We start from the raw sequence: 57,671 nt of genomic DNA on the forward strand, positions 1-57,671 counted from the left end.
GCCATGTGGCCGATCTCCGATAATGGGATGGAAAATATGGGCAAAATGCCTTCTAAGCTGGTGCATCCTTCCTGTCTCGGGCATCGCTTTGACCAAACTGTATCTTGATGTGGGGTGTTTTCCGAAAGGAAGATCGATTTCAGCTTTTCTTAGCAGTTGGTAATGGGTCAATGCATCCTGCAGGAGCCCGTTCTCTTTTTTCAGCGGATAGTCAATAGTTCCCTGATCTTCTGGATGGCCTCGCAATATGGCCAGGTATTCCTTTTTGACCAGGTTATTGGCGAAAGCCTGTTGGATAAGGCTGTCCATCTCTTTGTTCAGGGAAAACAAGAGCACCCCACCTGTTTTTCGGTCGAGGCGATGGGCTGGGTAAACGGCCTGTCCAATTTGGTCACGGAGTTTTTGCAGGGCAAATTCTGAGGTGTCGGCAGCAATGGATGAACGATGAACCAAAAGACCATGCGGTTTATTGATCGCGATCAGTTCTTCATCCCGGTAAAGAATCTCTAACATTATTGGTTTTTGAGTACTTCGATCAATTTATCTGCTTTTTCATCCAGTTTAGGGCTTATCCAGACTTGGCCAAAGGCCCCTCCACCCACTATGACCTTCTCTCCATTCCAGTTGATCTTCGACAAAGAAAACAGATAATAATTGGAGGTAGTAGTATAGGAATTGACGAATTCGCGGATCACCTGGTCTCCGAAAAGCATCATGCCCAGTTCTACAGCACCTTTATCTTCGTATTTCAATTGCTTTTGCAAGATATCCTTTGCCTTGGTGCTCAAGGCAGCCTCCATTTTTTCTTTGGAAGGGTTGGTGAATACAGCCGCCAACATGATCACCACTAAGGTAATCGCGAAGATTCTGGTTTTGCTCATGGGGTAAAGTTAATGCTATTTGGGCAGATAACTAAAAAATCAAACCAATTAACCATAAGGTCAATGCATACATCAGGAACAGGAATACCAACACGAAAGCAAATAGGATAATGCCTATGGTCAAAAGAATGCCGACACCAGATCCTTGATGCTTGTTTTCATAATAGTGTTCCCGAAGTAGTTTGATGTTCTTTTCATTTGCCTTGTTGAAAAAATCGAAGATGTTTCCAAGCAAAGGAATGGATCCCAAAATAGCGTCATAGGTTACATTGAGCAACATTTTAATGGTCAGTTTTCCACTTGCCCCGTTTCGGTACATGACCGTTACGAGCACCAGGGAAATGATCAATGTGGCTGCCTGTCCAGCAAATGGGATAAAATTAAGAATGGGGTCTAGGCCAAACTTGAAGTTTCCAATGCGGAAACGACTATCCATTAAAACAGATAGCCGTTCCACCCATTGGAAATCCTGGGATATTCTTTCTTGCTTACTTACGTAGCGATTTTCCATATTATTTTAACTCGAAAACTGCATCAATGTTGCAGGTCAATTTGATAGGACGAATGTTCAGGTCCAAGCCCTCTCCTGCAGCATCCATTTCTGCATTTGCCGTTTTGGCCATGCTGTACATTCTTGGTTGTGGCATGATCTCGTTCCAGTTAACATTACTATTATCATTGATCATTAAGGCCTTCCCTACCGATCCACCATCAGCATTCGCTAATATTTCAGCATTCGTACGGGCATCTTTGACCGCTGCGGTTTTCAATTCCTTTTCGATCTGTCTTTTTTGCGAATGATCATAACCCGAAATCGATGTGCTCTGCAGTCCTTTAGGATCAACTTCTTCCATCATGGTGTTCAGGTTGTTCAAATTAGTTACCTTAATGCGGTACTGTCTAGATTGCAAAAGCTCATTGTTCTTCTTTTTGGTCTCTGCATTATAGCTATAGATGTTCTGGATGGTAAAATCGTCCTTCCTTACACCATTTTTCATGGCCGCATCAAAAAGTTGTTTTTCCAATGTTTCGATACTTACTTTCTTCTTGCTGTTGCCATCTTGGTAATATTCTTTCAATGAGATGGATAAGTAAATGATATCCGGGGTTACTTCTTTTTCTGCATAACCACGAGTTGAAACTCTTCTGCTATTTTCCATAAGTGAATTTTGGGCTTGTGTACTAACAACTGCGGTTAATAAAACAAGGAGTGTTAATATTTTTTTCATATTATTTTTTGTTTCTTTAAGGTGATTGACAAAAACCTTTCCAAAATAGACAGATAAAAATTTAGATTGTTTAAAAGGAAAGGGGAAAAAATTAATTCATTTTTAGAAAAAATATAATATCTTTAAAAAAAACAATAATTAATAACATGCAAGAAGGAGTAGTAAAATTCTTTAATGAAGCCAAAGGTTTCGGTTTCATCATTCCAAATTCTGGCGAAGGTGAAATCTTTGTTCACGTTTCAGGATTAGTAGACAAAGTTCGTGAAAAGGATCATGTGTCTTACGAAGTGGAACAAGGCCGTAAAGGTCTTAACGCGGTAAATGTAAAACTTATCTAAGGAATAGATTCAAAATATATTTATTGTGGCAAAGCTCATTGGTTCATCATCAATGGGCTTTTTCATTTGTAGGGAATGGAAAACTTAACTAAAGATTTCCTCCAAAATGTACAAAGCATTCAATTCGCCAAAATTCTCCGTATGCAAACGATAATAATCGATTATTTTCTGTAATAAATACGATCGATCCTCTTTATTTAGTTTTATTTTGTTACAATCGTTAAAATTTGTTTGCAGTAAATCCCTTAGGATCTGGCTGTAAGGTTCCTGAATGACCTGTACATGCCCAGGTAAAACCGAGGTAAACACCCCCTCTCGAAGATCAAAATAAGGTTTATTGCTGATGGCGGGTCTAAAGCCGAGGTAATGGCTCAATTTCAGGAGGAATACCAGATGGTAGTTGGCAAGTCCTTCAGAACTTTCATCCAACCAGATGATGGCATTTTCCAGAAAATGAAATAACTGTGGATCGGAATGCTGATGACGCAGCACCTTATATAAAACCTCATTGAGGAAAATGGCCAAGGAACTTTTTACGATATCCAAAGGAATGGATCGTAAGGTAGGCACCTGATGCGCCTCTTTTATCCGTTGCAGGCTGCCACCCTCTTTATTATAGACCACCAATTCCAATAAATGCAGGGGTTGCAGCATATTCGTTGGAATCTTGGCCTTAGGCTTCCGAGCGCCATTTATTAAATACGATTGAAGCCCGAGTGCTTCTGTATAAATCTGTGCAACGACAGAGCTCTCCGAATAATTGGTGATCTTTAATGGAATACCCTTGGTTTGGATCAGCATATCCCCTATTCTTTCTCCTGATTCTGTTCTTCCTGTTTTTTATTCCGATCATCGATCAGGGTTTTCCGGTCGATCTTACGAAATATGCGATAGACCAAAAGAACAAATCCATATCCAAACAAGATCACTCCTACGGTCATGAGTATCTTATACCAATGATTTTCGGCTTCCATCAGGTCGTAACTGATGTAAACGGCGATTATCCCGGTAATTGCGAGTGATAATCCTTTAACTAGATATTTATTCATTGTGAATTGTTGAAAACTATTGTTGGCAATAGCTATTAATGCTTATGCAAAATACAGTATTTTTGTTGACTTCTACAGACTCCACAGATATTTTTAAAATATTTCCTAAATTTCTATTGTATTTCCCAAAAGAAATATAGATATTTGCACACTCGTTTCTAAGAGACGTTTACAAATAAGAACAACAATAAAAAATCGAATATCATGTCAAGAATTTGTGATTTAACAGGCAAGACGGCATTAAAAGGAAATAACGTATCTCACTCGAACGTTAAAACTAAACGTAAATTCTATCCTAATTTACAGACTAAACGTTTTTACATTCCTGAAGAAGACCGTTGGATTACATTGAAGGTGTCTACATCAGCAATCAAAACTATCAATAAGAACGGTATTACAGCAGCGATCGATAAATTCATCAAAAAAGGTCATATTTAATAGATAGACGCCTGTTGTATCAACAATAATAAGAATCATGAAATTCACCCGTGAGGGTATAAATAAGTAAGACAATGGCAAAAAAAGGAAATAGAGTACAAGTTATCCTTGAGTGTACTGAACACAAAGAAAGTGGTCTTCCGGGAATGTCTCGTTATATTACCACGAAGAACAAAAAGAACACAACTGAGCGTTTGGAATTGAAGAAATTCAACCCAGTATTGAGAAAAGTAACTGTTCATAAAGAAATTAAGTAATTAACTTTGGATAGCGCGCTATCCTGATAAAAATATAATACCATGGCAAAGAAAGCGGTTGCATCATTACAAAAAGGTGGTGGTAAGGAATACACTAAAGTAGTTATCACTACTAAATCTGCAAAAACTGGCGCTTATACTTTCAAAGAAAGTATGGTACACAACGACAAAGTAAAAGAGGTTGTTGCTGCAGCTACAAAATAAGCAGATCGATATTCCTTTTTTTAAAGTTTTTCTTTAAAAATCTTATTCATAGCCGTTTTGGTATATCCAAAAGGGCTTTTTTAGTATCTCGTATTTCAGTATATTTGGTTCAACATCATCCGGTATTATAACACATTAACATCATGGGATTATTTGATTTTTTCAAGAAGAAACAGGAGACCGTAGAGGCACAAGAGGCCTTGGATAAGGGCTTGGAGAAAACCAAAGAGGGGTTCTTTTCCAAGATCACAAGAGCCGTAGTAGGGAAGTCGACCATTGATGATGATGTGTTGGATAACCTGGAGGAAGTATTGGTGACTTCTGATGTCGGTGTTACCACCACATTGAAAATCGTACACCGTATCCAAAAACGGGTAGCGGAAGATAAATATGTATCTACGGATGATCTTAACCGTTTATTGAAGGATGAGATCCAAGGATTATTGGCCGAGAACAACAGCAATGATTTCGAAACCTTTGAGTATGGAAATCAGAAACCCTATGTGATCATGGTGGTGGGTGTGAATGGCGTTGGCAAAACAACGACCATTGGTAAGTTGGCCCACCAACTGAAAGAAGCAGGAAACAAAGTGGTACTCGGTGCTGCCGATACCTTTAGAGCGGCGGCAGTCGATCAGATCCAGCTTTGGGGAGAACGTGTGGGTGTTCGTGTTGTTGCTCAACCGATGGGGTCCGATCCGGCATCCGTTGCCTATGATACCGTTAAATCGGCGGTAAGTAATGGCGATGATGTAGCGATTATCGATACTGCAGGACGTTTGCACAATAAAGTAGGCTTGATGAACGAGCTGACAAAGATCAAGAATGTGATGCAGAAGGTCATTCCGGATGCTCCGCATGAGATCTTGTTGGTATTGGATGCATCGACGGGCCAAAACGCGATCGAACAGGCAACCCAGTTTACCCAAGCTACCGATGTAAATGCCCTGGCATTGACCAAATTAGATGGAACAGCAAAAGGTGGGGTGGTCATCGGGATTTCAGACCAATTCAAAATACCTGTAAAATATATTGGAGTAGGGGAGAAGATCGGTGATTTACAGTTATTTAACAAAAAAGACTTTGTAGATTCTCTATTCAAATAGGGGTAGATTCTCTATTCATATAGGCTACAACATTCATATGAAAACAAAGAAAGCACAAATCAGTTCAGCGATCCAAAAACCACGCGTCAATGTGGTTACTTTGGGCTGTTCCAAGAATATACACGATAGTGAAGTATTGATGGGTCAATTGAAGGGCAACCAATTAGAGGTTGTTCACGAGGCCAGCAACATCCAATCTTCGGATATCGTGGTCATCAATACCTGTGGATTTATCGATAACGCCAAACAGGAATCCATCGATACGATTCTACAATTCTCCGAATTGAAAGATCAGGGGAAAGTGAACAAGGTGATTGTAACAGGCTGTTTATCCGAACGCTATAAGCCAGAGCTGCAATCGGAGATTCCAAACGTGGATGCCTTTTTCGGCACCAATGATCTTCCGGAATTATTGTCCAGTATCGGAGCGGATTACCGCCACGAATTATTGGGAGAAAGATTATTGACCACGCCTTCCCACTATTCTTATTTCAAGATCGCAGAAGGGTGTAACAGGCCTTGTTCTTTCTGTGCCATTCCTTTAATGCGCGGAAAGCATGTGTCCAAATCCATCGACGACCTGGTAAAGGAAGCTAAATTTTTAGCCTCCAATGGTACCAAAGAATTGATCCTGATTGCTCAGGATCTTACCTATTATGGGTTGGATATTTATGGTAAGCGTAATCTTTCGGACCTGATGCGTCATTTATCGGATGTGGATGGAATCGAATGGATCCGCTTACAATATGCTTATCCTTCTGGATTCCCCATGGATATCCTGGATGCAATGAACGAGCGTTCCAACATCTGTAACTACCTGGATATGCCTTTACAGCATATCTCCGATCATATGTTGACCTCCATGCGCCGCGGTACCAATAAGCAAAAACAGATCGACCTGGTGAACAAAATCAGGGATAAGGTGCCTGATATTGCGTTGAGAACAACCTTGATCTGTGGTTATCCAGGCGAAACAGAAGATGATTTTCAAGAGATGTTGGAATGGGTAGAAGATACCCGTTTCGATCGTTTAGGATGTTTTACCTATTCCCACGAAGAAAAAACCCATGCTTATTCCTTGGAGGACGATGTTCCTGAGGAGGTAAAACAAGAGCGTGTAGACCAGATCATGGAGGTGCAGCAGGAAATTTCCTACGACATCAACCAGACGAAAGTCGGCAAGGAATTTAAGGTCCTGGTGGACCGTGTGGATGGTGATTTCTTTATCGGCCGTACCGAGTACGATTCTCCGGAAGTGGACAACGAAGTGGTATTTGATGCAAAAACAAATTATGCTCGAATAGGAGATTTTGTGCAAGTGAAGGTGGATCGGGCTGAGGACTTCGACCTCTACGGATCTATTGTCAGATAACTTACTCCCTCTTCAATTTAAATAAGACCAGGATTAGATGAAGGCCACTTATATAGACTACAGTGACACCAATAGTTTTTCAAAAACCCTATTGGCCTATTTAGGGAACAATGAAAAATTGGCGCCCTTTTATGGCAATAAGCCTGATATAGCCGGATTTGGGGAGCAGATCAAACTGAAAAAGGGATTTGCTCACCGAGAATTATTGGCCAAGGAACTGAAAGAACAGTATAAGGACCTGTTGGAATCTTCTCCACAGGTGGCCCAACATATTCAATTATTGTCCGATGAAAACACCTTTACGGTAACCACGGGCCATCAATTGAACATCTTTACAGGGCCCCTTTATTTCATCTTCAAGATCGTAACGGCTATCCGTTTAGCAGAGGATCTGAAGAAAGCATACCCCCACAAAGAGTTTGTTCCTGTTTATTGGATGGCTACTGAAGACCACGATTTTGCAGAGATCAACCATACGCGGGTGTATGGCAAAAAGATCGAATGGAACGAAGATGGAGTTTCTGCTACCGGCCGGATGAGCACAGATACCATGGCAGAGGTCGTGAAGCAATACACCAATACGTTTGGATTATCCGATACGGCAACCAAGCTTACCGAGATGGTTCAGGAAGCCTATCTAAAAGGAAGGTCCTTAGCGGATGCCACCCGAGTCTTTGTCAATGAAATCTTCAAAGATTACGGTCTAATTATTATCGATGCTGATAGAAAGGCATTCAAGGAGCTTTTTGCGCCCATCATGACCGAAGATGTCCTACAGGAAAAAAGTTTTAAAGCGATCAACAAGACGTCTGAACAATTGGAGGAGGAGGGTTTTGATACCCAGGTTCATGCGCGGGAAATCAATTTCTTTTACTTAACGGATGAATTCAGGGAGCGTTTGATAAGAACTGAAGACGGACGCTTTGAGGTACTGCATCAGAACCTCTTTTTTACCGAAGCAGAACTCTTGGAAGAGATCAAGAATTTCCCGGAAAGGTTCAGCCCGAACGTGGTCATGCGGCCGATGTACCAAGAGATCATTCTTCCAAACCTGGCCTATATAGGAGGGGGAGCGGAGATTGTTTATTGGTTACAGCTGAAAGCAAATTTTGATCAATATAGCGTACCTTTCCCGATCCTGATCCCGAGGAACTCGGCCATGATCAGCGACGATGGTTTGGCAAGTAAGATCTTCCGGTTGGATTTTACCTTTAAAAGTATATTCAAGCCTTTGAATTCCCTGAAGAATGAATATGTAAAGCGGAAGACCAAACAGCGCTTGCAGCTTCAGGATGAATGGATGGAAATGAATGCCATTTTTGGACGCATCAAGTTAAGGGCCCATAAGATAGACCCCACTTTGGCGGCAAGTACCGATGCGGTAAAGGCAAGGCTGAAGAAGGCCATGAACAACCTGGAGAAGAAATTCCTGAAAGCGGAAAAGAGAAACCACGAAGATGCCTTGATCCAGATCGAGCGCATCAAGGATAGGTTGTTCCCTGGGGGAGGATTACAGGAACGTACCGATAATTTTGCCGTGCTATACCTAAAATACGAGGAAGATTTGGTCAAGGAATTGGTCAAGGCATTCCATCCGTTGGATTTTAAATTCACCATCCTTTATTAGTTTTTTTATCATGACGGAAGAGCAATTAAAAGGCAGTAATTTTTATAGCTACTATAGTGAAAAGGCTGGCTTAACAGATGCTGATTTCCAGGCCCTTCAGCCGTATTATGAACTGAAGGAGCTTTCGCACAATCAGTATGTGATGCGGTCTGGTGAAGTATGCCGTTCCGTGCTGTTCGTGGAAGAAGGTCTCCTGCAGTTTTTATCCCTGGATGAAAAAGGAGGGGAGCATATCCTTCAGTTCGCCCCGGAAAACTGGTTGATCTCCGATCGTTCCAGCATGTACTTTGATGAACCTTCCTTGTATTTCATAAAGGCCATTGAACCCAGCAAAGTGGTGTTCATTCATCCGAATTTCTTTACAGAAGCCGGTAAACTGAATTTTGATTTCAGCATGTTCACCGAAAGGTCATTGCAACGGAGTATCTATTACCTGCAGAAAAGGATCAACTCCTTGCTGGCGATGACCGCTAAAGAGCGCTATCTGGAGTTCATGGAGCTTTATCCAAGCCTTTTGTTACGGGTTCCACAATGGATGATCGCTTCTTATCTAGGCATTACCCCCGAAAGCTTAAGCCGTGTAAGAAGAGAGATCGCTAAAGACAGTTTTTAAGTAGCAAAATAAAGAAGGCAGCGCCATTCTATTCATAGAACAACTCTGCCATCATGCATCTCGCACTTCCGCCACCATATTTCTCAATACTATATAGCGGGGCATGCAGTATTTTCCCATGCTTCTCCAAATGCTTGATCTGCTCCTCATCCAACGCTTCAAATGCCTGACTACTCATACAGATATAGGGCTCCCCATCCGTGTTTTTTACTTCAAGGATATTGCCGGCAAATTGATGCATCTGCTTTTCGCTAATGCGGATGATCTCTTTTCCCGTTTCCTTAAGCTTATCAACAACCAACATCCTTTCCTTTTCTTCCTTGATGCTATCCAGGCAGATCAAACAGAAAGCTGTCCCTACGGACATCATCACGTTGGTATGGTAGATCGGAAGGTATTGGCCATCGACCAACTGAACGGCATGGAAAGCGATGGTTTGATACCCCTGATCTTCGCCGTACTGTTGGAGCACCTGTTCATCCGCACGGTCGGAAATAGAGCAGTAGGCAACCTTGTTCACGCGATCCAAGATCAGGACACCCGTTCCTTCCAGAAATTTGTTCTGATCTTCAAAATGGGTGTAATCCGTTAGTTTGTCAAAGTGATAGCCCAATTTGTCCAATTTTCCCAAGTAGTTCAATGTCCTTTCACGGCGTCTGTTTTCGGCAAACATCGGATAGATTATGGCTTGGTTCTGATGGAAGGAGATCACGTTGTTCGGGAAAAGACTATCGGGCGTATCCTTACTGCCGTCATCTTGAATAACAACAACCTTTATACCTGCGCTTTTTAGCGTGCTCACAAAATTATCAAACTCAGCTAAGGCCAGTTCGGCCAATCGTTTCGATTCGCTATCATCTGATTGGAAATAGTTGTTTACCGCAGTCTCTTCATTTTTTCGAAAGCTGGATGGCCTGACCATCAAGATGCTATCCGTTGTTTGCATATATGATATCTAAAATAATTATCCTCTGTATAAAGGAAGGGTTGAACAGCGCAAAAGTCCCTCTTGTTTACCGATTTCATGGTAGGGAATGGGTTCCACCACAATGCCCTGTTCCGTTAGCCAGTTGTTCAAACGGGTGAACCGCTGCTCGGATACTACTACCTTTTCATCGATAGAGAACACATTGGAGAACATCTGGTACATCTCATCAGCTGTAATATGGAACAGGTTTTCCTTGCCAAATAGCTCAACGAGGTAGGTATAATCTTCCTGATCCAAAAATCCACCCGGATAGATGATCCCTTTATCCTTGCCAACAGGTTGGAAACAGCAATCCAGATGAAGGGCATTCTCCCGGGCATTGCTCATGGACTTGACCAAATTGAATTCTTTTACTTTTTTGCCCGGAAAAAGATCCCGTAAAAATTCGACACCCTTCATGTTGGTCCTGGCCGTATTGTAATCCGCGTAGTCCGCTCCTTTATAGGTACCGATAAAGATATGATCGTTCCAGAGGATAACATCTCCACCTTCCATATGGATATCCTCAGGTGCGGTAATGAGCTTTTCCGAGGGGATTTCTTTGACCAGGTATTGGATAGCTTCCCACTCTTGAGCCCGATCGGGCAGGATATTGGATTTTATAAAATAATCGTCGATCACGAAACCGATATCGCGGGTAAAAATCTGGTTCAGGTTGGGGATAAGCTCAGGACGGTATACCTTGACCTCATAACTTTCAAGAACCGTTTTAAAGGCATCCATTTCTGCTACCATATCGCGTTCGGTGGGGTATGTTCCAGCCAAGATATGTTCCAAAGATTTGGGGTCGTAAGCCTCTTCGGCCTTGGGGGTAGGACCATTTTGATGGGCAATACCCAGGATAACAGCTTTTAATCGGTTTGTTTCATTGTTAACTTGTAGTTTCAGCATAAAATTTTTAATTGGCTTGCGCCTAAATTAACAAAGATTCCTATCATTATTAAAAACGGCGATATTATTATAAATTCTTAATTTTTAAGGCGTTAATGCTGTTATTTCTTTATAGAATGGGCGGTCCTCAATAGCGAAAATGAAAGGAAATTGTTTATTGATTGTCTTTTTTTTAAAGTATAGGTATACATTGATTTACGATAATTCAGGAAGCGTATTGCTGTAAAAACAAGGAATTAACCGCCTTTTTAAAATTCTTGTATCGTATTGGGTTTGAAATTGTTTTGCGCATAAAATTATACGCAATCGTTTGATATAATTATAAAAGTTTTGCGCCCTATTGTGGGTTAAGAAATTCGCTTGAAAAAGCGTATCTTTGCACATCAGTTCCAAAAAGTTACAATAAATACAACAATGAGTAACGTATTTTACCAAGAGAAATTTGAGGATCGCCACAACGGTCCAAGTTCTACGCAAGTAGAAGAGATGTTAACCGTTTTAGGCGTGAGTTCCTTGGACGAGTTGATCGAGCAGACAGTTCCAGCGCAAATTCGTAAGAAAGAGGCATTAAAACTTCCAAAAGCACTTAGCGAAGTGGCTTACCTGGAAAAGATTGCTCAAATCGCAGAGAAGAACAAGGTTTTCAAGTCTTATATCGGTCAAGGGTATAATGATGTGATCCTTCCTGGGGTTATTCAGCGTAACGTGTTTGAAAATCCAGGATGGTATACGCAATATACACCCTACCAAGCGGAAATCGCACAGGGCCGTTTACAGGCTTTGTTGAACTTCCAAACGATGGTGTCTGATCTGACCGGATTGGAAATTGCCAACGCTTCCTTATTGGACGAGGCTACAGCAGCAGCCGAAGGGATGTTCATGTTGTACAGTGCCCGTAAGAACAAGGATGCCAATGTATTTTTGGTAACTCCAAACATCTATCCACAAACATTGGATGTATTGCAAACAAGAGCGGTTCCATTTGGTGTGGAAATCCGCGTAGCAGACCTTACGGTAGAAAATCTTACCGATGAGGTGTTTGCTGCCTTCATCCAATATCCTGCAGCAGATGGTTCCATCGCTGATTATAAAGAATTCACGGCATTTGCCCATGATAAAAACATCACGATCTGTGTTGCTACCGATCTGATGTCATTAGCATTATTGACGCCTCCAGGAGAATGGGGAGCAGATGTGGTGGTAGGGAACTCCCAACGCTTTGGTGTACCAATGGGTTTTGGTGGTCCTCATGCGGCATTCTTTGCTACAAAAGATAGTTTCAAACGTAATATTCCTGGTCGTATCATCGGGGTAACCTCTGATTCGAACGGGGAATACGCTTTGCGTATGGCTTTACAGACCCGTGAGCAACATATCCGTAGAGATAAGGCATCTTCCAATATCTGTACAGCACAGGCATTATTGGCAATTATGGCCTCTTTCTACGCGGTTTACCATGGTCCAAAAGGCATTAAGAACATTGCATCAAGAATCCATGACCTTGCTCGTTTGACTTCTAAAGCCATCCAAGCATTGGGCTATAAACAAACCAACGAAGCTTATTTCGATACCTTACGTTTTGATGTAGCGGATAAGTTTGTGGCGTTGAAGTCTGAGGCGTTGAACAACGAATTGAACTTCTTCTACGGTGAAGGTACCGTAGGGATCTCCATAGACGAAACGACTACTTTCCAAGATGTGGAAACCATCGTAAAGGTATTCGCTAAGGTAATTGGCAAGTCCTTGAACGAAGTGGATGTACAGAGCTTTGTAAACGAATTAGAGGTGGTTATTCCGGAGAGCCTAGAGCGCGCTTCAGAATACCTTACCCACCCTGTTTTCAACAGCTACCACTCTGAAAGTGAGATGCTTCGTTACATCAAATCATTGGAAGCTAAGGATCTTTCTTTATGCCATTCGATGATTCCTTTGGGATCTTGTACGATGAAATTGAATGCAACTACGGAAATGGTTCCTGTAACATGGGCCCGTTTTGGTGGTCTGCATCCATTTGCTCCGGTTGACCAAACAAGTGGTTACATGCAATTGATCAACGAATTGAACGATTGGTTATGTGAGATCACCGGATTTGCAAAAATGTCCTTCCAACCAAACTCTGGTGCACAAGGTGAATATGCTGGATTAATGGTAATCCGTGCTTACCACCATAGCCGTGGAGATTTTGATAGAGATATCTGTTTGATCCCTGCTTCGGCACACGGTACCAACCCTGCATCTGCTTCTATGGCCGGATTGAAAGTGGTTGTGGTAAAATGTGATGAACGTGGAAACATTGATGTGGAAGACCTTAAGGCAAAAGCAACAGAGCATGCTGCTAAGTTGAACTCGTTAATGGTGACTTATCCATCTACCCACGGTGTATTTGAAGAGCCTATTGTAGAGATCTGTAATATCATCCATGAAAATGGTGGTCAGGTCTATATGGATGGTGCGAACATGAATGCGCAGGTTGGATTGACCAGCCCAGGTTATATTGGTGCAGACGTTTGTCACTTGAACCTGCACAAAACTTTCTGTATTCCACATGGTGGTGGTGGTCCTGGTATGGGTCCTATCGGTGTGGCAGCACACTTGGTACCATTCTTACCTAACCATGAGGTTATTGAGATCTCTGGCGAGGAAGGTATTTCCGCAGTTTCTGCGGCTCCATTCGGTTCGGCTTCCATCTTGGTTATCTCCCATGCCTACATCGCTATGATGGGCGGAGAAGGCCTGACAGAGGCTACCAAAACAGCGATCTTAAATGCCAACTATATCAAAGCTCGTTTAGAGCAACATTATCCGGTATTGTATGCGGGTGCCAACGGTCGTTGTGCGCACGAGATGATCTTGGATTGTCGTTCTTTCAAAAACGTAGGTATTGAAGTAGCTGATATCGCAAAACGTTTAATGGACTATGGATTCCATGCCCCAACGGTTTCTTTCCCTGTGGCAGGTACCTTAATGGTTGAACCAACTGAGTCGGAATCTAAACCAGAATTAGATCGTTTCTGTGATGCCTTGATCGCTATCCGTAAAGAAATTGCTGCGGTTGAAAATGGCGATGCGGATCAAAAAGACAACGTACTTAAGCATGCGCCACATACAGCGCGCGTAGTAACTGGTGATGAGTGGGATAGACCTTATTCCCGTCAGACTGCAGCTTATCCAATCGAATATTTGAGAGTGAATAAATTCTGGCCTTCTGTAGGTAGGGTGAATGATTCTCAAGGAGACAGAACCTTGATCTGTTCTTGTCCTCCAATCGAAGCTTACGCGGAAGCATAAGCTTAGGTAAAATAAAATTTTATTAGAAAAGGTGTCTTTTATAGGCACCTTTTTTCGTTTCTAGGTAATCTTATATTAAATCTTAGTCAATAATCTTGGCATTCTTCTAATCCTAATAATCAATTGGTAATTTGAAAATGTATTGTTTGTAATTCTTGGGTTGCTAACCCAAAAATCATATGTTTTCCTATGGTAAAACCATGATTTCGCTGTAAAATCACGGTTATAATATGCTTAAAGCATGTTTTAATATGCACAACATAGGATTTACATACTTTCACCATGCTTTCACTATGGTTTCGGAGCGAAGCAAATTTGATTTGACACCCTGAAATTTCAGTTTAGTTTAAGAAAACTTAATATAACCTTCACTCCAACGAAAAGGTTAAAGGTTATTTTGGTTTATTTAAAACTGGAGAGATGATGAACATGGTGAATTTTGTAGCATTAATTGGCTGGATTGGGGTTTCCTGCTGTACAATAGGCTTTTTGTTGTTAAACCTTAAATTGATTTCATTCGATTCCTGGAAATATCAAATGATCAACATTGTTGGTGGATTGGGATTAGTGACAAGTGCATTATATTTTAGGGATCTGCCAAATATCACTTCCAATTCCATGTGGGTAATTATTGCTGGGTTTGGGCTTTATAAAAGCTTTAATGCTCGTAAACTGGCTAAACGGAAAAAGACTTTACAGGTGAATTAGTCAATAGACAGACCAAGTGTTTGATAGGCATAGTTTTTATATTCCAATAGTTTCTTTTCGTATTCCTCCTTTTCAGAAATAAGGCTTAGGTAATAGTAGGCACCATCTACCATGATGTAAATTAAATCTGCAGTTTTCTCTGTCGATGGTAGGTTGACTATCCCCGCCTCATTACATTTATCCAGCACCTCTTTTAAATGGCTTCTCAGGGAGTCCTGGAGGTTTTTGAATTTCATTTTTATAAGCTTATCCCGGAACCCCAAGGCATAACAACTGTAAAATACGCTGTCATTGAATAAAGAATTCCAAGATTTGAATAGTTTATGGATAAGTTCTATTAAAAATGATCCCAAATCATGATCTTCTATTTTTTTTCGATTATAAATAACCAAGTATTTCTCTAAAATATAATCGATCAAGGAATAAGTTAATTCCTCTTTATTTTTGAAATAGTGTATGATCAAACTTGGGTTTACATTCATTTCGGAAGCGATCTTAGCAATAGACGTATTTTCTAGGCCTTCCTTTTTTGCTACGGCATAATATTTTTTTATAATCTCTTTTTGACGCTCGTCTTTTAAGCTATTCCTTCCCATTAAAAATAGATTTTTTGAATGACTGTTCAGTTAATAAATGTCGCAATAAATATCAATACAATATTTGATATTTCGTATACTAATTCTGTATTGATTTTCACAAAACAATGGTTTACAGTAGTATATATTTGTTTTATTAGCTGCTTAATCATTTTTTTAACCCACTGAAATTCCCAAATCACATAATCTTCATTTTCAAATAATATTGAATTAATACAATTGTTTTAGGTTTGATTGTTGAATGAATGTTCAATTAATTTATTATGATGAAGACTAACCAAAATAAAAAGATTTCAGCGTGTAGCATGCTGACTATTTCCTTCCTCTTGTTACTTGTCTGGATAATTCCTAAATCTCTTCATGCGCAGACAGATGCAGTAACCGGAAGAGTGACCGATATGCAGGGAAAGGCAATTTCAGGAGTAAGTGTTTTAGTTAAGGGAAGCAATAGAGCGACCTCTAGCGACGATGCAGGAAATTTTAGGATGGAAGGACTGCCGAATAATTCCACCTTGATTTTTCGATATTTAGGGTTTAAAACCCAAGAGGTTATTGTTCAGGCAAATGAAGTGCTTGAGGTCAAGCTCGAGGTGGATGCCAGCAATTTGGATGAAGTGGTGATCGTTGGTTTTGGTACCCAAAAGAAAATTAATCTTACAGGAGCGGTAGATCAGATATCAGGTAAGCAATTGGAGTCACGACCCGTTACCAATGTGATGCAAGGCTTACAGGGCGCCAGTCCTGGATTAAACATCACCTATGGTAATGGGAGCCCAGGTGGAATCCCGAACATCAATATCCGGGGAACAACATCTATCAATGGTGGCTCGCCACTCATCGTGATCGATGGGATCCCAGTGTCTGATAGTTGGGATCTGATCCGTTTGAGCCCTAATGATATTGCGACCTACACCGTTTTACGGGATGCGGCATCTGCGGCGATCTATGGTGCCAGAGCAACCTATGGCGTTATTCTTATTACCACCAAATCTGGTCGTCAAGGGAAACAGTCCATTGGATACAATGTGACCACCGCATGGGGTAAACCGACCGAAATGCCAGATCCAGTTACAGACCCATACATCTTTTCACGCGTTTTAGAGACCTCCACCGATAACACCCCATGGGATTATGTCAACTACAGTGAGGCACATTATAAATGGGCAAAAGAACGATCGGATGATCCAAGTATACCGGATGTACGGATCAATCCCGATGATCAGACCCAATGGGCCTATATGGGAGGAAATAACTGGAATGATTATTTCTTGCATAACGCCTCCTTTTCACACGTCCATTCCTTAACATTTTCTGGGGGTGCCCAGGTTAATAACAGGCCAGTAAACTATTACCTATCCGCAGACTTCACCAAAGAGAATGGATTGAACAGATTGGCTGCAGATAACTGGCAACGAAGAGGTATCAGAGGGCGGTTTTCATTTTCCCCAGTGGCTTGGTTGAAAGTGGATAATAACATGAATATTTATCAAACCAATAGAGACCGACCAAATGCAAGCCTGACAGATATCTATTATTTAAAACCTACCGATGTGGCAGTGAATCCCGATGGTACCTGGGGGAATAACCCTGCCGGCCGGTTAGCCGCGAAATTAGTGGATGGTGGTAAATTGAATGAGAATATGTTTGGTTTCCATAATATTTTTAATGCTGTTGGAACCTTTTTAAATGGAGATCTGACCGTAACGGCAGATGCTAGTTTTAAGCGTGAATATTGGCGGTATCCCGAACACTCCAAAAAATATAAAATTGGATTTGGCCCAAATGATGTACGAGAAGAAGGTGGCAATGGCTATGTACAGGATAGAAGGGGAGAAATATTCAACGATGTGTTCAATTTATATGCTAACTATAACAAGAAAATAGAAAGGCATGCGATAGGATTAACTTTAGGGGTGAACCAAGAAGAATACATCTGGAATACTACCCAAGCTTATCGTGATAAATTGATCTCCTCCACTTTACCTTACTTAGCATTGACCTATGGAGATCCACGAATAACCGCTGCACACAGTACCTATGCTACCCAAAGTGCCTTCGGAAGGATCAATTATACATTTGGTGATAAATACATCTTCGAAGCAACGGGTCGTTATGATGGATCTTCAAGATTTCCAAAAGGAAGTCGTTGGGGGTTCTTCCCATCTGCATCAGCAGCTTGGATTGCGAGTAATGAAGAATTCTTCCAAAACTTGAAACCTACATTTTCAAACCTGAAGTTTAGGGTTTCTTATGGAAGTTTAGGAAACCAGAATGTGGGTGATTTTTCTTACATACAAACTATGTCGACGGGCCTTTCGAATTATTTAATCAATGGTTCTCAGCAGCAGGTGGTCTGGGGAGCTCCACCGTTGACCATCGACCCAACCACCTATACTTGGGAAAATGTGGCGACGTTGAATTTCGGTACTGATATTGGATTTTTGAACGATAGATTTTTTGCCGGCTTTGACATTTATACCCGCGAAACCACAGGTATGTTAACCGCTGGACAGGAACTTCCAGGCGTATTGGGAGCATCAGTTCCCAGACAGAATGTAGCCGATCTAAGAACTAAGGGTTGGGAGGTTTCGGTAAGTTATAAAGATCAGTTTGAACTTGCCGATAGGCCGTTCCGATTCGATGCGAAAGTTATTCTTTCTGATTCTAAAGCGAAGATCACAAAATTCAAGAATGACCAACGCTTGCTATCCAACTATTTTGAAGGCTATGAATTTGGAACCATTTACGGCTTAGAGAGCGACGGATTTTTCAAGAATCAGGCAGAGATTGATGCGCTTGACCAAAAAGCTATTATTCCTTGGGGAGCATTGACGATCGTTAATGGTTGGCCAAAATTTAAAGACTTGGATGGCAACAATAAAATTGAACTAGGACTGACGGAGAATGATATGAAAGATCGGAAGATCATCGGTAATTCGGCGGATAGATACCGGATAGGCTTTAACCTCAACATGGATTGGAATGGATTCGATGCTTCTGTATTCCTTCAAGGGGTATTGAAACGCGACTTTTATCCAAAACACTATTTGTTCTGGGGGCCGTATCAGCAGCCTTATGCCAATGTCTATCCTTGGCATTTGGACCATTACAGAGAAAGTTCGGATTCCGAAGAGCAGCGCGCAAAACATTCAAAAGCTTATTTGGATGCCGGTTTGGCTGATGCCAACCATGATGCTACCTACCCTGTATTGCAATCTTGGTTAGCTGATGCAAATGATGGAAAAGGTCTTGCCATTCCAAATACCCAATACCTATTGAATGGAGCATATCTTCGCATAAAGAACGTAACATTGGGTTATTCCCTTCCAAAAGGCCTTACAGATCGCTGGAATTTAGGTCGATTACGATTTTTTGTAACCGGCGAGAATATCTTCGAATTCTCCGAAGTGAAGAAATTTGTCGATCCAGAAGCGATAAATAATGGAACAGACAATAGCGCTTGGGCTTATCCATTTCAGCGAAAAGTTGCAGCCGGTTTGAACCTAGATTTCTAACTCAAAACGATTTAATATCATGAAAAAATTTAAAAACATATATATATTACCGATAGCAGGTTTAATGTGCTTCACGATATCTTGCAAGAAGGGGTTTCTAGATCGCTTTCCGCAAACCTTGATCACACCAGAAGTTTTCTTTAAAACGGAGGAAGATCTTTCCCTCTACATGAATGGTATGGTCAGCTTGCACAATAGGAATAGTTATTTGAATGATCAATCTACAGACAATGCCTCCACCACAGGTGCGGTAGAGATAAAAAACATGATGGCCGGAAGCCCTTCTTCCCAAACCATTACGGGAGGCTGGTCATGGGGAAGACTGAGGAATATCAATTATTTTTTAGAAAACTATACCAAGGCAAGCGTCAGTGATGAAATAAAAAATCATTATGCAGGCCTAGCGCGATATTATAGAGCTATATTTTACTATGATATGGTCAAACGGTATTCAAATGTTCCATGGTATGATAAAACATTAAATGCCTCAGATGCAGAATTAAAAAATCCACAGAACAGTAGGGAAGAGGTCATGACAAAAATCTTAGAGGATCTTGATTTCGCTGTTAAGAATGTTCGGGAAAATGTTCCAACGGGAACTCCAGGTAAATGGGCCGTTACTTTGATGCAGGCTAAAATCGCCCTTCATGAAGGTACCTATAGAAAATATCATGCAGAGTTGAAATTGGAATCAACAGCAGAAGTCTTTTTAAAGGTTGCCGAATCCGCTGCGCAAGAAATCATAAAATCTGGAAAATTCAGCATCTATAATTCAGGCAAGCCAGAGGAGGATTATGCCACACTTTTTGAATCTTTGGACTTGACCAGCAATAAGGAAGTGATTCTAGTAAATGCTTTTGATCAAGATAAGAATGTGACCCAAAATGTTAACTCCGTTGTTTTTGGCGATTATGAACAATCACCTTCTAGAGATCTGGTTCAAAGTTATCTGATGAAAGATGGAAGCCGATTTACAGCTATCGCAGGGCATGAGCAATTTGGATTTGTTCAGGAATTCAAGGATAGAGATCCCCGGTTGTCACAGACATTGATTTATCCAACCTGGTTAAGACAGCCCGGTAATACAACTTATATACAACGATTGAATAAAAACTTTACAGGATATCATCAACGGAAGGGCTATGTGAATAGTGTGGATCAGAATGTATTGAATGGAATTGATTTTCCAGTGCATCGATATGCTGAAGTACTACTGATCCTAGCAGAGGCAAAGGCAGAACTAGGAATTATTACCCAAACGGACCTGGACAATACCATAAATATCCTTCGGAAACGGGTGGGGATGCCTAATTTAGTATTGGTTACAGCAAATGCTAGCCCTGATCCTGCTTTAAAGCTTGATTTTCCAATGGTTCAAGGATCAAATGTAGGAACAATCCTAGAAATCCGAAGGGAGAGAAGGGTTGAACTGGCATTTGAGAATACACGATATGATGATCTGATGCGCTGGAATGCCGGAAAGCTTTTGGAGAACATCCCCCAGGGAATGTATTTTCCGGGTGTTGGAAACTATGATATGAATGGCGATGGCGTTCCTGACATCAAATTAATCCCCGAAGGGCAGACGATTCCGAGCAATCGTGAAAAAAATTCTTTGGGCGTTCCATTGGTATATTATACCATTGGTAGGTTTGGTGGTCCAGCTGGAGTATATTTGAGCGATGGAACCCAAGGAGGAACCATGGTGACGGAAGTTCGAAAAAGGACCTTTGTGGAACCAATGTATTATTATCGCCCTATTCCTGAAGTTCAAATGATCCTTAATCCTATTTTAGAACAACCTTTTGGATGGAAATAAATCAATTTAAATCAAATAATATGAAAAAATTAGTATTCGTCATCTCGTTGATCTTTACGAGTTCAATTGTATTTGCTCAACAAAAATTTTCTTTTGCCTTCTTTACAGATATCCATCTGAATAATAATGCTAAGGCGAATAGTTTTAAAGGACTTGAACAGGCGGCCTTGCTTGCCAAGCAACAAAAGGTTGATTTTATTTTAACAGGAGGTGATAATGTGGATGTTGATGCCATGAAAGAGGATAGATTGACCCAAGCGAAAGACCTGTATCAACGATATCAGGACCTGGTGAAAAAATCAGGAATGAAATGGTATTTTACGCTGGGAAATCATGACCGCTATTGGCATTCAGATGGGGAATATGGTACTGGTCTTTTCCAAAATTATTTCGGTAAAACCTATTATTCCTTTGAACATAAGGGATGGAAGTTCATCATTTTGAATAGTGCGGAGATCTGCGATAGTAAATATTGTGTTTCTGATGCCCAAAAAGCATGGTTAGCGGATGTGTTGGCTGAAACCCCGAGTTCGCAACCGATCATTGTTTCTACGCATGTACCATTTCTATCTTTGTATTATCCGGTTTTAGAAGGCTATTACACGGATAAGGACACCTTTAAGAATCAACAGGAAATACGAGCGATGTTCGATAAACATAATCTAAAACTGGTACTGCAAGGACATCAACATTTATACGAAGAGATTAAAGTAAAAGGCGTGCAATATATTACTGGGGGAGCAGTTTCTGCGAACTGGTGGTCAGGTGCCTTCCATGGAACAGAAGAAGGTTTCTTAAAGGTGAACCTTAATGGCGATCAGTTCCATTGGGAATATGTTGATTATGGCTGGAAAGGATAATCAATCAGCGGTCAATGGCATTCATTGGCCGCTTTTGTTTTTCTGAGCTATTTTAATTTCTTATTTTAGGTTCAAATCAACCCCTTGACCATGAACAAATACGCTTACCTTATCCTATCCATTCTTACCTTTATCCTTATTACCCCATCCTTACATGCCCAAAAGAAATTATTTCAGTTCGGGATGGAAAAAAACTTTGATGAAAGCATCATCAACCCCAAGTCGAAAGGGAAAGCCATTACCTGGTATGATGTAAACACCTCCGATACCACCTGGAAAGCCATGGGAAATCTCCTTAAGAATTCGGGAAACCCAATCGGAGTGGTTCGATCGGAGAAAATGTATGAGAACTTCATCATGCATGTAGAATGGCGGCATTTGGAAAAAGGGGGCAACTCGGGGATTTTTGTATGGTGTGATGCCAAGGCGGATCCCAAAACACGCTTACCCATGGGGATGGAAGTGCAGATGTTGGAGCTGGATTGGGTGAACATCAATGCGGTAAATGGGGTTCAACAGCCTATCGCCTATGTACATGGCGAGATGTTCGGTGCCGGTGGCATGACCGCATCCCCGGATAATCCCAGAGGGAGCAGAAGTAAATCCTTGGAAAACCGTTGCTTAGGTGTAGGAGAGTGGAATAAATACACGGTTGTCTGTATTGATGGGACAGTGAAACTCGCGGTGAACGGAAAGTTTGTCAATAGTATCCGTTTAGCCTCCAAGAGGAAGGGATACCTCTGTCTAGAAGCAGAGGGAGCCAAGATGGAATTCCGCAATCTGCAGATCATCGAATTGGAACCGGGTATAGAAAGACCTGAATTCGTTGTAGATGCGCTCTAAAACCTTATATTTGTTTACCTATTTAATAAGACCATGTTGAAAAATACCCTAACATATTTGTTCATCGCCCTATTGGCAACCTCTTGTGGAGGCGGTAAATATGCGGCAACAGAAAAGGTTTATAAGAAAAAGGCCAAGGAATACGCGGCCATCTATAAAGAAGCCCCAGTAGAAAGCCAAATTGCAAAAATAGCTGCAGCCAACAAGGAATGGATCGGCTCCATCAATTTCGGGATGAGAAAGCCGAATTATGTCATGATCCACCATACAGCTCAGAAAGACCTGGACCAGACGGTAAGAACCTTCCATAGCGAGCGAGCTGCGGTAAGTTCGCATTATGTGATTGGCAGGGATGGAAAAATCGTGCAGATGGTGAATGATTATTACCGGGCGCACCATGCCGGAGCCGGCAAATGGGGAAATGATACCGATCTGAATTCCTCTTCCATCGGGATTGAGTTGGACAACAACGGTACAACAGATCCTTGGCCTGAAGTACAGATCAATGCCCTGATCCAGCTATTGGCTTACCTTAAAGAAAGCTATAAGATCCCACAGGCCAATTTTATTGGACATATGGACTATGCTCCAACCCGTAAGAACGATCCTTCCCGGTTTCCTTGGAAAACCTTGGCAGATAAGGGATATGGGTATTGGTACGATGGGGTGTTGGAAACTCCTCCAGTAGGTTTTGACCCTAAAATTGCGTTACGCATTATTGGATTTGATGTGAAGAACCTGGATGCAGCCATTAAGGGATTCAAATACCATTATATTCAAAAAGATGTTACATCCGCTACCTTAACGGAAGAGGATATGAAGATTCTCTACGCTATATTCAAGAAATTCTTATAGGAAAGCCAAGGGAAAATACGTAAATTAGGTAGCAACCATAGATCCTTTTTTTATGAAAAGATGCCTGATTATCTGTCTGCTGTTGGTACAGTACATTTTTGTGCAAGCCCAAACAGCAAAAATCACCTTTGAAAACACGCTGTCCAAAACTGGGGAAGTCGGTTTCTATTTACCCGGACCTCCCAAATCCTCTTCTCAACTTTTTGGAGATTCAGCCGAAGGAAATTACTTTTTTAAGGATGGGATATTAAAGCAGGATATCCATGTTAAGGAATTAACCCCCATCTATTATTATGCTGGAAAGCTGAGAGGATACCTGTATGTTTCGCCAGGGGATGATCTTCATGTAAAATTTTCCAGAATAGGAGACAAAGACAGTGTTACCATCACGGGTAAAGGGGCAAACAATAATCAATACCTAGGATTAACAACTTCGCTAAACAGGGAGGCCTTTAAAAATGATACCCTTCCGGATCGGGTATTAGCCGAAATCAAAAAAATGGATCTCCAGAACCAAGTAGCTATTCAGCGATATATCAAAAAGCATAAGCCTACAAAGGCTTGGAAAGATATGATGGCGCTTAACCAGAAATATACTCCCCTCGACCTATTTGTAGGTTTCAGTGGAAACCAAAAATTCAGCTATCGAACCAAAAAGAACTATAAGGAACTGAAAGCGGAATGGGATAAAAAGCAGGATAGTATGATGAATGCTGTGGATATTCAGGATCCGAAAGCCGTCAAATCGGAAGTCTTTTACAGTTTCTTGAGCGATTACCTACTGCGGGAAAAGGAATCCTTATGGGAACAGATGAAAGATTCTACCGTGATGCAGAAATATTATCCTGGCATGTCTCGACAAGAAGCCTTAAAAATCCATTCCAGTGATTCAGAAAACCAATTTGTAGAGCGGATGATCAATCAGGAATTTCGGGGCAAGGTGAATGAATTGGCTTATGCCAGTTTGTTGGATAATATCCAGCGGGACAAGAAGACCAATGCTGCAGCAATCATTGGCAGATTCGAAAAAAAATATCCCAACAGCGAGTATCTGAAGGTATTTGCACCGATGATCTCGGAAGTAAGGACCAATGAAGGCAGGAAATTGAACGATAAAATGATTTTCATCCCTGGCGGAACCGATTTCAGCAATTTCGATCAGGTATTGGAAAAAGTGAAAGGGAAAACCGTATTGATCGATCTTTGGGGCAGCTGGTGTGGGCCTTGTCATCAGGAGATTCAAAAAAATGCTGGACCATTGAAGAAACACTTCGCAGACAAGGACGTCACGTTCATGTACATTGCCAACTATGATGAGGGCAAGGACGAGCAACTCAAGAAACTGATTGCCTACTATAACATGGAAGGCTTACATATCAATGCTAATAGAACACTTACAGACGATATCTTAAAAAAAACGGGAGCCACTGGCTTCCCGTCTTATATCATCATCAAAAAAGATGGTTCTTATGAACTGTCCAAGGCCGGTTACCCGATGAAACGGGATGTGCTCATTAAACAGATCGAAGAAAGTCTTTAGACTGTTTTTACGAACTTCTCATCGAAGTTCTCGATATCTACAATGTATTTGTTGTTGATCAGGAAGTCGAACAAAGGTTTTGCTTCCTCGGATACCGGTACGTTCTTCGTCGTTACGATCTTATTGGTTTTCTTGTCCAAATAAGGATAAGCATACAATTTCACGTTTTTACTGAACATGCCGGAAATATAGGATAGCAATTCGTTGGTGTACTGCTCCTTGTTGTAATTATCGGTATTGAAAATATTCTTCAGGTTGGATACGTTGGTCGCAATTCCTACATTCTTCGGTTTGAAGGTCTGTACGAATTCTGCCAAATGGTTATTCCTACGGAAGTTGGAAACCAGGATATTGTTCCCTGTGGAACATAAGTATTCTGCGCGTTCAGCGAAATACACCAGATCCTCATCGGTAATGCTGGCGTTCTCATCCAATACATTCCCCATCAATACCTCGATCAGCACCACGGTATCTTCGGGAATAGCGCCGGTGTTCTTCCGGAATTCCTCTACCGCTAGGTTGAAGAGGTCAAAGTTTGGATTGGACTTTTGGCGGTATTTGGTACGAAGGATAATGATGTTCTTTTTGTAGAGGTAATCCTTAATCTGCGCGGCTTTTCCGTCGGGCCTGAAGATGGCTGCTTTGGCAAATCCTTTGGCGATCAGGTATAGGTTCAACAGACGTTCATTCGCATTGGCAAACAAGGGGCCGGATACTTTGACCAGGTCAATCTCTACCGAACCTACCGAAAGGTTGTCTACCAGCGATTCGATCATGGTCTGCAGGTTCTCTGCGTAGTAATAGGCCGCAAATACCAGATTTACCCCTAAGATTCCCAATACTTTGGATTGTAGCCTGTTGTCACTATCCAACAAACGAACGTGCATCACGATGTCGTTGGTCGGTCCATCCACCTCATGTTGGAAACGGATCCCGATCCAGCCGTGCGGCTCGTTGGTCTTCGTGAAATTCAAGGTGGTTACCGTATCGGCAAAGGCAAAGAATTTTTTGGTCTGGTATTTATCACCCTGTAAACGTTCGGTCAGGAGGTCGAACTCATGGGTCAACATTTTATTCAATCTGGTGCGGCTCACATATCTTCCGGACTCTTCCACGCCATAGATGGCGTCGGAGAAAGCCATATCATAGGCCGACATGGTTTTTGCAATGGTACCTGAGGCAGCACCTGCCTCAAAGAAGTTCCTTGCTACTTCCTGTCCGGCTCCAATTTCAGCAAATGTACCGTAGATATCTGCGTTGAGGTTGATTTTAAGCGCTTTTCGCTTGGTTTCGTAAATTTCTCTAGCCATACGGCAAAGGTAACAAAATACCGCTAAATATTGCTTACAGCAGGCCTAACTTGTTGAAGGTATAGAATAGGGCAGAGCTGTGTAGCGCCTGCCCAATCTTGTTGTCGAATAGAAATTGTTTTGCTTCATCTATGCTCATCAGCACGACCTCGATGTCCTCGGATGCGTCAAGTTCCTGTTCCTGGACCTTCTTGCCCCCTTGAAGGAGGTAGGTATAGGTCAGGTTGCCCGAAGTGGCCGGATTGGCGAACAGTTCGCAGATATATTCGATGTTATCAAAAGCGTAGCCGGTTTCCTCCAACAATTCCCTGCGGGCAGCGAACTCCGGATCTTCACCCGGCTCTACCACACCAGCCGGCAATTCGACCATGATTTCATTTGCACCATGACGGTACTGCCGCACGAAAAGGATTTCCTGATCTTCGGTAATCCCTACCATATTTACCCAGGTAGGGTATTCCAGCACATAATATTCTTCTTTGATATTCCCATTGGGCATCTCCAGCTTATCAATGCGAAGGGTAGCCCATGGCCGTTGGATGATATAATCACTTGATAAAACTTTCCACTTTTCCATCTGATCGGTTTAATCTTTTACAATATCGGCCATCATCTGCCTTACCTTATCGTCTAATCGGTTAGAAATCTGACCATAATCCTCGGTAAATTCCAAGGTTTCTCTTACGGAGCAATAGAATTTTATCTTAGGCTCGGTGCCGGAAGGCCTTGCTGAAATAACATCCCCATCCATGGTGATGAACTGCAGCACATCAGATTTTGGAAGATCGATCTTGCTTTTCTGCCCGGTCTTCATATCTGTAGCTTCGCCTTTTTCATAATCACGCACTTCCGAAACGGCGATTCCACCCAGTTCTTTGGGAAGATCTGCCCGTAGGTCTGCCATCATCTGTTTGATCTCATCAGCTCCTGCTTTCCCTTTTTTCGTTAAGGAGGTCAACTTCTCTTTGTAGTAGCCATATTTCATGTAAAGGGAGATCAATACATCGAAGAGCGATTTCCCTTGGTTCTTGAAATAGGCCGCCATTTCGGCAATGAAAGCACAGGCATTTACCGCATCTTTATCGCGTACCAGGTCGCCTACCAAAAAGCCATAGCTCTCTTCGCCGCCTACCAGGTAATTCTCCTTGCCCTGTACCTTGGTCATTACCTCCCCGATAAACTTGAATCCGGTTAAGGTCTCGTAAAACTTCACATCAAAACTTTCGGCGATATCCGAGAAGAGGTTGGACGTGACTATGGTTTTGACGATGTAATCGTTTGCTTTAAGCTGTCCAAGATCCTTTTTGCTGGAAAGTACGTAATAGGTCAACAGGGAGCCGATTTGGTTTCCATTGATCAATTGGTATTCTCCTGAAGGCAATTTGATGGCTACACCAACACGGTCAGCATCAGGGTCTGTGGCCATGACCACATCGGCATCCAGTTCCTGGCCTTTTTGCATGGCTTTGGACATTGCCTCTTCTTCCTCCGGATTTGGATAAACCACCGTTGGGAAGTTTCCGTCCGGCTGGGCCTGTTCGTCGACCACAGCCACCTGCTCAAATCCCCATGCGTTCAGCATCTTCGGAACAATGGTGATACCTGTTCCATGGATCGGAGAATAGACAATTTTTAGATCCTTTTGGGCTTTTACCGCTTCTGGATGTATGCTCAAGGCCAGATTGGCATCGATATAGATCTGATCGAAATCTGCATCGATCAATTCGATATTGGAATCTTTACGCTCAAATTTTATTTCTGATACCGATTTGATCGCATTGACCTCGGTAATGACATTCTTATCATGTGGAGCCACCAATTGGCCACCATCATTCCAGTAGGCTTTATAGCCATTGTATTCTTTTGGGTTATGGGATGCGGTCAGCATCACACCGCCCTGGCATCCGAAATGGCGCACGGCAAAGGACAACATCGGCGTAGGACGTAATTCCTTGAACAGGTAAACCTTGATATCGTTAGCGGAGAATACATCCGCCACTAAATGGCCAAAGGACTGTGAGTTATTACGGCTATCGTAAGAAACGGCTACACTGATCTGTTGGTCTGGGAATTGTTTTTTGTGGTAGTTGGCCAAGCCCTGGGTTGCTTTTCCGATGGTGTATTTGTTCATCCTATTGGATCCTACACCCATAATACCGCGCAATCCTCCTGTTCCGAACTCCAATTCTTTATAGAAGGAATCCAACAGTTCGGTTTCCTCTTGCTGGTCTACCAATTGTTGGATTTTGGAAACGGTTTCCTGATCGTACTCACTGCTCAACCATTGGTTGATTCTGTCTTGTGTTTCTTTATCTAAAGTGCTCATAAAGCGTATTTTGGCAATATTAATAAGTTTTTGTGTGTTTAATGGTTCCTGTGGGGATTTTTTAGTTGTTGTATTTAGGCGTCGCAGCCGGCATAGGCACGATCTAAAATGGTCACATACCAACCTTTATCAAATTTCTTCACATGGAAAATAAGGTGGCCATCTTCTTGGGCCAGAATAACGCGATAAGCACCATCTTCTAAGGCTGCTATTTCTTTTTTCTCCTCAGCATCAAATTTGGTATCCTCGAATTCTTCCAAGAATTTGGCGATGGTTTCCAAAGGTTTATTTACCGTTGTTGATGTTGTATCGCAAAAGAAACCGATTTTGTCCCATTTCATGGTTCCGCAATCATAGCTTGGAAGGGATTCGAATTTCAATACCTGTTTATTGACGAAAACAGGATAGGCATAATAATGGGGCATCGGGTTTTTAAAATCGATGCTATCAATGATGGTATAGGTGTCTGCTGCACCTGGCCGATGGATAATCGCAATACCATGTTCCGGATGGATCAAGGCATTGATCTTTCCATTGTCCTCACTCAGGTAAGCCCTTGCGAAACGCGTAATCAGCTCGGAAATCTGTTGTATCTCTTCGGGATTGTTCATCTCTACACGTTGTGTGCTATCTTGATGGGCTTCCACTTTTTTGCCCGAATTATTACATGCCGTAACGACTAATAAAAGTAGGCCAAGTAGGCCGTAGAAATTCTTTTTGATCATGTTATTTGTTGTTTTTACGGATCATCTCCTCAATGGAATCCCACATGTCATTTGGGATGGCTTCCAGCCCGCTCAACTGACCAGCTCCTTGCAACCATTCGCCCCCATCGATACTGATGATCTCTCCATTGATATATCCGGCAAAATCTGAAATCAAAAACGCAGCCAAATTCGCCAATTCCTGATGCTCACCAACACGTTTTAAAGGTACTCGTGTTTTGAAATCGAATTTCTTGGCGAGATCGCCAGGCAATAGCCTATCCCAAGCCCCTTTTGTGGGGAAAGGTCCAGGAGCGATGGCGTTGTGACGGATTCCATATTTCCCCCATTCTACCGCCAAAGAACGGGTCAATGTTAAGACCCCACCTTTGGAAACCGCCGAAGGTACAACATATCCAGAACCTGTGAAAGCATAGGTCGTAATTATGTTCAGGACGTTTGCAGCCTGTTTTTTCGCAATCCATTCCTTACCAAATTCTAGGGTACAATTGATGGTCCCTTTCAGTACAATGTCAATAATGGTCGAAAAAGCATTTGCTGACAATCGCTCAGTTGGGGAAATAAAGTTTCCCGCGGCGTTGTTCACCAATACATCCACTGCTCCGAAGGCTTCTTCCGCCTTAAGGCGAAGCTGTTTTACATCTTCCACATCGCGGATATCGCAGGCAACAGGTAATACGGGGTTTCCGGTCTTGTCCGAGATCTCCCTTGCGGTAGCTTCTAGGACATCAAGTTTCCGGCTACTGATGACCAGGTTGGCGCCCAGTTCAGAAAAATAGGTAGACATGGCTTTTCCAAGTCCGGTACCTCCGCCCGTAACCACGACGGTTTTCCCTTTTAGGGCATCCTTTTGTAGTGCTCCTTGTACTGCCATATTATTTTTTCGTTAAGTTATCGATGATTGTTTGTAGGATGGCCCGAGTAGATGGGGCCCACCATTGTTTCAATACCTGTTCAATGGCATCGCCTTTTGTTTCCATCACCTGGGACAAGAGATTCTTTCGGATGTTAAGTTTGGAGGCCTGCCAGGCTTTCTTATCGTACTGCATATATTGCTTGGCTTTTCGGCCAGCTGCGGTCTGAATCCGATCAAAGGAAACAACCTCATCGATAAGTCCTACTTTCAGGGCCTCTGCAGGAGGCAATAACTTTCCTTCCAACAAAAAGCGCGCGGCATTGGCCGAGCCTATCCAGAAGCTATACAGTTCGAAGATGCTGCTCGGTACGATGATACCTACAGGAACCTCGTTCAATCCGATGATGTATTCGCCGTCGGCCATGATCCGATGGTCGCAGCATAAGGCGAGCACACAACCTCCTGCTGGGCTATGCCCGGTAATTGCAGCGATGCTTGGCTTCGGAAAGGAGGCTAATTCGTAGATCAGGTTGATGAATTTTTCCCAAAAGGTACGCATCTGTCCTTCGTCGTATTGAAAAAGCGTGATCAGGTCCAATCCAGAGGTGAAGAAAGCTTCCTTGCCCTGAAGAACGATGGCTTCTATGGCTGCATCTTCCCTTTGGGCGATCAAGGTGGCTGTTAATTCGTCGATCATCTCCAAGTGCATGGCATTGGATTTCCCACGATCCAGCTGTATATAGCAAATATGATCGGTAACTTGCGTTTTTATGAATGTTCCCATTTTTTACTGTAAACGTTGTTTTAGGGTAATTTACATAAAAATTTTATTTTACTTCAAAATCCAGGACTTTCCTGACCAATCGGCCCTCGATATCTACGCCTTCCACGATCATGCGGTACGTGCCGATTTCATCAGATGTATAGAAGTCAAAGCTGGTTGTTCCATCCTGTTTCGTTACGATTCCCGGTTCCCAGTGTATGGTTGTGCGGAGATCCTGATCGAACTGGTTTTTGGAATCCACTTCATATGCTGGCTTAAAGTATTCTTTCATCAGGGAGATTCCTTTTGGAGTGATCGCCAATAGGCCTCGAGGTTGGAAATTGCTGCGGCTGGCATCGCGACCGGTTTTACTGGTGATGATGATCAATCCGTTTGCACCATAGGATCCATAGATGCTGGTATGGTTGATATTTCTTAATACCTCAACGCTGGCTACATCAACGGGATTGATGGTGGAAAGCATGTCGGATTCCACGTACATACCGTCCAATACGATCTGCATTTCTACCATTCCGCGGGTGTTCATGGCTTTTCCGCCTTGGAACATAACCCCTAGTAATCGGCCGTTAAGACACATTTCTAAGGTTGTACAGGTCGAAAGATCATCCGCGGTCAAGATCTGATCGGCTCGTCCAGGACCGTTCAGGTTGGAAGAGTTTTCAGGTACCTTTGGTCGTTCGGCTCGAACTACGATCTCCTCGATTTCCGTCACCTTATCCATCAGGCCACGGTTTTCCAATTGGCTGTAGAATAATTTTCCGGCCAAAAGCTGTTCGCGGAATGCAGCATTGACATCATTGAGCATGTTCGGCTCGTTCTTCGCCATGTTCAATGGCGGGTTTTCAAATCGTTCCACCGAAATATCGATGTTCTTTTTCCCTTTTTCATCCTTGGCGCTCACCAAAAACTTCACGCTATCTGGGAAAATCAGGTTGTCGAACACAAATTCTCCTTCCGCATTGGCGGTGGTATCGATATAATCCATGAAGTTTTTCGTGGAGATCAATTGCATCTGCGCGTTGGGAACTGGAGCTTTACGGCCCAGTTTTTTCGCTTGACCAACAATACGTAGGCCTTTTTCCGCCTCGTATTTTACCGGATTGTTCAGGGAATCCAATTGTTTCCAATCGATCTTCCTCCAGCCATGGGTCAGAAGGAGGTTGTCCAGCTCAAAATCTTTGATACTGCCATCCTCGTTAAAATAGTAAGCCGGATTTTCGAGGTATCCTTTCAGATCTCCGTTTAAGTATAGGCTACTGAGGATACTCACCTCATCCTTTGCATCCTTGCCATATTTTGTCAGGTTCAGTACGGATGCCGAAAGACTGGCGATCCTTACGGAATCATTCGTATTTCCCACCTCGACCTGGGTAGTTACTTTACTGCGTTTGCCATAGCTGTCCTTATCCAGATTAAGTTTCAACGGCAGATTGCGGTCAGGGTTGAAGTTAAAGACCACCCGTTCTACCAGAGGGGTAAAGTTGCTGTTCAGGATGCTGATGGTAAATACGCCCGTTGGCAATTTGTCCTTGGTCAGGCTGAATAGCACGTTTTTACTGGTTGCCTTTTGTTTTGCTAGGTAGAATACATTTCCAAGATGTTGTATGGCAATGTATAGTTCCTCATTGTTTACTTTATCTTCCGAAAGATTGACCTGGGCAAATAGTTTGGAGGCACTGCTCTGATTAACAGAAATGGAGTAGCCACTTTTGGTGATTGCCGGTAGGTTGATGGTCTTTTCGGTATTATCGTCGAATTTGACATGGACGGTATAGCTCTCAGCATTCGAAATGTAACAAGGAACGGATGCCATTCCTAATATATTGGTCTCTACCTGTGCGGCGGTATCTTTCGAACCCGTTAATAAAATGATTTTTGCCTTAATGCCCTTGCCTTGTGGGTTGAGGGTTTTAAAAGCGATTCTGTTCAGTTCATCGCCAAGGATATAACCCCCTTCAGGAAATACCTGAATGCTGTTTTCGGAGAAATAGGCCTTGGTATTGATGGTTTTCTTAACCCTTCTTTTTTCGGGGTTCAGGAAACTCAATAATAGAAGTTTCCCTCTGTTTTTATCGGTCACTTTGATCTTGAGTTGACCGTTCGGATCGATGGATTCTCTTCCTTTATCCACCGTTTTTTCTCCATCTATGAATTCATAATTGATGGATGTTTTTGGCATGGCAGCGCCATTGATATTGTTCAGTTGGACCAGGTAATAATCTACGCCATTCTCTTGGATCACTGTGCTTTTCGTTTCTATATTATCGGAGCGGACATTTCCGATATTGATGACCTTTTCGAAGAAATAGTCGGGATCGTCGTTGCGCATCCAATTGGTATAGGCGCGAAGTCGGTAGGATCCTTCGACCAGGGAGTCTACCAGTTCTATATTTCCGACAGCAACGCCAGAATAAAGTCCATTTATTTTTTGATTGACGATCTTTCCTGTTGGGCTTACTAACTCTACATAACCGATATTGGATAGAACGGATAGTTTATTTTCCAGACCGATGACACTGTAGATCTTGTACCAGATGGTTTCTCCGACACCATAGAAGTTTCGGTCTGTCTGTAGGTGTAATTTTTCTTGGGGTCTTTTGGCAACATACTCGCTGAGGATTTCTTGTGCTTTTTCTACCTGTTGGGCCATCAGGGAATGGGTCGTGCAGCAGGCAATTAAAGTGAGAAGAAAGATCGATAGTCTCTTCATAATCAATTTGGCTAATTTCCCATAATGTTACAAAAAAATAGACGTATTTCAATATATTTGCGCTATGAATATTCTGATCATCGGTTCTGGAGGTAGAGAGTCTGCCTTTGCCTATAAAATCTCTAAAAGCCCAAAACTTAATCAATTGTTTATTGCTCCTGGAAACGCAGGGACTTCACAATATGGACAAAATGTTGCCCTTAAGGTGACGGACTTCCAAGCAATCGGTGAGTTTGTTTTGGCTAACCAGATTGAAATGGTCGTGGTAGGACCGGAAGAGCCTTTGGTAAAGGGTATTCATGATTATTTTCTTGCTGATGAGGCTTTGAAAGGAGTTGCGGTTATCGGTCCTCAACAAGAAGGCGCTCAACTGGAAGGATCAAAGGATTTTTCGAAAGAGTTTATGATCCGTCATCAGGTTCCAACGGCTGCTTTCCGATCTTTTGATAAGGATTCCTTGGAGGCGGGATTAGCATATTTGGATACACAGAAACTGCCGATCGTCTTGAAGGCGGATGGTCTTGCTCAGGGTAAAGGGGTATTGATCTGTGAAACGTATGAGGATGCCAAAACGGAGCTGAAGGCAATGATTGCAGATGCAAAGTTTGGGGATGCGAGTAGTGTGGTGGTTGTTGAGGAGTTTTTGAAAGGCATCGAGCTTTCGGTCTTTGTATTGACTGATGGCGAGAATTATAAGGTATTGCCTTCGGCTAAGGATTACAAGCGGATTGGTGAAGGGGATACGGGCTTGAATACCGGTGGTATGGGTTCAGTTTCGCCGGTTCCATTTGCTGATCAGGCATTTTTGGATAAGGTGGAAGAGCGTATCATCAAGCCTACCGTGGATGGTTTGAAGAAGGATAACATTCCTTATAAGGGTTTTATTTTTATCGGCTTGATGAATGTGGATGGGGAGCCTTATGTGATTGAATACAATGTGCGAATGGGCGATCCGGAAACGGAATCGGTACTTGTGCGTATAGAGTCGGATTTGGTGGATCTATTGGAAGGTGTAGCGAAAGGGGATCTGGATAAACGGAGTTATACGGTTACTCCAAAGACGGCAGCTACGGTGATGATTGTTTCAGGAGGATATCCTGGGGTTTATGAAACCGGAAAAGTGATCACGAATATGGAGAATGTGAAGGAATCGATTGTTTTCCATGCGGGGACCAAGCAGGAAGGTGGGGATGTGTTGACGGCTGGTGGTCGAGTATTGGCGGTTACGGCTTTGGAGGATGATCTTTTCTCGGCCTTGCAACAGGCAACAGCAGATGCGGGAAGGATATTTTTCCAAGGAAAATACTTCAGAACGGACATCGGATTCGATTTGATCTAAAAATATCGGTTTAAAAGCCAATGAGTTATATTTTTGCGTTGTAAAATATTTTGGGAGTATGGATAAAGAGGCTATATTTGCATCACCAAAGCAAAAAGGCCCGTTCGTCTAGGGGTTAGGACGCAAGATTTTCATTCTTGAAACAGGGGTTCGATTCCCCTACGGGCTACCAAGAGACTCCAGCAGGAGTCAAGAAGATTCAAAAACGGTGTTTAGTTTAATTTAAACACCGTTTTTTGTTTAATGAAGTTCGCGCAAAGTCTCCCAGACTCGACAAAAAGGTAGCTTTTACAAAGTTGGGGCTGTGGCACAATCAGGTTGAGAATGCGGGCATTGCTTCCTTTGAGAGCGTAGCAAGATCCATTGCAGCCCATCATCAATACATACTACATTACTTCGATAACAGGAGCACAAATGCTCGGCAGAATCTTTCAATGCAAAACTCAAAGCTTTTAGGAGTATCTTTCGTGGCGTTAGGGACACAACATTCTTCCTGTACAGAGTGATGAAATTATATGCTTAAAAATCTTTACCCCCCAAACTTTCGGTATGATCCTATTTAAAGTACTTTGACGACATAACCCAAACCTAAATAAATTCACACTTAAATGCAAAAAGTGTTCACAAACAAGATAATGAATTTATTTAGCTCTCCTCTGCCATAAAAGGCCATCATGGTAGAGGAAATTTACTAAAAAGTTGTAAGATAGGTTCTTTCGACTGGTGAAATATCGGTATATCGATCTATCCGTATATTGATATCCTTATATATCGATATATCAGTATACTACTAAGTATACCAAAAACGGTCTTTACGATACCGTTAGGCTGTAAGGGTATCCCCGGAGGATACCCAAAACGCCGTTTGCAGCGCATACGGCAAGCAAAGTAGGGCTCTGCCCAACTTCCGCTTGCTTATTTGAATCAACTCGAAATCACAATATTTTTATTCGCAATCCAAGAAGGAAACACCTTTCAAAATTAGTTTAAAAATTATTATTTTTTTACAAAAAAAAACACCGAAGGATACCTTTTTCACTTATTCCCCATAAGATCCTATTACAAAAAATCTTAGTTCTATACTTTTTCGACTTTCTCACTTGCAAAATTGGACCGACTGAAATGAATGATACTACTCTATTGGAGAAAGGTGTGTTATTGATTTCTTTTCAATACTTCGAAATGGAACGACCTTTAGGTCCCAAATTGGATGAAATTGTTACCTATATCTTTTTTAGAAGAAATTATCATCGTTTTAATTACCATTAATTTGTTTTTTGAAAATTCTTAATCCCTCTATTTTAAAGAATCTTATTGATTGGTTTCACTCTTGGTCTCATCAACATTCGATTTTATAGGTTGAGTAGCCAAACGCTGTTCTCGAAATAAAAATATCAAAAAAGTTACATTCGCTTTGCATTTCTAAAATTATCTATTAGTTTTACATTAAACCACGCATAACATATAACTGATTTATTAACCATGAAAAACCTCGAATCCCTAACCTTTAAACTTTCGGATCAAGATTACGATTGGCTCTGCAGGTTGAAAAACAACGATACTAAGGCCTTCTCAGAGATCTATTTCACTTATTGGGAAAATTTCCATGACTATTGTTTAAGGTATCTTAAAAATGAAAATTTGGTGAAGGATGTATTGCATGATGTCTTTTTAGAATTCTGGAAAATAAGGGGTAAACTAGAAATAAAGTATTCTATTAAAGCATATCTTGCTGTATGTATCAAAAACAAATGTATTTTTGTATTGAAGCAAATGCGTAGATTTGAGTTCCTCGAGATAGAAGATTTTGATTTCCAATCTGTTGAATATGACCAATTTTCTGTACGAGACATTGAAAGTCAACTAAACTATGTTCTTACAGAAAAAATAACCCACAAGAGTAGAACCATATTCGAATTAAATCGAAACGAGGATCTTTCCTATAAGGAGATTGCATATCGGTTAAACCTGAGTGTCAAATCGGTGGAATACCACATGTCAAAAGTTTTAACCATATTAAGAAAATCAATTTTAACATTAATAACCTGCATGTTATTCTTTTGAGGAAGAATACTAGATTATGAATATTACGCAAAAGGAAGATATTGGAAATGAAATTCATGATCGAATTTTACATTCCATAGCACAGGATAAGCGAAGGAAACGAAATAAGCGTATCACGTTTATTGCCTTAGGCTGCACGATATTATTATTGGGCTTCTTTATGTATGCACATAAATTTAGCTTCCAAGATTCTATCGATATGTATCAGCCCCGGGAGTTTACTGCTGATTTCAATCAGGGAACCTATACTCAAAAAGATTTATTCTCTTCAAAATCCAATAAGTTAATATTAGACTCCAATAGTTCGCAAGCGATTTATCAGAATCAATCGAAAAACCTCACTGTATTAAATATTGCCAAACTGCAATTAAGCAATAAGGACATTTTAAATATTAAAACAGGAGTTGGGGGATTCTATAAAGTTGAGCTTCCAGACGGATCTATTGTAAATCTAAATTCTAAATCCAGCCTTAAATATCAGGCAAACTACATGGAGGATAGAAAACTCACATTATCTGGCGAAGCCTATTTTGAGGTGAAACCTCTCTTAGTAGCTAAAAAGAAAGCTCCCTTTCAAGTTCAAACCGAATTACAAACTATTGAAGTATTGGGTACTGCTTTTAATGTAAAAACAGGAAACAATAATGATGAAACGCTATTGTATGAAGGTCGAATAAACTTAAAAAACAAGAATGGAATTCTGAAAAAGCTGTTTCCCGGTGATTTAGCCAAAATAAACGAAGCAGATACAGAAGTTGTCAAATTAAATGATGGTGAAATGGAGGAATCATTAGCTTGGAAAGATGGCTATTTGTATTACAACAATCGAACATTAAAACATATTCTGGAAGATCTTCAGAAATACTATGATTTTGAATTCAATGGTAAAGATGTTCCTTCGGAATACTTCACCATTTATTTGGCTCGTGAAAAGAAATTACCTGAACTTCTACAACTCCTGGAAAAATCTGGAGATTTCAGTATGCAGTTAGCCAACAATATCATCAATTTCAAAAAATAATTTTTTTATTTAGGGTAACTACCCCTGTTGTACTCTTATAGGTATAAGGTAAATAAAACACCATTTTATAAATCCTAAAACCATTATAACGGTATGAACAAAAATTACCTAACATGCTTTCAGCATTTGAAAGAAATTGGCATGAAATCATTGCCAAGGATTTCAAAGGCTTCCAAGCTGACCCTAATTATTTCTTGCTTAGCCTTGCAAGGATTTGCAGTTAGTTTTGGACAAACTATTTCATTGAATCTAAAAAATGCAACAGTCAAACAAGCATTAACAGAGATTCGTAAGAAAAGCGGATATCAAATTGTTTACAAGGAATCCCTATTAAAAAACAAGAAGTTAATCAACCTAGTGCAGACCGAAATAACTGTTCAAGATGCCTTGAATAAAATTTTGGCGAACGAGAATGTTGCATATGAAGTCCGAGACAAGCTAATCCTTTTAAAACCAGCATCTGCAGAACAGAATATCGACCAACTCGTTGTAAGCAATGAAAGTAAGCAATATACGGCCACTGGTCGAGTTGTAGATAAAAACGGTGCTCCACTTCCGGGTGCAACTGTAACCGAAAAAGGCACTAATAATAAGACTTCCACTAATTTACAAGGAGAATTCTCATTAGTTGTTTCGAGTTCAAGAGCAATCTTAGAAGTTTCATCATTAGGCTATGCCACTTCAAGTGCAAGTATTACAGGTGCAAATATGACTATTACCATGTTAGAAATGCATAATGAAATGGAAGAGGTTATCGTGGTGGGTTATGGAACACAGAAAAAAGTAAATTTAACTGGAGCTGTATCCAGTATAGACAGCAAGGAATTAGAATCTAGACCTGTTCAAAATGTCGGTCAAGCACTTCAAGGTCTAGCTCCTGGACTTAATGTTCAGACTTCGGGATTGGGAGGTGAACTGAACCAAACCATGAATGTAAATATTCGTGGTACCGGTACGATTGGAGTAGGCTCCAGTTCTTCAGCCTTAGTCCTTATCGATGGTATGGAAGGCGATCTTAATGCTATTAACCCCAATGATATTGAAAACATTTCCATTCTAAAAGATGCAGCAGCATCTTCCATTTATGGATCTCGAGCACCTTTTGGAGTTATTCTAATCACCACTAAATCGGGTAAGCAGGGGAAAACAGTTGTGAACTATAACAATAACGTTAGACTCAGTAAACCAAGAGGATTACCAACAATGTTGGACTCTAAAACCTTTGCCTACTATTTCAATGAGGTAAAATCCAATGACGGAGAGTCAGCTGTTTTTGGACAAGATGTATTGGACCGTATTATTGCCTATCAAAATGGTGAAATTACGACAGTAAGTACTAAAGGTACAAACGGCCGCTGGCAATATTACGGTGGCTCAAACGCCAATACCAACTGGTTTGATGAGTTCTATCGTGACTACTCCCCTTCCCATGAGCATACATTAAGTGCCAATGGTGGAACAGAGAAATTACAATTCTATAGCTCGTTGAACTTTATGGATCAAAACGGTTTGAATAAGTATGCTAAAGATGACTTCAAACGTTACGCCTTTTCCAACAAAATCAATGTGAAATTACATGATAACATTGATCTTATGAGCAATACACGATTCGTTCGTGAGAATTATGATAAAGCAAGCCATATGAATGACCTTTATTACCATAATATCGCAAGAAGATGGCCCACAGTTCCTGTACGTGATGACAATGGATATTTCTCAGACCCTAGTGAACTAGCTCAATTAGTAGACGGAGGTCGCACAAATTCAGTAAAAGATTTACTTTACCAGCAACTACAATTAAATGTTCGACCTTTGGCCGGTTGGAATATTACCGGAAATGTTAATTACCGAATAATAAACAACAACGGTCATGGTGAAACTTTAAAAGCCTATGGTTATGATGCCGATGGTAATCCATATCCAGTTGCAGTAAGTTACAGTGCTGCAGGTTATACTGCTGTCTCTGAGAGCAACCGTAAAGATGAATATTTCTCGACCAATTTATTTACTGATTATTCTTTTCGCTTAACTGATGATCATCAATTCAAAGCTCTAGTAGGTTTCAACTCCGAACTAAATAAATATAGAACGCTGAACGGAAGTATGACTGATCTTATTTCAGATAACATTCCAACTCTTAATACCGCAACGCTAAATCCTTTGACCTCCGGTCAATATCAACATTGGGCAACGGCAGGGTTCTTCGGTAGATTGAATTATAACTATAAAGAGAAGTACCTGCTAGAAGTAAACGGACGTTACGATGGTTCCTCCAGATTTCCAAGAGATTTACGTTGGAATTTATTCCCTTCTTTCTCGGCAGGTTGGAACATCGCCAATGAAGATTTCTGGAAATGGAAAGATCAAGTATCTATGTTCAAACTAAGAGGCTCTTATGGTGAGTTGGGCAATCAATATACCGACAATTGGTATCCGTTCTATTCTATTATGCCGTTTGCAGTGAATGGAGGTTCATGGTTACTGAATGGTCAAAAGACCAACACGTCCAGTGCTCCAGGTCTAATTGCCAGTAGTTTAACTTGGGAGCGTATCAGCAGTTGGAATATTGGACTTGACTTACAAGCTATAAACAACAAACTTGGATTGACTTTCGAAGTGTTCCAGCGAAACACATTCAATATGATTGGACCAGCACCTGAACTACCAGTTATTTTAGGCACTGAAGTCCCTCGAATCAACAACTCGGAAATGAACTCCAAAGGATTTGAATTAGAATTAACTTGGAAGGATAAAATTGGTGATTTCAATTATAACATTAGAGGCGTTCTTTCTGATGATAGACAAACTGTAACCAAATACCCTAACTTAACAGGCAACTTGAATAATTGGTACAATGGTCGCCGCGTTGGAGAAATCTGGGGATATACAACCATAGGCATTGCCAAAACTCAAGAGGAAATGGATGCCCATTTAGCTGCTAGTAAGCAAAGTTTTGCTAGTAAATGGCAAGCAGGTGATATCATGTATGCTGACTTAAACGGCGATGGAAATATCTCTGCTGGATCAAACAGATTAGACGAACATGGTGATATAAGCATTATTGGAAATAGTCAACTTCGCTACCGTTATAGTCTGGATTTATCAGGAAATTATAAAGGATTTGATTTCCGTGTGTTCTTCCAGGGTGTTGGCAAAAGAGATTATATGCCAAATGGTCCATATTTCTGGGGAGCTAATGGAGGCATGTGGCAATCTGCCGGATTCCAAGAAAATATGGACTTCTTCCGTGACGAAAACTCTTTGATGGTTCAAAATGGAATCTTAGGTGTAAACACCGATTCCTATTTACCAAGACCATATTTCAACACGACTAAAAACCAATACACACAAACCAGATACCTTCAAAATGGTGCTTATTTGAGATTAAAAAATGCCCAAATTGGTTATTCTTTAAATCATGCATCTCTTAGTCGTATCGGTGTATCCAAGGTTCGATTCTATTTATCGGGTGAAAATCTATTGACATTTACAAAAATGGCCAAGGTATTTGACCCAGAGTCCGTAGGCTTAGGCGGATGGAATGATGGTAAAACCTATCCATTCTCAACCATTTATTCATTTGGTTTAAACATCAATTTCTAATCTAGCAAACATGAAAAACAAGTTCAACAAAATACTGAGCATGCTTGCCCTAGGCAGTTTATTCTTCACTAGCTGTGATGACTTCTTAGATCGCGCGCCGCTCTCCAATATTACACCTTCTGATTACTTAAATACAGAGGCTGATTTAGCTACATATACCATCTCCAAATACAACTTCCCTACACATGGGGGTTGGGGTGTTGGAACATTCGCCAATGATAATCACACTGATAATCAAATGACCAGTTCCTATGCTACACGTTGGGTTCCAGGAGAATGGAAAGTTCCCACTGCCGGTGGTGATTATGAATTCGGAAGAATTCGTGATCTTAACTATTTCATCGAACAGGTCGTTCCAAAATGGAAAGCAAACAAACTATCTGGTGTTGCCGGAAATATTGAACATTATATCGGCGAATCCTACTTTTTACGTGCATATGAATATTTCAATAAAGTACAAGCATTGGGTGATTTTCCAATCATAAAAACTACCCTTAAAGATGAGTTAGGTGAATTAGTTGGAGCTTCAGTGAGACAACCACGAAATATGGTTTCCAGATTTATTCTTTCGGATTTAGATTCAGCCATCACCCTATTGAAATCGACATCTCCGAATGCTCAAAATAGGCTAAATAAAAATGCAGCTTATTTATTCAAATCGCGAGTAGCATTATATGAAGCAACTTGGTTATTGTACCATAGGAATACGGCATTGGTTCCAGGATCAGCTAATTGGCCCGGAAAGAAATCCCACCCTACATTTACCTTAAACTTGGATACAGAAATAGATTTCTTTTTAACACAGGCTATGGAAGCAGCAGAAAAAGTAGCTGATGCTGTGCCTTTGGTTAATAACACGAAGGATAATGGATATAATTCTTCAGCAAACCCATATTTCAACATGTTCAATGACATGGATATGAACAAGTATGGTGAAGTTCTCCTTTGGAGAAGCTATTCTGCAGCCTTAAATGTTTCTCATAATGTAAACCATTACATGAACACTAATGGTGGAAATACGGGATATACACGTAGTTTGGTAGAAAGCTTTACGATGTCCAATGGATTACCAATTTATGCAACCGGCTCTGGTTATCATGGTGATGATTCCATTTCTATAGTGAAAGCAGATCGTGACAACAGGTTACAGATTTTCATGAAAGGGCCTCGTGAATTACGCTTTACCGACAAAAACAACACGACTGGCGGACCGATGTTAGAAGGCTATCCTGATATCGTAGGGCTTGCAGAAACCCGTTACGTCACTGGTTATGCGCTTAAAAAAGGAATGAGTTATTTATCTGGTCAGGCAGAAGGTTCTGCAGGAACCACCGGTTCTATCGTCTTCCGTGCCGTAGAAGCTTACTTAAATTATATCGAAGCAAGTTATTTAAAAAATAAGTCTTTAAATGCAAAAGCATTGGATTATTGGCAGCGAATCCGGACACGTGCAGGTGTTAATTCGGACGTTCAAATCACGATTAATAACACAAATATGCAGGAAGAAGCCAAACGAGATTTTGCAGCATACAGTGCAGGCAATATCCTTACCGATAAAACCTTGTTCAATATCCGTAGAGAACGTCGTTTAGAGCTTATGTCAGAAGGCTTCCGTTATGCTGATTTAAAACGCTGGAGGGCTTTAGATCAGCTAAAGACAAACCCTGTCATTTTAGAGGGAATTAAAGTTTGGGGACCAATGCAAAAATGGTTTACCAATAAAGGTGTCTCCGTTTTAATAGAACCAAATACACCTGGTAAAACGGCAAATGTATCAGCAAAAAGCGAAAGCTCCTATTTAAGACCTTACCGTATAAATCTAAATGCAAACAACTTGGTTTTAAATGGCTATCGCTGGACAGAGGCACATTATTTAAGTCCAATAGCGTTTAACCATTTTACGATTACTTCTTCAGATGCCACACCAGGCAATTCAAGTTTATATCAAAACCCTGGTTGGCCAATTGTAGCGGATCAAGGAGCAATGCAATAGAGAAATTCCATAATTCAACCTACCAAAACCCTAACCATAGCAATTCCACCATATCGGAATTCGCTATGGTTTTATTATAGAAATCGTGTATATTTTATTACTGTAGCCAGTTAAATTTTAAAATGTTGTGGACGATGTCTACAAGTTAGCATCCAACAATTTTATACAATTGCTAGAACCAAACTCAAAGAAGGGAAATATAGGCGTTACAAAATTCAGTGCACAGTATAAAATCAATCGTCATAAAGAATTAAATAATAAGCAAAAAACAATTGGTTTAACTAGAACTTCTTCTGAAAATATGAGATAAAGGAATAAAGAGGATCTGAATATGTATTAAAGATATAATCAGCAAAATTAAAGATATTAATAATTTATTTCGTCAACTTAGAGATTTTATTGTTTTAATTATCGTCTCAATCCTTTAATTTTTGAAAGTGCCCCTAGCTCTAGGTTACCATCTACTGTCTATAAATAAGAACAATTTGTCTGTTAACAAACGTTTAGGGCTTTCATCTATTTTCCGGCACCAATTGAGAAATTATTCCCGTAGAAACCCGACAATAAATATAATCAGGCAAAAAGGAAATACATTAATAGAGAGCGTACTAAATAATGAATTGCAGTACAATTGATTTTGATGTCAATAAAAAATTCTCCAATCTCATAATAATGATATGAAAAATTCTTTTAACATGATAACACAAAGTTTCTTATTCCTCACTAGAATGGAGAACTTTCCGCTGTAATATTATTTTTTGAACATAGAAATAGAGCATTATCTTTAGAAAAAAACCTAAATTTTAATCGTTAGCTTTAAATGACGGTCAGATGAGACTGGATTCTTTACATGAAAATTTAAATTAAATAAAGTTTCAAAATCAAACCAACACTTTTGATTGAATACCCTTTTAGTAGATAGTCCTTCAGTTTTTGGTTTGTCCATTTTCTAAACTCGACACTGACAGGAGATTTCACTCTGTATCCTATTGAAATAATGACATCCAAGTTATAGACAGGCACTTTTCTGGATACCTCCCTTTCACCTTCCTTTTGAACTTGGCGGAATTCCCGCCAAGTTGAAGCTTTATCCAGCTCCCCCTCTTCATAGATATTCTTAATGTGATCCCCGATAGTCCTCCGTGCCTTGCCAAACAGCTCTATGATCTGTTGTTCGGTCGCCCATACTGTATCTTGGCCAGCATCTAAAACAACCTGAAATTCCGTTTGCCCACCTTGAGGCATGAAAACAACTATTTCAGTATCTTTGATTTCTTCCAAATTCATATTTTCCAAATGACTTCACATACTTTTTTCAAATATACCCAAATACCCAAGAAACGAGCAAAGCCGAACATCCGTCCGGCTTTGCTCGTTAAACCGATTTAACCCAAATTGATAAAAACAACTATTTTTTGAGTTTTTCCTCTAATTTTGCAATTCTCTTAAATTGAAGATCTATTATTTGATCGTTTTTTGCCACAAGGCTTTTCAAAAGCTCATTGTCGTCTCTTAATTGGTTGATTTCTGATTTAAATCCATTCAATTCCTTTTCCTTAAATTCTTTCAAAGATTCATTTTCATACACAATCAATAATAATGTGATAATTAACAAAAACTTGAAATGATTTAATGCTTTAAAAAGCTTGGAAATCGGATTAATGATAAATGGAAATACTAAAGTAGTGGTTTTAGTTATAATTGATAGTAGAAAATAGAACCCCCAAAAGAACCGCATATTAATAAAAGGGTATTAATTGTCATTGTTAAGCCATGTTTTATATCACCCTAAGGGCTACAGATCTTCAGATCAAAACATACAAAAAGCCTGCAAATCAAATGATTGCAATCTTTTTTGTTTTTCAGTGCCTACAAAGCTTTCAACTATTCCCAATAAATTTGATTTGTAACACATTCAAGTCAGTTGAAGATCTTGATTTCATTTTACTGCAAGGCTAACTTTGTTACACTTAAATGATCAAATCATGAGTAAAAATTATTGTTTGCTCTTCTACCTGAAAAAACCAAAAAACTACACCTCTGGTCCTAAACCGATCATAAGGAACAATTACCCAAAAACAACGCTTGACATCAAATCTCAATAGTCACTTTGAATAAACGAAAGTGGTCCAGATTATTAATTTTTTTAAGATGTATATTCCAATTCATTATCTTAATACCAAAATAAAAACAAGTGGAATTCACTAACGAGGACATAATCTATCTTCTCAACCTTTTTAAAGGCCGTGAAGACATATTTGCTTTACGATGGGAGAATGGAAATAAAAGCGGGTACATGCCAGCCTATAGCTATGATCCATACCATTATCGACTCCATAAGGCTAATGGCGGTACTTTTCAAAGCTATGCCCACAAAAGCTACCTGCCATTGTCAGAAATAGAAATTACGAAACATCTTAACGGCCTTCAACAGATCGGAATTTACCCACTGTTGCAAGATAACACTTCTTGGTTTTTAGTAGCTGACTTCGATAAATCCGATTGGCAACAACATGCTTTGAAAATTCTCGAATTATGTACAGCCAAAAATATCCCTGCTTATCTCGAACGTTCCCGTTCTGGCAATGGCGCACATGTCTGGATTTTCTTTGAAAGCCCTTATCCAGCAGCCAAAAGTCGTAAGTTATTTATGCATATCTTGGAAAGATGCGGTGCATTCTCGCCATTTGATAAAAGCTCCAGCTTTGACCGTCTGTTTCCAAATCAAGATTACCTGTCTGGCAAAGGTTTAGGAAATCTAATTGCAATGCCCTTATTTTCACCTGCTGTACAGAATGGCAACAGTTCCTTTATCGATTCCAAAACGATGGATCCATTTCCTGATCAAATCGCATATTTAAAAGAAATTAAAAGAGTCAATTTTGATTACCTAGAGGAGATGTTCAATCAAACAGGAGGAAGTAAAGAAAGCTATGTACCCGTTGTTGATGGAAAACTTAAAATCGCCCTGAGCAATTCGATCCGTATAAATAGTCACGCTATACCATTTGTACTCATCAATTTTTTGAAGGAGCAACTTAATTTTGCTAATTCAGCCTTTTTCATTAAGAAAAAGTCAGGGAGAAGCACTTTTGAAACACCTAGGTTCTTTAAATTGATTGATGAAATCGAAAATGAAATCCTTATCCCAAGAGGGTTTATCGGGAAATTGCTTCGTTTCTGTAGAGAATCACAGGTAACACATGACTTTGTTGATAATAGACGTGAGCTACCGCCAATCCAATTTTCTTTTAATGCCGCATTACGAAAGCATCAGATCAATGCTGTCTCCGCAGTAGAAAAAAAGGATTTCGGAGTAATCGTCGCACCGCCAGGAACAGGAAAAACTGTTATCGGTCTGAAAATTATTGCAGACAAACAACAACCTGCCCTTATTGTCGTGCATCGTAAGCAATTATTGGATCAATGGGTGGAGCGTATCGAGTCATTCCTAGGGATACCGAAGAAAGAAATTGGGTTTATAGGCCAGGGAAAAGCAAAATTGGGTGCAAGTACAATAACCGTTGCAACGATACAAAGTCTTCCAAAACATATCGAAATCATTCAGGACAAATTTGGCACAATCCTGATCGACGAATGCCATCATATTCCAGCGGAATCTTACCGTACCACTGTCGGAAAACTAAACAGTGTTTATTGCTACGGTCTCACAGCGACTCCTTTTCGGAAATATAATGATGATAAATTGATTTTCACCTATCTCGGTGATATCATTACGGAAATCCGACCAGAGGAAATTGAAGATTACAAAAGTGAAAATATCATCGTCCGGAATACCACACTCCATGTTCCCTATAATTCTAAAACCGACAGTTTCGAAACACTTTCCCAAATTCTAATTCATGATACAGCAAGAAACAGATTAATAGTAGACGATGTATCCGCCGAGTTATACCAAGGAAAAAAGGCAGTTATAATTACCGAAAGAAAAGAACATATCGAGACGCTGAATCTATGGCTAAAATCAAATTATGAAACCATAACGCTCAGCGGATATGATTCAGACAGTAGTAAGAAAGCGAAATGGAAAACATTGTCAGAAGGGAATTTTCAAGTATTGATTACGACAGGTCAGTACTTTGGCGAAGGTTCGGATATTCAGCATATCAGCACGCTGTTCTTGGCCTACCCCTTTGCTTTCCATGGAAAATTGATTCAATACATTGGTCGGGTGCAGCGATCCGAGATCAATCCAACTATATACGACTATCGGGATGTGAAGATCGATTATCTAGACAAGATGTTTCTAAAACGGAATATCTATTATCGTAAAATCACCAAACAAGCTACACTTTTTGATGATCCAACGATGGATTACCAGTCTCAAATAGGTCATTTATTAACCTTAGAAAAAAGTACCAAGAGACCCATTGAGGATCTATCGTTTCATTATGGCCATGTGGTCTTCACTTATAAAGTAGAAGAGATGCATACGGTTTTGGAATTTCAAATCGAAAATTTGGAGATTAGGCCTGAGTTTGAGGTATTAAAACCTTACTTTATCAAGGTACTGAAATCTAAAAACATCAACGTTCAGTTAAACGCTGAATTTGAATACGGAAAACTGGTAGCTCAAATCGCTACTTCCGAAGATATAGAACGAATAAATAAAGAAATTGTGGAAGGTGTAAAATTCCAGTTTCTGAACAAGGGACTATTAAGTAAGCTACCTTTTCAAAAGCAAAATATATTGACCTCGGACCAGTTGCAAAATGGCGAGACAGTATACGCAAATGCCGAAGAATTACTGTCTGAAATCCTTAAAGTACGAAAATACAAGCATTCTCGACAAGTTCAATTCTTAGCCGATCAACACCTGAGCAGTATTATGAAGATTAGGTTCGTGCTTAGTCCCTTTGCATTTGTATTTCTACTATCGGGAGACAGCCAATACCACATCATCCTTGAAACCCTAGATACGGAGGAGGCGACTTATATCTGGCACACAGATAAAAACAAAACTGTGTTGGAAGACGCTGTTGCGATGATAGATAAAGATCTCCAGATTATTCGTGAAAAAGGTAGACAGATGTTCTTAGAAAACCATATTCCCGAAAGATTTAGCCGTATCCTTCATGATTACAGCGACCCAGGTAGAGGTTTTATCCTCTGGAAAGCATTTTTGGAAGAGGTCATTCACTGAGAGACAAACTTCCATTACCGGCTACCGTACTGACTTGGGCCTGGGTATAATAGTTGAATTTCTCTTGGTACTCGATGGTATCTGTGCCTACGACAACAGTAATCTTCGGGTTTTCTCCCGGTAGAAGGGGTACAATGGCATAGATCCGGCTTCCTGTGCTGGAAACGACTGAAGCTTTGGCATTGTTGAAGAACACCCTGATTTTGGAAGTGTCGGTTCCAAAGTTCTCCCCGTCCAAGAGGATTTTTGATCTGGCCCCTCCTTCAAGGGGATAGAAGGAGCTCAAAACGACCGGTTTACTGGGGTCGTAGTCCCTCTTTTTTATCTCCATGTCTTTTTTACATGCTGCAAACAGCAGGAAAAGTGACATGGACAAACCTAAAAGTTTAATGGTTTTCATTAGTTTGACAGTTAAAATATAGTTTAATTAATTTCATATTTCATCTGTTTTTAAGGAAGCATTAGAAATTTTCTTGGGGTTTGAGAAACTTCTCGTTGGAGCAATTTTTGTTGTTGCTGAGTTTAGATATGCTTTTTTTGCCATAAAAACGTAGCAAAACTAAAAAACACTCCTCTTTTATACGGTTAGAGGGGAATTATAATATCGTTAAAGTTGTATTAACTAATAGGAAATATTTAGTTTAATCGTGGTCATCCACTTTATTTGGATTTGGAGGGAGGGGATTGGTATCTTTTTCTGGCCGTTTCCCTGTATTGTCTTCCACGTTGGTTTTCTTTTCGTCTGGAGTGGGGAATTTCTTGTTTTTATCCGTTTCCTTTATTTGTTCTGTTTCTCTGTTTGGATCTTTTTCCTGTTTGCTCATGATAGTTTTTATTTTAGAACAAAAGGGGGAAGGGAAAGTTCAAAAAAAAAGCGACCCTTGCATTGCCCCCAAAAAGTTAGACACTTTCTGGGGGCACTCTACCTCGGGTCGCTTTTTTTATTATTTAATTGGTGATTTCCATCCGGAGCTCCTCTTGCATGTGGATTGTTTTTTTATTGTAGGTATACTCATAACTCAAGAGAAATACATGGAATTTTCTTCCATAAATCTCCTCTAAAGTATAAGTGTTAGGATATCTACTGTCTCCATCCAACTGTTTCATCTGAAGATCTTTAAAGGGTTTGATGGTTACTTTTTTATCTTCGCCCACCTCTAAAACCATGGAAGTTTTATTGATGTGCTCCAGATTGTTTTCAAAGGCCTCCGTTCCGGTAATTAGTCTTACCGAGTTTTTGGTAAGAGGGAACATTTTTTTGTTTCCTGCAGTAACTAATTCATTTGCTGCTCCGGTCATGCTGTAAAGGGAGTTTGTCGCCTGGGACGCATAATCATTCCTTATCTGGATCTGGTATAGAATAGTGTTCTTCTTTGTGTTAAGTTCCACTCCAGGGGTTTCCGTAGCTTTTAGGGAAATAAAATAAGTAGAATCAGGAGAAAGTCCATCTGCATGTAATTTAACCATGGTTCTTCCGGTACGTTCGCCAGCATTGATCTGGATCTTATAATCTTCTATCACATATTTATCGCGGGGAAGAAGCTTTGCATAGAGTTTTTCATCTGCATCATAAAGAGCTCTATTGTAATTATCCAAGGCAGCTTTGTCTTCCTCCAATTGGATGACCATATTGCTTGCCGGAACATCTGTACCGCCAGAGGAAGCTGCGATATACCCGGTATATTCCTCACCGGTTAAAGGGACTACTTCCTGAAAAGTATTATGGTAACTGCTGCTGATCAAGGCCACCACATTTTTATACATTTCCTTTTCAAAAATCTCGTTGTCCTTGCATGAAGTCAGCACCAAGGGAAGTGCCAACATCGCTATATATTTACGTTTCATGTTGCTCTATTTTAAATTTCCTAATAACCTGGGTTTTGATCCAAAGAAGGCAATCTTCTCATTTCTGTACGTGGAATCGGAACCCAAACCAGTTTTTTGTCCACTACACGGGTTAAGAAAGAGGAAGTACCAGGGATTACGCGTTGGTAATAGGTCTCCTTCGTAGCACCATCCGGGTTCATACCACGGATAGGTTCACGTTCGGTTTCTTCCATGATTCCCCAGCGTCGAACATCATAATAGCGTCTGTTTTCCCAAAGGAATTCTACCATACGTTCGCGTTCAATCTGTTTCTGAATTTCAGCTCTGCTTCCTGTTTGTGAACTTGTCAACCCTGGAAGTCCTGCTCTATAACGAACCTGGTTGAATGCTTTCTGAATCTCTTCCGCATCACGACTGATGGTATAGGTTTTATCGCCCAATTGAACCGAATGACTACCTGTGATGTTATTCAAAGCTTCGGCATAGGATAATAGGATTTCGGCATACCGGATAATCGAGTATGCTTTTTTGATCCTACGTGCACCCGTACCTTGAAATGCATCCATAGGGTGGTTGTATTTCTTGATCACATAACCTGTGATCGGATAGTTAGGTGAAGTGGCAGTAACTCCGCCACGACCATCTGCATCTTGGTAATAATATTTCGCGGTATAATTGTTCAAGGTCGTACTTGATCCTGCTTGCCAAACGGCTTCATTGAAACCGACGGATGCATAGAAACGCATTTCGCGATTGTTGTACATATTGTAAACACCAGAATTCAACGGATAACCTGAGAATCTTTTAGGAGATGTGGTAAAACCTGTCTCTGAATAATAGCCATCTACCGAAGCTTCTTCTTTCGTGCGACCATCATCCATTAAATAAGCATCAACTACCTTTTGGGTAACACAGAACCTACCCCAACCGCCTAAGGAAGGTGGAAAGGAACCTAAATTGATATAGGCATTCAGGTATTCTGTGTTTCTTCCCCAGATAACCTCCGGATTGATTCCAGGTACTGCTTCTCCGGTAAAGATATCCGAGTAGGATTTGAAGGCATCAATACCACCTGCTCCATTCGGGAAGGCGCTATAGAAGTTGGGGTCGGAAGTGACATTTTTTGGTAACTCAGGTGTATTTGCATCAGCAACAACGGTATAGAGTTTGTATTTCCCCATTTCCATCACGCGTTTGGCGGCTGCAGCGGCTACCGCCCATCGTTTCTCATCATATTGTTGGGAAACATAATGTACATTATCTGTTTTACGTGTCCAGTTTCCAAAATAGGAATTGGCTACTGGTCCACCATTGAATAATGGGGATGCATGGATCAATCTCAAGCGAGCGATCAAGGCATAGGCAGCGCCCTGGCTCGGACGACCGAAATCCAGAATGGAGATTTCTTTCGGCATCAATGCAGCGGCTTTTTCAAATTCCGCACAGGTGTATTCCATGGTCTCATCATAGGTTGCTCTAGGACGGTCGTAATATTCGATCGGCTCATTCGTGTTAACCACCTCATCACCCAATAAAATGGCCGGACCGTAATCCACTATGATGTTATAATAAGCATAAGCTCGGATAAAGCGGGTATACCCCTCGATACGTAATCGATCGGCATTCGTTAGATCTCTTGGTACATCCAGATTGGCCAAGATACTATTTGCTTTACGGATGATCTTGTAATAGCGATTCCACTGATTCAAGTTGTAATCGTTGGCTCCAGCACCTGCTCCGTAATAATCTGGCGTGATGTTCCCGGTTACAAAATCCATCCCGTAATACACGTTGGTGGTTCCGGTTCCGGTCAATCCATTGAATCCTTCATCGGTTGCCATCGGGCCAGGAGTGAAGCCAAACCTTACGGTATTGGATTCATCTGGGAACATCGATGCTGCACCCCACATGTAGGCCTCTATATTACGGGTGTTACTGAAGGCAGAATCAATATTGAATTCGTCATCGAAATAATTGTCGATGTTTAGATAGTCTTTACAAGAGCTGCTCATGAATACCGTAGTAACCAATAGCCCTGCTTGCACGATCCTTTTTATGAGTTGTTTTTTCATTGTCTTTACGGTTAAGGATTAGAAGTTCAAGTACAACTGTACAGAATAAGTAGATGGAATTGGATATTTACGGCCATTCCATGCGGCTTGCTCAGGATCAAAAATTTTGACCTTATCCCAAACGTACAGGTTGTTTCCTACAAATTGGATGTCCATTGAAGATACCCCGATACGCTTCATGAAATTAGGGTTCACATTGTAGTTCAAGGTGATCTCTTCCAAACGTATGTAACGGGAATCGCCTTGCCAGAAATTGGAGATCTGGCTGTTGTTCTGGTTATTTCCATATTGTAAACGTGGGAATCTTGCATTCGGATTTTCAGCCAAAGAAGGATCGATGCCATTTGCTATGGCATAGTCCATCGGTATCCAACGGTTTGCTGGGTCGGCGGCAATATCCAGAACATTCCCTAGGTTCCCTTCAAAGAACGGCATATAACCCATTCCATTGGTTTCCCAAACATTATTCACTTGCATACGCTGTCCTACATAGAAGAAATTCGTCCTTCCAGTCCCTTTGAACAATACACCTAAGGTTAGTGCCTTATACCGGAATTCCCCCCCAAAACCAAACATCGTCAACGGATAGTTACTATGCGTCAGAGGAACCATATCCAATTTGTCGATCGTACCGTCACCATTCACATCTTTGTATTTGATGTCTCCAGGTAGTACGGTGCCAAAGGTTTGTTTAGGGCTATATTTGATGTCCTCCTCGTTCTTGAACAATCCCAAGGCTTGATAACCCCGAATGGAATTGTAAGGGAAGCCATTGAATTCCAAATAAGGATATTCTAAATAAGCCTGCTCCCAATTTTGGACTACGTTCTTAGAATAGGTGAAATTACCTCTTAATGTGATTCCAAAATCTTTGGACAGGTTGGTGGTGTAGCTCAAGTTTCCATCGATACCTGAGCTCTTCATGCGCCCTACATTGGCAAATGGATTCGAAATTACCCCTACATATTCAGGAACCTGAACACGTTGTTGGAAAATACCATTCCGCTGATCGCTAAAGAAATCGATTACAAAGTCGATTTTATTTTTGAAGAGCTTTCCTTCGAAACCAATGTTAGACTTCACAGCTCTTTCCCAAGCTAAATTATCTGCTCCAATACGGGTTTCCATAATGGTTTCAATGCCTCCAACACCCCATACATCATCATCTTTAACATCCACTTTCGTCAAATAGGGGAATCGAATGCTGGATATACGGTCATTACCCACGGAACCGTAGGATGCCCTGATCTTGAAGTAGTTCAACCAAGGAGCTGATTCCTGCATGAATTTATAGCTTGTTGGTACCCATCCTAAAGCAACTGATGGGAAAAATCCATATTGTCTGCCCGGTTGGAAGTTTTCAGAACCGGTGTACCCGAAGTTCACATCCAATAGATAAGTATCCCGGAATCCGTAGGTCAATCGGCTGGATACCCCTTGATAGCGCAAAGGAATCGCCTCTAAGTTGCCTGTTGCATCAACGGTATTCTTCGCATCACTGATGTAGTAGTATACCAGAGCGGAAGTACGATGATCTGTTCCAAATTGCTGGTCGTAATTAAGGACCGATTCCAAGTGGAACTTACGGTATTGGCTGATGCCTTTGGTATAAGTAGCCTTTTGCTCCTGTACCACTTCTTGCATCACCAATGAACCATCAGCTGCACGGCTCAATGCTTTATGTAATGCCGGTTGTACCCTTCTTCTTTCATTAAAGAAACTGTGGATATCGTAAGCTCCTTGTGCGCGGAATTTCAAACCTTTCACCAAAGGGCTCAAGTCTTGGTTCAACGCTAATGTAACTTTTCCTTTAAAGGCTTGATCGGATGCTCTACCCGTGCGGTTGATCATCACATAAGGCGATGAACGGTCGTCGCCTCCGATTCCTGGAAGCATGCCGTTCGAATATTGTGTAGGAATGGATAATGGAGTCAATCTGGATTGTGTTCTCCAGATGTATTCCGTATTGGCTACACCAGGTTGATCTAATTTGGATAGGAAACCATCGGATCCCAAGAAGACTTTCGTGGTCTTGGTCAGGTTCAGATCCAGGTTGATGCGGTAGTTATACGTGTCAAATCCTACATTCGAACTATATACACTATTCTTGTCTACCTTATAAGCAGCAGTTTCACTCTTACCTCCCAAACTTAAGAAGTAGCGAGCTACCTCTGAACCACCTCTACCGGAAACATAATAACTCTGTCTCCAATAGTTTTTGTTCAGGATTTCATTTTGCCAATTCACATTCGGATACATATCTGGGTCTAATCCATCCCGGATGATCCCCATTTCTGTTTGATCGTATAATGGACTTTGTCCGCGAACGGCAGTTGCTTCATTCGCTAACTGCGCATATTCATAGGCACCTAAGTAGTTAGGTAATTTATTCAGGACAGATAAGGTAGAGTTGGCTCGGGCCGTGATCTGGATCCGGTCTACCAAACCCCTTTTCGTGGTTACCAATACCACACCATTTGCACCCCTTACCCCATAAACGGCAGTGGCCGAAGCATCTTTTAGGATGGAAAAGCTTTCCACGTCGGCAGGGTCAATGGTGTTCAGGTCGCCTTCTAGACCGTCGATCAATACCAGGGCGCTACTGTTAGCACCGAATGTACCGATACCACGAACCCAGAATTCGGAAATGTTTTTCCCCGGTTCACCGCTTGACTGCAAAGAGATAACCCCAGCAGCACGACCACCCAATAGATTGGCCATGGAAGGCGCCGGTGTCTGTAGCGATTTCACATCAACGGTGGTGATAGCTCCCACAGAGCTTATTTTACGCTGGGTATTTCCAAGTCCAACCACGATGACCTCATCGATGTCGGCGCTTTTTTCAGCGATTTGAATGCGTAGTGCTGTCGTAGCTTCCACAGCAACATGCTCCACATTCTCATATCCTGTATGGCTGAATACAATCTTATCCCCATATATCGCTTGGATGCTGAACTTACCATCAGCATCTGTTGAAGTACCTGCAGATGGACGGTCTTTTATAAAAATCGTTACACTTGGCATGGGGTTGCCCTGTTCATTAACCACTGTTCCGGCAATGGTCAATTCTTTTGTTTCCTGTGCGTATGCCGAAGGAAAAGTAAGGCATAGCAACAGCAAACAGATCGTTTGAAATATCTTCATTTTAATTTAAGCTAGTATAAATTTGTTTGAAAGGTTGATTTGCCTATTTATTCGATCACCAGTTTTCGGATGCGCGCATTACTCCAGTCTGCGATATAAATATCGCCCTGTTCGTTTACTGCAACACCCCATGGTTGGTTGAACATGGATTCTACCGGTCCACCATCTTTGTAACCAGAAGTTCCAGGTTGCCCGGCAACCGTAGTTACGATGTTGTCCGCAGATACCATCCGAATACAATGGTTTCCATAATCGGCAACAAACATGTTCCCATCGTTATCAAATTTGATGTCTTTAGGATAGTTGAATAAAGCATCAGCAATTGGGCCATCACGGAAACCGCTTCCTCCAGGCGCATTCATTCTTTTAAAACCTCCTGAACCATTCGGGTCGCGTAGGTCTAATACGGATATCCCCTGTCTAAATTCCGTTGGGGAGGCATTGGAGTGTAAAGTGATGTATAATAACCATGGTTTTTTAGGGTTGATCGCCTGTCCATACTGCGATCCATATGGACCTTGATGAACGATTTTTGCTTCCATTGTTTCCGGATTGATTTTTGCGATCTTCCCATCGCGGTACCGGGTGTATAAGTGACCATCATAAGGGCAGAAGGTCACGAAGTTCTTATAACGATCTGCATCCACAATGGAGTTAAGATCTGCAGTTGAATATTTCACGTTACGTTGTCGGGGGTACCAAGCCTCCCGCGGATCGAAAGTAAAGATTACCTCTTTAGTGGACTCATGGGCAGCTGTAAGCATACCTGTCGCACGGTCTACTGTCAATCCATTTGCATAAAGGATCCGGGTAGAGGATTCTGCTTCGATCAATGGCGTTACGATGTTCTCCTTTTCATTGATACGTGCCACACCGAATGTTGCTGGTGAACCACCATCACGCCAGGACATGAAAATGTTCCCTTCAGCATCCAGTTCCAGGTACTTTCCATAAACTTCTGCCTCAGAAAGCACTCCTGGTTTGAAGTTTTTCTTTCCATTTCCCGTTACTGTACTGACTTGGGCTTGCGTATGGTAGACAAAACTGTTCTCATACACCATGGAATCTTGGCCAATGACCACAGATATTTTCGGGTCCTCTCCAGGTAAACGCGGAACAATAGCATAGATTCGTTCGCCGCTACTGGAAACTACCGATGCCAAGGCATTATTGAAATAAACTTTGATTTTTGATGGATCAGAACCGAAGTTTTCCCCATCTAAGAGAATCTTGGTCCTTGCCCCCCCTTCTAGTGGGAAGAATGATTTTAGCAAGATTGGTTTGCTGGGATCATGATCACTCTTTTTGAGTGTCTCCTCGTCTTTACAGCCTGTGAAAAGCAATAAGGAGCACAGGGAGACTGTTAATACAGGTAGAAGTTTCATAATTTGGTCAGTTAATAAGTAAGTAAACAATTCATTTCGCTTATAGTTTATGTTATTCATATTTCTGTATAAAAAGAAACACAATGTAAGGTATGTTAACATCGAAAACGGATCAGAAAGCCGTTTTTGGTTTCTTAAAATACTTCGCAAAGCTATTGAATCCCCCTCTAAAGGGTATTTAGGTTTTATTATGTTTATATTAAAGTTATATTAAATATTTTAAAAAACGTTAATTTAATTTTAATATTTATCGATTTGTTGGTATAAACACGGAAATAAGTAAGAAAAAGAAAGAAAAATAAAGGCTTCGGATAGGAGTAGATCGAAGGAG

The 57,671-nt window shown here is 41.0% G+C and carries 47 protein-coding genes and 1 tRNA gene (1 of these 48 only partly in view); 24 read left to right on the forward strand and 24 right to left on the reverse strand.

Going from position 1 to position 57,671, the window contains the following annotated elements; genetic code table 11:
* The 4 genes in view from VJ786_RS00275 to VJ786_RS00290 are tightly spaced (at most 31 nt apart) and all read right to left on the reverse strand, a layout consistent with a single transcriptional unit that may run on beyond the window.
* Positions 1–513, reverse strand: partial view of a pseudouridine synthase gene (locus VJ786_RS00275; protein ID WP_336556973.1) — the 5' portion only. The gene continues 171 nt to the left of window position 1, outside the view; 513 of the gene's 684 nt are visible here — the first part of the coding sequence; its start codon is at positions 511–513; its stop codon lies off the left edge, out of view.
* Positions 513–881, reverse strand: coding sequence for a DUF4359 domain-containing protein (locus tag VJ786_RS00280; protein ID WP_099365117.1), 369 nt, complete (start codon positions 879–881; stop codon positions 513–515). The genes VJ786_RS00275 and VJ786_RS00280 overlap by 1 nt, the downstream gene beginning before the upstream one ends.
* A gap of 31 nt (positions 882–912) precedes the next feature.
* Positions 913–1,392 carry a DUF4112 domain-containing protein gene (locus VJ786_RS00285; protein ID WP_099365116.1) on the reverse strand — a complete coding sequence of 160 codons (480 nt, stop codon included), beginning with the start codon at positions 1,390–1,392 and terminating at the stop codon, positions 913–915.
* Position 1,393: 1 nt separating this feature from the next.
* Positions 1,394–2,041 carry an SIMPL domain-containing protein gene (locus tag VJ786_RS00290; RefSeq protein ID WP_336556974.1) on the reverse strand — a complete coding sequence of 216 codons (648 nt, stop codon included), beginning with the start codon at positions 2,039–2,041 and terminating at the stop codon, positions 1,394–1,396.
* 215 nt (positions 2,042–2,256) lie between these two features.
* Here VJ786_RS00290 and VJ786_RS00295 point away from each other — a divergent pair, with 215 nt between their 5' ends.
* On the forward strand, positions 2,257–2,448 hold the full coding sequence (locus VJ786_RS00295) for a cold-shock protein (RefSeq protein ID WP_099365114.1): 192 nt from the start codon (positions 2,257–2,259) through the stop codon (positions 2,446–2,448).
* A gap of 84 nt (positions 2,449–2,532) precedes the next feature.
* On the opposite strand, the gene recO is transcribed toward VJ786_RS00295, so the two are convergent.
* Together recO and VJ786_RS00305 are read right to left on the reverse strand one after the other, a co-directional pair.
* Positions 2,533–3,249 (reverse strand): DNA repair protein RecO, encoded by a 717-nt coding sequence (gene recO / locus VJ786_RS00300; RefSeq protein WP_099365113.1) that lies wholly within the window; start codon positions 3,247–3,249, stop codon positions 2,533–2,535.
* A gap of 5 nt (positions 3,250–3,254) precedes the next feature.
* Positions 3,255–3,497: a cytochrome b family protein gene (locus VJ786_RS00305; RefSeq protein ID WP_099365112.1), complete on the reverse strand. Its 243-nt coding sequence runs from the start codon at positions 3,495–3,497 to the stop codon at positions 3,255–3,257.
* A gap of 204 nt (positions 3,498–3,701) precedes the next feature.
* Between VJ786_RS00305 and rpmB the strand changes: the two genes are divergently transcribed.
* The 7 genes from rpmB (at position 3,702) to VJ786_RS00340 (ending at position 9,114) form a co-directional block, all read left to right on the forward strand.
* Complete coding sequence (rpmB, locus tag VJ786_RS00310) at positions 3,702–3,935, forward strand: 50S ribosomal protein L28 (RefSeq protein ID WP_093100019.1); 234 nt, start codon at positions 3,702–3,704, stop codon at positions 3,933–3,935.
* A 74-nt stretch (positions 3,936–4,009) separates the two neighbouring features.
* On the forward strand, positions 4,010–4,192 hold the full coding sequence (gene rpmG, locus VJ786_RS00315) for a 50S ribosomal protein L33 (protein ID WP_002998409.1): 183 nt from the start codon (positions 4,010–4,012) through the stop codon (positions 4,190–4,192).
* A 42-nt stretch (positions 4,193–4,234) separates the two neighbouring features.
* Positions 4,235–4,396, forward strand: a complete 162-nt coding sequence (locus VJ786_RS00320; protein WP_099365111.1) for a DUF4295 domain-containing protein — start codon at positions 4,235–4,237, stop codon at positions 4,394–4,396.
* Between the two features lie 143 nt (positions 4,397–4,539).
* Complete coding sequence (gene ftsY / locus VJ786_RS00325; RefSeq protein WP_336556975.1) at positions 4,540–5,502, forward strand: signal recognition particle-docking protein FtsY; 963 nt, start codon at positions 4,540–4,542, stop codon at positions 5,500–5,502.
* A 37-nt stretch (positions 5,503–5,539) separates the two neighbouring features.
* Positions 5,540–6,874 (forward strand): 30S ribosomal protein S12 methylthiotransferase RimO, encoded by a 1,335-nt coding sequence (rimO, locus tag VJ786_RS00330; protein ID WP_336556976.1) that lies wholly within the window; start codon positions 5,540–5,542, stop codon positions 6,872–6,874.
* 37 nt (positions 6,875–6,911) lie between these two features.
* Complete coding sequence (gene bshC, locus VJ786_RS00335) at positions 6,912–8,501, forward strand: bacillithiol biosynthesis cysteine-adding enzyme BshC (protein ID WP_099365108.1); 1,590 nt, start codon at positions 6,912–6,914, stop codon at positions 8,499–8,501.
* Positions 8,502–8,511: 10 nt separating this feature from the next.
* Positions 8,512–9,114: a Crp/Fnr family transcriptional regulator gene (locus tag VJ786_RS00340; protein WP_336556977.1), complete on the forward strand. Its 603-nt coding sequence runs from the start codon at positions 8,512–8,514 to the stop codon at positions 9,112–9,114.
* A 28-nt stretch (positions 9,115–9,142) separates the two neighbouring features.
* Here the strand turns inward: VJ786_RS00340 and ctlX are convergent, their stop codons facing one another.
* Complete coding sequence (ctlX, locus tag VJ786_RS00345) at positions 9,143–10,060, reverse strand: citrulline utilization hydrolase CtlX (RefSeq protein WP_099365107.1); 918 nt, start codon at positions 10,058–10,060, stop codon at positions 9,143–9,145.
* A gap of 18 nt (positions 10,061–10,078) precedes the next feature.
* Positions 10,079–10,993 carry a dimethylarginine dimethylaminohydrolase family protein gene (locus VJ786_RS00350; RefSeq protein ID WP_336556978.1) on the reverse strand — a complete coding sequence of 305 codons (915 nt, stop codon included), beginning with the start codon at positions 10,991–10,993 and terminating at the stop codon, positions 10,079–10,081.
* A 414-nt stretch (positions 10,994–11,407) separates the two neighbouring features.
* On the opposite strand from VJ786_RS00350, the gene gcvP reads away from it, so the two are divergent.
* Both gcvP and VJ786_RS00360 read left to right on the forward strand, forming a co-directional pair.
* Positions 11,408–14,281: an aminomethyl-transferring glycine dehydrogenase gene (gcvP, locus tag VJ786_RS00355; protein WP_336556979.1), complete on the forward strand. Its 2,874-nt coding sequence runs from the start codon at positions 11,408–11,410 to the stop codon at positions 14,279–14,281.
* A gap of 429 nt (positions 14,282–14,710) precedes the next feature.
* The gene (locus VJ786_RS00360; protein ID WP_134778474.1) at positions 14,711–14,989 is read left to right on the forward strand and encodes a CBU_0592 family membrane protein; all 279 of its coding nucleotides are present in this window, start codon (positions 14,711–14,713) and stop codon (positions 14,987–14,989) included.
* Here the strand turns inward: VJ786_RS00360 and VJ786_RS00365 are convergent.
* The gene (locus tag VJ786_RS00365; RefSeq protein ID WP_336556980.1) at positions 14,986–15,585 is read right to left on the reverse strand and encodes a TetR family transcriptional regulator; all 600 of its coding nucleotides are present in this window, start codon (positions 15,583–15,585) and stop codon (positions 14,986–14,988) included. The genes VJ786_RS00360 and VJ786_RS00365 overlap by 4 nt on opposite strands.
* Positions 15,586–15,890: 305 nt before the next feature.
* Here VJ786_RS00365 and VJ786_RS00370 point away from each other — a divergent pair, with 305 nt between their 5' ends.
* From VJ786_RS00370 to VJ786_RS00395, 6 genes are all read left to right on the forward strand, one after another.
* Positions 15,891–19,100, forward strand: a complete 3,210-nt coding sequence (locus VJ786_RS00370; RefSeq protein ID WP_336556981.1) for a SusC/RagA family TonB-linked outer membrane protein — start codon at positions 15,891–15,893, stop codon at positions 19,098–19,100.
* Positions 19,101–19,119: 19 nt separating this feature from the next.
* Positions 19,120–20,919 carry a RagB/SusD family nutrient uptake outer membrane protein gene (locus VJ786_RS00375; protein ID WP_336556982.1) on the forward strand — a complete coding sequence of 600 codons (1,800 nt, stop codon included), beginning with the start codon at positions 19,120–19,122 and terminating at the stop codon, positions 20,917–20,919.
* 20 nt (positions 20,920–20,939) lie between these two features.
* Positions 20,940–21,779: a metallophosphoesterase family protein gene (locus VJ786_RS00380; RefSeq protein WP_336556983.1), complete on the forward strand. Its 840-nt coding sequence runs from the start codon at positions 20,940–20,942 to the stop codon at positions 21,777–21,779.
* 90 nt (positions 21,780–21,869) lie between these two features.
* Positions 21,870–22,622: a 3-keto-disaccharide hydrolase gene (locus VJ786_RS00385; protein ID WP_336556984.1), complete on the forward strand. Its 753-nt coding sequence runs from the start codon at positions 21,870–21,872 to the stop codon at positions 22,620–22,622.
* Between the two features lie 33 nt (positions 22,623–22,655).
* The gene (locus VJ786_RS00390) at positions 22,656–23,477 is read left to right on the forward strand and encodes an N-acetylmuramoyl-L-alanine amidase (protein WP_336556985.1); all 822 of its coding nucleotides are present in this window, start codon (positions 22,656–22,658) and stop codon (positions 23,475–23,477) included.
* Between the two features lie 52 nt (positions 23,478–23,529).
* Complete coding sequence (locus tag VJ786_RS00395) at positions 23,530–25,017, forward strand: TlpA family protein disulfide reductase (protein WP_336556986.1); 1,488 nt, start codon at positions 23,530–23,532, stop codon at positions 25,015–25,017.
* On the opposite strand, the gene VJ786_RS00400 is transcribed toward VJ786_RS00395, so the two are convergent.
* The 7 genes from VJ786_RS00400 to VJ786_RS00430 all read right to left on the reverse strand — a co-directional run bounded on the left by VJ786_RS00400 (position 25,014) and on the right by VJ786_RS00430 (position 33,728).
* The gene (locus tag VJ786_RS00400; RefSeq protein WP_336556987.1) at positions 25,014–26,327 is read right to left on the reverse strand and encodes a nicotinamide mononucleotide adenylyltransferase; all 1,314 of its coding nucleotides are present in this window, start codon (positions 26,325–26,327) and stop codon (positions 25,014–25,016) included. The two genes, VJ786_RS00395 and VJ786_RS00400, sit on opposite strands and share 4 nt — an antisense overlap.
* Positions 26,328–26,361: 34 nt before the next feature.
* Entirely contained in the window at positions 26,362–26,904 is a 543-nt protein-coding gene (locus VJ786_RS00405) for an NUDIX hydrolase (protein WP_336556988.1), read from the reverse strand.
* Between the two features lie 9 nt (positions 26,905–26,913).
* Positions 26,914–28,653 carry a phospho-sugar mutase gene (locus tag VJ786_RS00410; protein ID WP_336556989.1) on the reverse strand — a complete coding sequence of 580 codons (1,740 nt, stop codon included), beginning with the start codon at positions 28,651–28,653 and terminating at the stop codon, positions 26,914–26,916.
* Between the two features lie 74 nt (positions 28,654–28,727).
* Positions 28,728–29,378, reverse strand: coding sequence for a hypothetical protein (locus VJ786_RS00415; RefSeq protein ID WP_336556990.1), 651 nt, complete (start codon positions 29,376–29,378; stop codon positions 28,728–28,730).
* A 1-nt stretch (position 29,379) separates the two neighbouring features.
* Positions 29,380–30,252, reverse strand: coding sequence for an SDR family oxidoreductase (locus tag VJ786_RS00420; protein WP_099365097.1), 873 nt, complete (start codon positions 30,250–30,252; stop codon positions 29,380–29,382).
* Between the two features lies 1 nt (position 30,253).
* Positions 30,254–31,018: an enoyl-CoA hydratase/isomerase family protein gene (locus tag VJ786_RS00425; RefSeq protein WP_336556991.1), complete on the reverse strand. Its 765-nt coding sequence runs from the start codon at positions 31,016–31,018 to the stop codon at positions 30,254–30,256.
* 43 nt (positions 31,019–31,061) lie between these two features.
* Positions 31,062–33,728 carry a hypothetical protein gene (locus VJ786_RS00430; protein WP_336556992.1) on the reverse strand — a complete coding sequence of 889 codons (2,667 nt, stop codon included), beginning with the start codon at positions 33,726–33,728 and terminating at the stop codon, positions 31,062–31,064.
* 64 nt (positions 33,729–33,792) lie between these two features.
* On the opposite strand from VJ786_RS00430, the gene purD reads away from it, so the two are divergent.
* From purD to VJ786_RS00465, 7 genes are all read left to right on the forward strand, one after another.
* Positions 33,793–35,067: a phosphoribosylamine--glycine ligase gene (gene purD / locus VJ786_RS00435; RefSeq protein WP_336556993.1), complete on the forward strand. Its 1,275-nt coding sequence runs from the start codon at positions 33,793–33,795 to the stop codon at positions 35,065–35,067.
* Between the two features lie 97 nt (positions 35,068–35,164).
* Positions 35,165–35,239, forward strand: a tRNA-Glu gene (locus VJ786_RS00440).
* Between the two features lie 124 nt (positions 35,240–35,363).
* Entirely contained in the window at positions 35,364–35,573 is a 210-nt protein-coding gene (locus tag VJ786_RS00445) for a transposase (protein ID WP_336557100.1), read from the forward strand.
* Between the two features lie 976 nt (positions 35,574–36,549).
* The gene (locus VJ786_RS00450) at positions 36,550–37,131 is read left to right on the forward strand and encodes a sigma-70 family RNA polymerase sigma factor (RefSeq protein ID WP_336556994.1); all 582 of its coding nucleotides are present in this window, start codon (positions 36,550–36,552) and stop codon (positions 37,129–37,131) included.
* Between the two features lie 160 nt (positions 37,132–37,291).
* Complete coding sequence (locus VJ786_RS00455) at positions 37,292–38,152, forward strand: FecR family protein (protein ID WP_336556995.1); 861 nt, start codon at positions 37,292–37,294, stop codon at positions 38,150–38,152.
* 204 nt (positions 38,153–38,356) lie between these two features.
* Complete coding sequence (locus VJ786_RS00460) at positions 38,357–41,755, forward strand: TonB-dependent receptor (protein WP_336556996.1); 3,399 nt, start codon at positions 38,357–38,359, stop codon at positions 41,753–41,755.
* A gap of 10 nt (positions 41,756–41,765) precedes the next feature.
* Positions 41,766–43,748 (forward strand): RagB/SusD family nutrient uptake outer membrane protein, encoded by a 1,983-nt coding sequence (locus VJ786_RS00465; protein WP_336556997.1) that lies wholly within the window; start codon positions 41,766–41,768, stop codon positions 43,746–43,748.
* An 858-nt stretch (positions 43,749–44,606) separates the two neighbouring features.
* Here the strand turns inward: VJ786_RS00465 and VJ786_RS00470 are convergent.
* Entirely contained in the window at positions 44,607–45,035 is a 429-nt protein-coding gene (locus tag VJ786_RS00470; protein WP_336556998.1) for a virulence RhuM family protein, read from the reverse strand.
* Between the two features lie 121 nt (positions 45,036–45,156).
* Complete coding sequence (locus VJ786_RS00475; RefSeq protein WP_336556999.1) at positions 45,157–45,318, reverse strand: hypothetical protein; 162 nt, start codon at positions 45,316–45,318, stop codon at positions 45,157–45,159.
* A 624-nt stretch (positions 45,319–45,942) separates the two neighbouring features.
* Between VJ786_RS00475 and VJ786_RS00480 the strand changes: the two genes are divergently transcribed.
* A complete protein-coding gene (locus VJ786_RS00480; protein WP_437129002.1) occupies positions 45,943–48,912 on the forward strand; it encodes a TOTE conflict system archaeo-eukaryotic primase domain-containing protein in 2,970 nt (989 codons plus the stop codon).
* Here the strand turns inward: VJ786_RS00480 and VJ786_RS00485 are convergent.
* The 6 genes from VJ786_RS00485 to VJ786_RS00510 form a co-directional block, all read right to left on the reverse strand.
* On the reverse strand, positions 48,902–49,243 hold the full coding sequence (locus tag VJ786_RS00485) for an IPT/TIG domain-containing protein (RefSeq protein ID WP_336557001.1): 342 nt from the start codon (positions 49,241–49,243) through the stop codon (positions 48,902–48,904). The genes VJ786_RS00480 and VJ786_RS00485 overlap by 11 nt on opposite strands.
* Before the next feature lie 310 nt (positions 49,244–49,553).
* Positions 49,554–49,736: a hypothetical protein gene (locus VJ786_RS00490; protein WP_336557002.1), complete on the reverse strand. Its 183-nt coding sequence runs from the start codon at positions 49,734–49,736 to the stop codon at positions 49,554–49,556.
* A 124-nt stretch (positions 49,737–49,860) separates the two neighbouring features.
* Positions 49,861–50,757: a BT_3044 domain-containing protein gene (locus VJ786_RS00495; protein ID WP_336557003.1), complete on the reverse strand. Its 897-nt coding sequence runs from the start codon at positions 50,755–50,757 to the stop codon at positions 49,861–49,863.
* A gap of 20 nt (positions 50,758–50,777) precedes the next feature.
* Positions 50,778–52,811: a RagB/SusD family nutrient uptake outer membrane protein gene (locus VJ786_RS00500; RefSeq protein WP_099365079.1), complete on the reverse strand. Its 2,034-nt coding sequence runs from the start codon at positions 52,809–52,811 to the stop codon at positions 50,778–50,780.
* Between the two features lie 18 nt (positions 52,812–52,829).
* Complete coding sequence (locus VJ786_RS00505; RefSeq protein ID WP_336557004.1) at positions 52,830–55,955, reverse strand: SusC/RagA family TonB-linked outer membrane protein; 3,126 nt, start codon at positions 55,953–55,955, stop codon at positions 52,830–52,832.
* A 47-nt stretch (positions 55,956–56,002) separates the two neighbouring features.
* Positions 56,003–57,340: an IPT/TIG domain-containing protein gene (locus VJ786_RS00510; RefSeq protein WP_336557005.1), complete on the reverse strand. Its 1,338-nt coding sequence runs from the start codon at positions 57,338–57,340 to the stop codon at positions 56,003–56,005.
* Between the last annotated feature and the right edge of the window lie 331 nt (positions 57,341–57,671).

Origin of the sequence: Sphingobacterium tenebrionis (assembly GCF_037126265.1) — a bacterium.
Lineage (GTDB): Bacteria > Bacteroidota > Bacteroidia > Sphingobacteriales > Sphingobacteriaceae > Sphingobacterium > Sphingobacterium tenebrionis.

Excerpts from the sequence above, each read along its gene's own strand:
- VJ786_RS00395 (WP_336556986.1), top strand. The coding sequence starts at position 23,530 with ATGAAAAGATGCCTGATTATCTGTCTGCTGTTGGTACAGTACATTTTT.
- VJ786_RS00405 (WP_336556988.1), bottom strand. The coding sequence starts at position 26,904 with ATGGAAAAGTGGAAAGTTTTATCAAGTGATTATATCATCCAACGGCCA.
- VJ786_RS00420 (WP_099365097.1), bottom strand. The coding sequence starts at position 30,252 with ATGGCAGTACAAGGAGCACTACAAAAGGATGCCCTAAAAGGGAAAACC.
- VJ786_RS00360 (WP_134778474.1), top strand. The coding sequence starts at position 14,711 with ATGGTGAATTTTGTAGCATTAATTGGCTGGATTGGGGTTTCCTGCTGT.
- VJ786_RS00280 (WP_099365117.1), bottom strand. The coding sequence starts at position 881 with ATGAGCAAAACCAGAATCTTCGCGATTACCTTAGTGGTGATCATGTTG.
- VJ786_RS00380 (WP_336556983.1), top strand. The coding sequence starts at position 20,940 with ATGAAAAAATTAGTATTCGTCATCTCGTTGATCTTTACGAGTTCAATT.
- VJ786_RS00320 (WP_099365111.1), top strand. The coding sequence starts at position 4,235 with ATGGCAAAGAAAGCGGTTGCATCATTACAAAAAGGTGGTGGTAAGGAA.
- bshC (WP_099365108.1), top strand. The coding sequence starts at position 6,912 with ATGAAGGCCACTTATATAGACTACAGTGACACCAATAGTTTTTCAAAA.
- VJ786_RS00500 (WP_099365079.1), bottom strand. The coding sequence starts at position 52,811 with ATGAAAAAACAACTCATAAAAAGGATCGTGCAAGCAGGGCTATTGGTT.
- VJ786_RS00415 (WP_336556990.1), bottom strand. The coding sequence starts at position 29,378 with ATGATCAAAAAGAATTTCTACGGCCTACTTGGCCTACTTTTATTAGTC.
- VJ786_RS00485 (WP_336557001.1), bottom strand. The coding sequence starts at position 49,243 with ATGGAGATAAAAAAGAGGGACTACGACCCCAGTAAACCGGTCGTTTTG.
- VJ786_RS00470 (WP_336556998.1), bottom strand. The coding sequence starts at position 45,035 with ATGAATTTGGAAGAAATCAAAGATACTGAAATAGTTGTTTTCATGCCT.
- VJ786_RS00350 (WP_336556978.1), bottom strand. The coding sequence starts at position 10,993 with ATGCTGAAACTACAAGTTAACAATGAAACAAACCGATTAAAAGCTGTT.
- rpmG (WP_002998409.1), top strand. The coding sequence starts at position 4,010 with ATGGCAAAAAAAGGAAATAGAGTACAAGTTATCCTTGAGTGTACTGAA.
- gcvP (WP_336556979.1), top strand. The coding sequence starts at position 11,408 with ATGAGTAACGTATTTTACCAAGAGAAATTTGAGGATCGCCACAACGGT.
- VJ786_RS00410 (WP_336556989.1), bottom strand. The coding sequence starts at position 28,653 with ATGAGCACTTTAGATAAAGAAACACAAGACAGAATCAACCAATGGTTG.
- VJ786_RS00385 (WP_336556984.1), top strand. The coding sequence starts at position 21,870 with ATGAACAAATACGCTTACCTTATCCTATCCATTCTTACCTTTATCCTT.
- ftsY (WP_336556975.1), top strand. The coding sequence starts at position 4,540 with ATGGGATTATTTGATTTTTTCAAGAAGAAACAGGAGACCGTAGAGGCA.
- VJ786_RS00305 (WP_099365112.1), bottom strand. The coding sequence starts at position 3,497 with ATGAATAAATATCTAGTTAAAGGATTATCACTCGCAATTACCGGGATA.
- VJ786_RS00375 (WP_336556982.1), top strand. The coding sequence starts at position 19,120 with ATGAAAAAATTTAAAAACATATATATATTACCGATAGCAGGTTTAATG.
- VJ786_RS00490 (WP_336557002.1), bottom strand. The coding sequence starts at position 49,736 with ATGAGCAAACAGGAAAAAGATCCAAACAGAGAAACAGAACAAATAAAG.
- VJ786_RS00370 (WP_336556981.1), top strand. The coding sequence starts at position 15,891 with ATGCTGACTATTTCCTTCCTCTTGTTACTTGTCTGGATAATTCCTAAA.
- VJ786_RS00495 (WP_336557003.1), bottom strand. The coding sequence starts at position 50,757 with ATGAAACGTAAATATATAGCGATGTTGGCACTTCCCTTGGTGCTGACT.
- VJ786_RS00450 (WP_336556994.1), top strand. The coding sequence starts at position 36,550 with ATGAAAAACCTCGAATCCCTAACCTTTAAACTTTCGGATCAAGATTAC.
- VJ786_RS00510 (WP_336557005.1), bottom strand. The coding sequence starts at position 57,340 with ATGAAACTTCTACCTGTATTAACAGTCTCCCTGTGCTCCTTATTGCTT.
- VJ786_RS00455 (WP_336556995.1), top strand. The coding sequence starts at position 37,292 with ATGTATGCACATAAATTTAGCTTCCAAGATTCTATCGATATGTATCAG.
- rimO (WP_336556976.1), top strand. The coding sequence starts at position 5,540 with ATGAAAACAAAGAAAGCACAAATCAGTTCAGCGATCCAAAAACCACGC.
- VJ786_RS00365 (WP_336556980.1), bottom strand. The coding sequence starts at position 15,585 with ATGGGAAGGAATAGCTTAAAAGACGAGCGTCAAAAAGAGATTATAAAA.
- recO (WP_099365113.1), bottom strand. The coding sequence starts at position 3,249 with ATGCTGATCCAAACCAAGGGTATTCCATTAAAGATCACCAATTATTCG.
- VJ786_RS00340 (WP_336556977.1), top strand. The coding sequence starts at position 8,512 with ATGACGGAAGAGCAATTAAAAGGCAGTAATTTTTATAGCTACTATAGT.
- VJ786_RS00295 (WP_099365114.1), top strand. The coding sequence starts at position 2,257 with ATGCAAGAAGGAGTAGTAAAATTCTTTAATGAAGCCAAAGGTTTCGGT.
- VJ786_RS00390 (WP_336556985.1), top strand. The coding sequence starts at position 22,656 with ATGTTGAAAAATACCCTAACATATTTGTTCATCGCCCTATTGGCAACC.
- rpmB (WP_093100019.1), top strand. The coding sequence starts at position 3,702 with ATGTCAAGAATTTGTGATTTAACAGGCAAGACGGCATTAAAAGGAAAT.
- VJ786_RS00290 (WP_336556974.1), bottom strand. The coding sequence starts at position 2,041 with ATGGAAAATAGCAGAAGAGTTTCAACTCGTGGTTATGCAGAAAAAGAA.
- VJ786_RS00505 (WP_336557004.1), bottom strand. The coding sequence starts at position 55,955 with ATGAAGATATTTCAAACGATCTGTTTGCTGTTGCTATGCCTTACTTTT.
- VJ786_RS00425 (WP_336556991.1), bottom strand. The coding sequence starts at position 31,018 with ATGGGAACATTCATAAAAACGCAAGTTACCGATCATATTTGCTATATA.
- VJ786_RS00430 (WP_336556992.1), bottom strand. The coding sequence starts at position 33,728 with ATGAAGAGACTATCGATCTTTCTTCTCACTTTAATTGCCTGCTGCACG.
- VJ786_RS00400 (WP_336556987.1), bottom strand. The coding sequence starts at position 26,327 with ATGGCTAGAGAAATTTACGAAACCAAGCGAAAAGCGCTTAAAATCAAC.
- VJ786_RS00465 (WP_336556997.1), top strand. The coding sequence starts at position 41,766 with ATGAAAAACAAGTTCAACAAAATACTGAGCATGCTTGCCCTAGGCAGT.
- ctlX (WP_099365107.1), bottom strand. The coding sequence starts at position 10,060 with ATGCAAACAACGGATAGCATCTTGATGGTCAGGCCATCCAGCTTTCGA.
- purD (WP_336556993.1), top strand. The coding sequence starts at position 33,793 with ATGAATATTCTGATCATCGGTTCTGGAGGTAGAGAGTCTGCCTTTGCC.
- VJ786_RS00285 (WP_099365116.1), bottom strand. The coding sequence starts at position 1,392 with ATGGAAAATCGCTACGTAAGTAAGCAAGAAAGAATATCCCAGGATTTC.